The 57,671-nt window shown below is 34.8% G+C and carries 47 protein-coding genes (2 of these 47 running past the window's edge); 26 read left to right on the forward strand and 21 right to left on the reverse strand.

The genetic code is table 11. The features are described 5' to 3' along the window. The 6 genes from QMO11_RS06970 to tssD (QMO11_RS06995) all read right to left on the reverse strand — a co-directional run. Positions 1–841 carry the 5' end (the start) of a type VI secretion system Vgr family protein gene (locus tag QMO11_RS06970; protein ID WP_282036633.1) on the reverse strand. Its footprint begins 1,004 nt before the window's first position, so 841 of the gene's 1,845 nt are visible here — the first part of the coding sequence; it begins with the start codon at positions 839–841; its stop codon lies off the left edge, out of view. Positions 842–858: 17 nt separating this feature from the next. After that, positions 859–2,709 (reverse strand): hypothetical protein, encoded by a 1,851-nt coding sequence (locus tag QMO11_RS06975; RefSeq protein ID WP_282036634.1) that lies wholly within the window; start codon positions 2,707–2,709, stop codon positions 859–861. 112 nt (positions 2,710–2,821) lie between these two features. Beyond that, positions 2,822–3,265: a GPW/gp25 family protein gene (locus QMO11_RS06980; RefSeq protein ID WP_282036635.1), complete on the reverse strand. Its 444-nt coding sequence runs from the start codon at positions 3,263–3,265 to the stop codon at positions 2,822–2,824. Positions 3,266–3,270: 5 nt separating this feature from the next. Further along, positions 3,271–3,747, reverse strand: a complete 477-nt coding sequence (locus tag QMO11_RS06985) for a hypothetical protein (RefSeq protein ID WP_282036636.1) — start codon at positions 3,745–3,747, stop codon at positions 3,271–3,273. An 85-nt stretch (positions 3,748–3,832) separates the two neighbouring features. Beyond that, the gene (gene tssD / locus QMO11_RS06990) at positions 3,833–4,285 is read right to left on the reverse strand and encodes a type VI secretion system tube protein TssD (protein WP_282036637.1); all 453 of its coding nucleotides are present in this window, start codon (positions 4,283–4,285) and stop codon (positions 3,833–3,835) included. Continuing rightward, positions 4,285–4,704, reverse strand: a complete 420-nt coding sequence (tssD, locus tag QMO11_RS06995) for a type VI secretion system tube protein TssD (protein ID WP_282036638.1) — start codon at positions 4,702–4,704, stop codon at positions 4,285–4,287. The genes tssD (QMO11_RS06990) and tssD (QMO11_RS06995) overlap by 1 nt, the downstream gene beginning before the upstream one ends. A gap of 415 nt (positions 4,705–5,119) precedes the next feature. Here tssD (QMO11_RS06995) and QMO11_RS07000 point away from each other — a divergent pair, with 415 nt between their 5' ends. From QMO11_RS07000 to QMO11_RS07085, 18 genes are all read left to right on the forward strand, one after another. Next, positions 5,120–5,989, forward strand: a complete 870-nt coding sequence (locus QMO11_RS07000; RefSeq protein ID WP_282036639.1) for a TssN family type VI secretion system protein — start codon at positions 5,120–5,122, stop codon at positions 5,987–5,989. 9 nt (positions 5,990–5,998) lie between these two features. Beyond that, a complete protein-coding gene (locus tag QMO11_RS07005; protein WP_282036640.1) occupies positions 5,999–7,156 on the forward strand; it encodes a hypothetical protein in 1,158 nt (385 codons plus the stop codon). Positions 7,157–7,166: 10 nt separating this feature from the next. Continuing rightward, positions 7,167–8,111, forward strand: coding sequence for a type VI secretion system baseplate subunit TssG (locus tag QMO11_RS07010; protein ID WP_282036641.1), 945 nt, complete (start codon positions 7,167–7,169; stop codon positions 8,109–8,111). A gap of 6 nt (positions 8,112–8,117) precedes the next feature. After that, complete coding sequence (locus tag QMO11_RS07015) at positions 8,118–8,618, forward strand: hypothetical protein (protein WP_282036642.1); 501 nt, start codon at positions 8,118–8,120, stop codon at positions 8,616–8,618. Between the two features lie 58 nt (positions 8,619–8,676). Continuing rightward, positions 8,677–9,198, forward strand: coding sequence for a type VI secretion system transmembrane protein TssO (locus QMO11_RS07020; RefSeq protein WP_282036643.1), 522 nt, complete (start codon positions 8,677–8,679; stop codon positions 9,196–9,198). Between the two features lies 1 nt (position 9,199). Beyond that, entirely contained in the window at positions 9,200–10,099 is a 900-nt protein-coding gene (locus QMO11_RS07025; protein WP_282036644.1) for a PKD domain-containing protein, read from the forward strand. Positions 10,100–10,120: 21 nt separating this feature from the next. Next, positions 10,121–12,511 (forward strand): type VI secretion system protein TssR domain-containing protein, encoded by a 2,391-nt coding sequence (tssR, locus tag QMO11_RS07030; protein ID WP_282036645.1) that lies wholly within the window; start codon positions 10,121–10,123, stop codon positions 12,509–12,511. Positions 12,512–12,582: 71 nt separating this feature from the next. Further along, positions 12,583–12,972 carry a type VI secretion system tube protein TssD gene (gene tssD / locus QMO11_RS07035; protein ID WP_282036646.1) on the forward strand — a complete coding sequence of 130 codons (390 nt, stop codon included), beginning with the start codon at positions 12,583–12,585 and terminating at the stop codon, positions 12,970–12,972. Positions 12,973–13,051: 79 nt separating this feature from the next. Then, entirely contained in the window at positions 13,052–13,498 is a 447-nt protein-coding gene (locus tag QMO11_RS07040; RefSeq protein WP_282036647.1) for a hypothetical protein, read from the forward strand. A gap of 31 nt (positions 13,499–13,529) precedes the next feature. Continuing rightward, positions 13,530–14,912, forward strand: a complete 1,383-nt coding sequence (locus QMO11_RS07045; RefSeq protein ID WP_282036648.1) for a DUF5458 family protein — start codon at positions 13,530–13,532, stop codon at positions 14,910–14,912. Between the two features lie 36 nt (positions 14,913–14,948). Further along, complete coding sequence (locus tag QMO11_RS07050) at positions 14,949–17,495, forward strand: ATP-dependent Clp protease ATP-binding subunit (protein ID WP_282036649.1); 2,547 nt, start codon at positions 14,949–14,951, stop codon at positions 17,493–17,495. A gap of 11 nt (positions 17,496–17,506) precedes the next feature. Further along, entirely contained in the window at positions 17,507–17,932 is a 426-nt protein-coding gene (gene tssD / locus QMO11_RS07055; RefSeq protein WP_282036650.1) for a type VI secretion system tube protein TssD, read from the forward strand. A gap of 12 nt (positions 17,933–17,944) precedes the next feature. Continuing rightward, positions 17,945–18,349 (forward strand): type VI secretion system tube protein TssD, encoded by a 405-nt coding sequence (tssD, locus tag QMO11_RS07060; RefSeq protein WP_282036651.1) that lies wholly within the window; start codon positions 17,945–17,947, stop codon positions 18,347–18,349. A gap of 2 nt (positions 18,350–18,351) precedes the next feature. Continuing rightward, the gene (locus QMO11_RS07065) at positions 18,352–19,341 is read left to right on the forward strand and encodes a hypothetical protein (RefSeq protein WP_282036652.1); all 990 of its coding nucleotides are present in this window, start codon (positions 18,352–18,354) and stop codon (positions 19,339–19,341) included. Between the two features lie 560 nt (positions 19,342–19,901). After that, positions 19,902–20,309 (forward strand): hypothetical protein, encoded by a 408-nt coding sequence (locus QMO11_RS07070; protein WP_282036653.1) that lies wholly within the window; start codon positions 19,902–19,904, stop codon positions 20,307–20,309. Positions 20,310–20,546: 237 nt separating this feature from the next. Beyond that, positions 20,547–20,957: a hypothetical protein gene (locus tag QMO11_RS07075; protein WP_282036654.1), complete on the forward strand. Its 411-nt coding sequence runs from the start codon at positions 20,547–20,549 to the stop codon at positions 20,955–20,957. Between the two features lie 76 nt (positions 20,958–21,033). Beyond that, positions 21,034–21,438, forward strand: a complete 405-nt coding sequence (locus QMO11_RS07080) for a hypothetical protein (protein ID WP_282036655.1) — start codon at positions 21,034–21,036, stop codon at positions 21,436–21,438. A 1,580-nt stretch (positions 21,439–23,018) separates the two neighbouring features. Continuing rightward, positions 23,019–23,318 (forward strand): hypothetical protein, encoded by a 300-nt coding sequence (locus QMO11_RS07085; protein ID WP_282036656.1) that lies wholly within the window; start codon positions 23,019–23,021, stop codon positions 23,316–23,318. A gap of 1 nt (position 23,319) precedes the next feature. On the opposite strand, the gene QMO11_RS07090 is transcribed toward QMO11_RS07085, so the two are convergent. Beyond that, on the reverse strand, positions 23,320–24,759 hold the full coding sequence (locus QMO11_RS07090; RefSeq protein ID WP_282036657.1) for a sensor histidine kinase: 1,440 nt from the start codon (positions 24,757–24,759) through the stop codon (positions 23,320–23,322). 187 nt (positions 24,760–24,946) lie between these two features. On the opposite strand from QMO11_RS07090, the gene QMO11_RS07095 reads away from it, so the two are divergent. Further along, positions 24,947–25,633 carry a YkgJ family cysteine cluster protein gene (locus QMO11_RS07095; protein ID WP_282036658.1) on the forward strand — a complete coding sequence of 229 codons (687 nt, stop codon included), beginning with the start codon at positions 24,947–24,949 and terminating at the stop codon, positions 25,631–25,633. Positions 25,634–25,716: 83 nt separating this feature from the next. Here the strand turns inward: QMO11_RS07095 and QMO11_RS07100 are convergent, their stop codons facing one another. The 5 genes from QMO11_RS07100 to QMO11_RS07120 form a co-directional block, all read right to left on the reverse strand. Next, on the reverse strand, positions 25,717–25,935 hold the full coding sequence (locus QMO11_RS07100; RefSeq protein WP_282036659.1) for an Imm17 family immunity protein: 219 nt from the start codon (positions 25,933–25,935) through the stop codon (positions 25,717–25,719). Further along, positions 25,935–27,029 (reverse strand): lactonase family protein, encoded by a 1,095-nt coding sequence (locus tag QMO11_RS07105; protein ID WP_282036660.1) that lies wholly within the window; start codon positions 27,027–27,029, stop codon positions 25,935–25,937. Before QMO11_RS07105 ends, QMO11_RS07100 begins: the two co-directional genes overlap by 1 nt. A 24-nt stretch (positions 27,030–27,053) precedes the next feature. After that, complete coding sequence (locus tag QMO11_RS07110; RefSeq protein ID WP_282036661.1) at positions 27,054–28,343, reverse strand: voltage-gated chloride channel family protein; 1,290 nt, start codon at positions 28,341–28,343, stop codon at positions 27,054–27,056. A gap of 5 nt (positions 28,344–28,348) precedes the next feature. Further along, a complete protein-coding gene (locus QMO11_RS07115) occupies positions 28,349–28,831 on the reverse strand; it encodes a PaaI family thioesterase (RefSeq protein WP_282036662.1) in 483 nt (160 codons plus the stop codon). 124 nt (positions 28,832–28,955) lie between these two features. Further along, entirely contained in the window at positions 28,956–29,462 is a 507-nt protein-coding gene (locus QMO11_RS07120; protein ID WP_075603004.1) for a ferritin, read from the reverse strand. Between the two features lie 376 nt (positions 29,463–29,838). Here QMO11_RS07120 and QMO11_RS07125 point away from each other — a divergent pair, with 376 nt between their 5' ends. Next, the gene (locus QMO11_RS07125) at positions 29,839–31,854 is read left to right on the forward strand and encodes a methyl-accepting chemotaxis protein (protein WP_282036663.1); all 2,016 of its coding nucleotides are present in this window, start codon (positions 29,839–29,841) and stop codon (positions 31,852–31,854) included. Between the two features lie 2 nt (positions 31,855–31,856). Here QMO11_RS07125 and QMO11_RS07130 read toward each other — a convergent pair whose 3' ends face one another. From QMO11_RS07130 to QMO11_RS07165, 8 genes are all read right to left on the reverse strand, one after another. Then, positions 31,857–32,465, reverse strand: a complete 609-nt coding sequence (locus tag QMO11_RS07130; RefSeq protein WP_282036664.1) for an IMPACT family protein — start codon at positions 32,463–32,465, stop codon at positions 31,857–31,859. 36 nt (positions 32,466–32,501) lie between these two features. Beyond that, positions 32,502–32,891, reverse strand: a complete 390-nt coding sequence (locus QMO11_RS07135; RefSeq protein WP_282036665.1) for an SRPBCC domain-containing protein — start codon at positions 32,889–32,891, stop codon at positions 32,502–32,504. Positions 32,892–33,031: 140 nt separating this feature from the next. Next, complete coding sequence (locus tag QMO11_RS07140) at positions 33,032–34,228, reverse strand: C1 family peptidase (protein ID WP_075603001.1); 1,197 nt, start codon at positions 34,226–34,228, stop codon at positions 33,032–33,034. A 65-nt stretch (positions 34,229–34,293) separates the two neighbouring features. Beyond that, complete coding sequence (locus QMO11_RS07145; protein ID WP_282036666.1) at positions 34,294–35,409, reverse strand: AMP-binding protein; 1,116 nt, start codon at positions 35,407–35,409, stop codon at positions 34,294–34,296. Next, the gene (locus QMO11_RS07150; protein ID WP_282036667.1) at positions 35,394–36,437 is read right to left on the reverse strand and encodes an o-succinylbenzoate synthase; all 1,044 of its coding nucleotides are present in this window, start codon (positions 36,435–36,437) and stop codon (positions 35,394–35,396) included. Before QMO11_RS07150 ends, QMO11_RS07145 begins: the two co-directional genes overlap by 16 nt. A gap of 20 nt (positions 36,438–36,457) precedes the next feature. After that, entirely contained in the window at positions 36,458–36,994 is a 537-nt protein-coding gene (locus QMO11_RS07155; protein WP_282036668.1) for a GNAT family N-acetyltransferase, read from the reverse strand. 27 nt (positions 36,995–37,021) lie between these two features. Beyond that, entirely contained in the window at positions 37,022–37,924 is a 903-nt protein-coding gene (locus tag QMO11_RS07160; RefSeq protein ID WP_282036669.1) for a 1,4-dihydroxy-2-naphthoate polyprenyltransferase, read from the reverse strand. 39 nt (positions 37,925–37,963) lie between these two features. Beyond that, positions 37,964–38,542, reverse strand: a complete 579-nt coding sequence (locus QMO11_RS07165; RefSeq protein WP_282036670.1) for a DJ-1/PfpI family protein — start codon at positions 38,540–38,542, stop codon at positions 37,964–37,966. A gap of 515 nt (positions 38,543–39,057) precedes the next feature. Here QMO11_RS07165 and QMO11_RS07170 point away from each other — a divergent pair. The 6 genes from QMO11_RS07170 to QMO11_RS07195 all read left to right on the forward strand — a co-directional run bounded on the left by QMO11_RS07170 (position 39,058) and on the right by QMO11_RS07195 (position 56,373). Continuing rightward, a complete protein-coding gene (locus tag QMO11_RS07170; protein WP_282036671.1) occupies positions 39,058–39,522 on the forward strand; it encodes a pyridoxamine 5'-phosphate oxidase family protein in 465 nt (154 codons plus the stop codon). Positions 39,523–39,549: 27 nt separating this feature from the next. Then, entirely contained in the window at positions 39,550–41,028 is a 1,479-nt protein-coding gene (locus QMO11_RS07175; protein WP_282036672.1) for an ArnT family glycosyltransferase, read from the forward strand. Positions 41,029–41,154: 126 nt separating this feature from the next. Then, a complete protein-coding gene (gene era / locus QMO11_RS07180; RefSeq protein ID WP_075602993.1) occupies positions 41,155–42,039 on the forward strand; it encodes a GTPase Era in 885 nt (294 codons plus the stop codon). 221 nt (positions 42,040–42,260) lie between these two features. Then, entirely contained in the window at positions 42,261–43,565 is a 1,305-nt protein-coding gene (gene der / locus QMO11_RS07185) for a ribosome biogenesis GTPase Der (protein ID WP_075602992.1), read from the forward strand. Between the two features lie 528 nt (positions 43,566–44,093). Next, positions 44,094–54,887: a sugar-binding protein gene (locus QMO11_RS07190; RefSeq protein ID WP_282036673.1), complete on the forward strand. Its 10,794-nt coding sequence runs from the start codon at positions 44,094–44,096 to the stop codon at positions 54,885–54,887. 526 nt (positions 54,888–55,413) lie between these two features. Then, positions 55,414–56,373, forward strand: coding sequence for a sugar kinase (locus QMO11_RS07195; RefSeq protein ID WP_282036674.1), 960 nt, complete (start codon positions 55,414–55,416; stop codon positions 56,371–56,373). A gap of 662 nt (positions 56,374–57,035) precedes the next feature. Here QMO11_RS07195 and QMO11_RS07200 read toward each other — a convergent pair. Then, on the reverse strand, positions 57,036–57,671 hold the 3' portion of the coding sequence (locus QMO11_RS07200; protein ID WP_282036675.1) for a hypothetical protein. Its footprint extends 84 nt past the window's final position; 636 of the gene's 720 nt are visible here — the last part of the coding sequence; the start codon falls outside the window, past its right edge — the gene reads right to left on this strand; its stop codon occupies positions 57,036–57,038.

Genomic DNA, 57,671 nt, shown 5'->3' on the forward strand with positions numbered 1-57,671 from the left:
TAGCACGCATTTGTGCCACAATATCGTTTTCGTCAACCATAAACCTGTTGGTTGGTAATTTGGCAGGGTTCGGGAAAAAAGGAGAACTTTTATCCAATGCCACACGCATATAACTGTTAATACCATCAATATTTTCAACCGGAGCATCTTCTTTGTAATCACTCTCGGCACTATCGTAATCGTATATTTCAGTATTTAGGCTATTTACTTTTGCTGATATTACAATATCGCTTAGCTCCATATCAAAGGAAACCTTTGTATCATTTTCAATACCCGGGTTACCTAATATTAGTTTTTGTCCGTCGTAATAAAACCAATCGCCGCAAGCAGTTGCCAAACGAGCCATAAAAGCATAACTACTTTCTTTGTAGCGCGATATGTAGGGCATAATAGTGGTAAATGTTGCATTATCAACTAACTCTATACCTACACCAGTATTTTCTAGGGTTTCGCTAATAATATTACTTAACGTGTAATCCATAAACGAACCCATTGAAGGATCCATATCTAATAGTAAAGTTGGGCTACCACCCTGTAGTATAACAAAACCTTGGTCGCCATTGCTACCCCCAACCTTAACGTTGGTTATTAATCCATTAAATTCTGACGTTTCGCCACTTTCAGCATGGGTAAATTTAATAGATACTGTTTCGCCCAGTTGCTCAAAAAGCGTTTCAGGAGTGGTTGACCAAACGTTGGGTTTATTGGGCTTATAGTTCACCTTAATTTCAAAAACATGATGTCCACTCATGTTTTGCTCAAGATTTAAGCCTACAAAATCAACAAGTTCTTCGGCTACTTTAACTTCGGTTTCAACTACATTTAATTGTGGTAAAGACATAATATTAGGTGTTAGAATTATTTAACGATTAATTGATAATTAAACTCTTGTGGCGATTTTTCGTAAAGGGCAGCCAAAAGCCCTTCCTTCATATTGTTTAGCTTTTGTGGCGATGTTTCTGCTGATGGTTTTAGGTGTACATCAATGGTTCTAATAATACCTTGTTTAGGTTCGCGACCAATACCATAACCCGATTTAACTTCGATGTTAGATATAAAATTACCACAGTAAATAGCGCAAAACGATTTTACATCTTGCTTAGAATATATGGCACCATGCGAGGTAAGCGCAAATTTGTACATTTCCATTAGGGTTTTAGCATCGGGTGCTTCTTTCCCGCCGCGCGAGGTGGTTAACATTACGGTTGATGTACGGTTAACATCGGTAATATCAGTAAAACCTAATACCTCCGATGCTTTAATGCCATTACCTATTATACCATTAGATAGCCAGTATTTAATAAAAAATGCTGTGGACTCATACAACTTATCGTTAAGCACAATGTACGAAGTGGATTCTGCTGTACTTCCTCGCAGACTAATTTTGCTCTCAAGCTGATTTAGTTGTCGTAATAAATCATTGGCATTTTCTCCAAGGGTATCCTTCTCTACATTTGAAAAAGCCATACTTTCATCACGTAGTAAATCCACTAAATGATCGAGAAATTCGCGTGCATTTGCAGTATTGAAACGTTCAATTCCACCTCTTCGTAGCGTATATATATGGTTCTCAGTATCGGCATGTTCCATGCTATACTTTTGCTCATGGTATTGGTTACCATTCACATCACTTACATTATCAATATCCAGGAAATATTCGTTACTCTCTTTAATTAAAGGAATTACGCCTGATATTTCATCAACTTTTCGCTCACTGGTATTAATAAACTTATTGGCAATAGGAAAGGCATTTATTTGCACGTTTAAACCCTGTAATGCCTCGCTGGTGAATGCTGATGGAAAGGTAAGTTTTACCCAAACCAATGGTTTTGTTAACTCTGCAAGTGTTTCCTCGGTAAACAGGTGTTTAATTTCTTCAGGAAACAAAGTTCTAAAATTAGGTTTTAATCTGGTTCGTTCGGTTATATGAATGAATCGATGATTGTAGTTGGTTAAAATATCGCTACTAATCTGATTATTTGCATTGTAGGTTTTTATAAACTTTGAAGCTAAATTTTCATCTTCATCGTTCAATATATACATACCCGTTTCAGTTTGAAGCGGAAAACCTTCTATTTCCCATTTCACATGAGGTAATAGCCTAAAGTATTCTTCGCATTCGTCCATATACGGAAAGTCGAAATAGAACGAAATATTTTCTAAACTAATTACCTCCGGTGCTAAATCTAAGCCTACCCATAAGGATTTATTGGTAATCGGATCTTTTTTAATAGCGGTAAACTCAAGTTCCTTGCCCAATTTAATATCAACGCTTGATATTCCTTCGCTACCTGCCAAATAGGCAACATCGCCATTAAATACACGGGTAGAATATATTGGAGTAAATGAAAGGCGCTTTAGTTTGTGCCGTTTCATAAAGTGCGCGTTCTTATAATGAAACTCGTAGTTTTGTAGAATATCGCAATTATTATGTATGGCATTGGCATGCATGATGGCATGTGCAGGTTGCACCGATAAAGAAGAGCTAGGTGTTAGTGCACGGGCTACCTTTTCGAGCACCCTATTTTCAACATCGTTTACTTCTCGGCTCAATTGAAAAATTTCGCTCGATAGCGCTTCAATCATAAGCTTTACAATGGGGTCAAGATGATCGATATTACGAATGTCCCACAATGCTGCCGCACGTTTAAACATTCTGTTTTTAATACTCTCTTTGGTAAAGTGCGTATTTGTTGTTTGTAATTCCATTTTTGGTTAATGTTGGTTATAACAGTGCTATAATTTGATATTGTAATTAATACCAATTGGTTTGTTAAATAATCTTCTCTTATATTTACTTACTATCTAAAACAAAAAAACGCTAATTTTTAGATAGAGGACCTAAATACATGGCATAGGTAAACCCACATTTTTGATTCAACTCAGTAAGCACGCCAAACACATGTATATCAACTCTTTTCCTGATAGCAACCGAGTTGCTTGACACATCCTCTTTTACTACTTCTCTAATTTTAACTTGTACACTTACATCCGAAAGCCGTTTTTCGTTTTCTCTGACCGATTCAAGTACAAAACCACTAAATTTCTCTTCCCATTTTGATTGAGAGAATACTCTTTCAAAATCCATTTCCCATATTCTTGAACCAAACTTTTTGTTAAAAACATGTTCGCCAGGGCAAGTGGTTAATAATAAATCTAGGTTCTGATCTATAGATTCAAGTATGGTACAACGTTCTAACTGGCCATCTTCATCATTCTGAAAGGCTGAAAGTTGTAAGGGTAGTTTGTAATTGCTTTTTTCCATGCTCGTTAACTTTTAAATCTTCTAGGTTGTGGTAATTCTCTTCCGCGTACCGAAAAGCTAGCTCTATTGCGCAATTCATAAGGCTTGCTTTTCGTCATTTGATAAGTATTTTTCTTCTCTGCCTCTTTATGAGCCATGCCATACACATTTTGTATCCATGGTTCGTTATTGTAACATCTTAATAAATACTCGCAACTGCTCCATTCTCCCGAGAATACATCACGTATCGCAAATGTTAAGGCATACTCCTGTTGTTTAGTATGGCTAAATTTGCTTAAATGTTTGGTTTGTGTTAAAAAAACATGGCTCGATACAGCAATACCATACTCGTTCCAACTCAAATCATTTAGCTCAGACACCTTTGGTTTCTGAACTAAAATTGAATTACTTTTCTTAACGTAACCTACAGAATCAACATATCCCCTATCCCATAAATCAAGTTTCATGGCCGTAAACCAATCTTTTAATAAATTGCCTTTCATTTATGCATCATTTAAACAGTGTTATTATAATCCCACAAGGGCATAAGTAAATCTAAAACAAGAGCTTTCGCTTAAGACACAATCGCTAATAACCAGACCATTTTTGTTGAAATTCTTCACTTCCAATTTTTAACACTCTCGATGAAAGCACCAAAGTGGTAATGGTTTCTTTACCCTGGTCAATAACTTGTTTATGAAAATTTACACAGATAGCATCAATAAATTTAATTTCTAATTGTGCACCCTCTTCAAAGTTATTATTGTGATGATAAAACTTAATCTGACCCGAATGTTTGGTTCCACTATTAATAATCCAGTTAAAAATAGTTTGATCTACAGGTTCACTAATCGATAAGCTTATTTTCCCACCGTATAATGCACTGCATGGTCTATTCTTATCGTCAACCTCTTGCGTAAACTCCCAATCTAAATCATTTAAAATGTACTTATGATTGCTAATTTCTAACTCCGCCACTAAGCTCGCTGGTCGTGCATCCGAAAATACCTTACCAGATAGCAGTCTATCAAAAAAACCCATTAGTTCCAGTAGTTTTTATATTCGTTATCACCCAGTGTAATTTGCTGTGCATTAATAGTTAAAACACATGTCGAATTTTGTAATCCCATGGATTCATAATGAAACCTAAATCCTACAATGCGTGCCTGATTAAAAGAAATTTTCTCTATTACTTCACTATTCAGGTTGTAGGATGATATCTCTCCATTCTCAATTTGATTGGAGTCGAAAAGCCATTTCATTAAAGGTTCTTGTGGAAGTATAGGTAGTGCAATTTTTATATTACCAGCATTTAGCACACTGCTTGCTTCACCTTTTTGGTTGGTATGTTTAAACAACTCATAACTGCAATAGCTAAGCTCATAAACATCTCTAAAACCACCATTCTCATTGTTATTCTCAAGTTTATGCAACTTAAGGTAGGTTGTTAAATTGGTCATAATAGTAGGAATTTGGGCTGTAAATATAATCTATTATTTTAAATAGATACAAATATAATGAGCACTAAAATATACAATTAGATTTCATTATTTAGCTAACAAAAAGTTAATAGTTTAAGCAAAGCCATATACAATAAGGCTTCGCAAGAATTTTCGTTAGGACTACAGGAAGAAAAAATAGTGAATTAAAATAGTAAATTAACTAATATTAACTAATTGCAATTCAAAATTAATATATGTTAAAATCGTAACATTTACAACAAAGAGTTATTTCACACCCAAACCGCACCAAACCTTGCTGTACAGTCAATTATACTCTAAAAATAAATACACATTTAACATGAAATTTATACTTTGTTAATGCAATTTTAACATTTTTTCTAAAGTGAATATTTGTTTTTATAAAAAATGCAGTATGTTTGTACAACCAAATTATAACTATTCTTTAATGATTCTAACTTATATCATATACCCATTACTTGGAATAATTCTTATTGGCTTAGGTTTCTTAATTGCTAAGAAAAATAATATGGCTAGCAATAAGAGGCTCTTTTCCTACTTAACAATATCAATACTATTATTGGCCATTCCTGGCTTTGTAGGTCTGTTGGATTATGACTTCATGCCTTTCGGATATTTTGGAATAGCATGCCTATATTTGGTACTAGGATACTATAATCAAAAAGTAATTTCGTGGGTACTAAAAGATACCCCAAGCTTTTTTATCACGTTAAGTATTTATCTGTTCACTATGGCAATAGGGACAGTACTATTCATTTATATTTTTAATTACAGTAACGAATTATCCTACGGTCCGTGGGCCTCAACAGTACTTATAGTATTTGCTATCCCCCTATTATATTGTAAATCCGTTGAATTATTTCTAAATATTCCAGTAGAGATTTATAATGTATGGTGTTTTGACAAAAGCCCTGATCAGTCTAATAATGACACTATCAACTACGATCAGTTAAAGCTTGTGAAGATTGAAATATTTAAACAAGAATCTGATGATGAACCAATTGTTATAAACGCTAAGGCTCCAAGTGAAATGGAATTTGGAGTGTGGTTTAAGCGCCTGCTATCAGATTATAACGTAAAATCTCCTTTGGCAACAATTGATGTCAATAACAAAACTAGTGACTCAGGATGGATCTTTTATACCAAGCCTTCTGTCTTTTTGCCAAGAAACTATATCGATTATAATAAATCTTTCGAAACGAACAAAGTTCATGAAAGGTACACTATAGTTGCCAAACGAGTATATGAGAATATTGAACAATAGAATTTTAAGATGATTAGACCACCTAAGAAACAGCTTGTTAATTGGCAAGAGAGTATGAATGTATCGGCAGAACATTTTATACAATCGGAGAATTTCTTTATAGATACATCTCGCGATTATGCAAGTTTACGATTAACCAATAGCAATTACGGATTGTTACCAACGGTTGGTGATAAGGATAATGCCAATGGTATTCGAATTAGTGAGCATGTAACAGGGCATATTGAGATTAAGCTCTTACACTGCAATGCTATCACCGCTTCAGGTATCAGAGTAAATTTTAATCCTGATGATGAGAGTTATCTTATTAAAGACTACTCACCTGATTCACATACCTTAAGCGCTCGACATCGAGAAACGAAGCAGTGGGACATTATTCTTGTAGTAAACCCTTTTGATAGATGTCCTTCTGGTGATTTAGATGTAGAAGAAACACCTCCCCGACATCCGAATGCCGGGGCAAAATATGAGTTACATGTAATGCCATCTGGAGAACTAAATACATCTGAGTTTGGTTCGCATCATCTTACTATCGGGCGTTTAAGAAAAAGTTCGGATAGATACGAGGTTGATGGCAATTACATACCACCGTGCACTAGTATGGCTAGTCACCCAGATTTGATGGAGTACTATAATCATCTTGGACAGAAATTAAGTAGTATAGAAAAATCGTCTAAAACAATAATATCCAAGGTAATAAACAGACAAAGTCAGACTGAATTAGCTGAAAACATTAGAGCAGTGTGTGAAGATTTATTAAGATATATTTCGGTTATATATTTCGAATTTAGAAACAAAGGACGATATCTGCCTCCAATTGATATTATACAGTATTTCTCAACTTTAGCTCATGTTACCTATGGTAGCTTAAGTTTTATTCAAAATAAAGAAAAAGAAGAATTGCTAAAATATTTTTATGAGTGGAGTGATATAACCCCTGGCTCATTTGAAGAAACCCTAGCCAATACCTTAGAGATTCTATATGAGCATGACAAAATAAGATCAACAATGTTACAAATCGATGGTTTTATGACGATTCTTTCAGATTTGTTAGTAAAACTTAGTCAACTTGATCACATAGGACAACATAAAGAGAACATAATAGTATCTGAAAGTATATCGCAATCAGATTCTACACAAAAAAGCAAATGGAGTATACTAGATTAATAAACTGACCATGAACACCATAGACCAACCCAACCATATAACTGCTAATGCTGTAGATACAGATTATAAAGCAGAAACTGTTGCTGCCAGACTATTAAGCAAAGGTATAAGCATCGAGAGCGTTCTAATTAAGCGTAATGGTGCGTCTAAACGTAATGTATCTAAGGATATCGATAGTATTATCTTTATCGACGACTCCAATTTCTATAAACAAATAGAAATATCCACAAATAGAAGTAGTATTTACGATACTATGCCCGAAGGATTATTTCACAGTACAGAAGGGAGCCTTAAGGATAAAACTCAAGAAGAAGTATTAGAGTCAATCAGAGAACAAAGAGAAGAAGAGTTTTATTCTAGGCGATTTTTCCAACCATTTGAAGAAGAAATCGACCGAAGCAAAGTACTAACTCAGTTTAAAGAGTCGAGTTTCGACAAGAAGAATAATGCAAATGAATTTATAGACATTTTCATGAGCTATTGGCCAGTAATAAAGAATGTTAATAAAAGAAGGGCCGCTATATTTCTTGAAGTTGTACCACTAGTACCTTTAATCAGAACTTCGCACCAAAAGATTGCTGAAGCAATGGCATTGATATTTGAGATGCCGGTTAAAGTTAATACAAACTATAACGTACATCATATAAAATCAAAAGTTGAATCTCCTTTAGGACGCATTAAACTAGGAGAAAACTTTTTCACTAGAGGTGATTTAGAAGATCGGAACTCGGACATTACGATTGAAATTGGCCCTATGTCTGTCTCGGATTACGAAAACTTTAACCACGAAGGAGAAGATGGCAAAATGCTAAAATGTTTAGAGGAAATATTATTCCCAGCCAACTGTAAGATTACAACCAAATTTAATCTTAATAAAACGTCAGCCGTTTTTAAATTAGGCAAAGCAGAGGGCGTGGCTGTATCTTTTCTTGGTATCAATACTATTTTGAAATAAATTATTATGAAAGCTCAAAACATTTCTCAAATACGAAATGCCTACTTATGCTTTGCTATAAGTGTAATAAGTACTGCCTTTCTCGGGGTATTATCTATTTACTGTTTTATTAATACTGCCACTGCAGAATTAGAACTAATTGGCAGTAAAACAAGAGAGTATGATAAAATCAATGCTTATCAGATTGAATTAGTAGGACGCATGGATACGTTGTATAACTATATGCAAATGCTAAATACTAGCGAGAAAATAAATGACGTATTACTACTTAATATGATCAGTAATAAGAAAATGAACTATCTAAATTCATTGGATAAACTGCCCAAAGAAGACTCCTATTTATTTAGAAAAATTGGAAACCAAATCAATGTATTTTTAAATGTTGATGATTCTATTAGGCAGCTAATCATTGAAGAAGATCTAGTAAAAAGTGATTTAATACGATGTATTGAAGACAATAAGCAATTGGCTAGAAAACTATCGATAGGAGGAATACTAAATGAGTAAACATCTCTAGTAAATTATAGTAATCTCTAATAAAAAATAATCGAACAAGCTAATCCACATGAAATCAAAAGTTACTGTTTCAAAATACATAAACCGCTACGAACGTATAATCGCACTTATCTATGTGTTTGTACTATTCGCAATAGTCATGGGTTCCTGTACTTACTTTTTAGTGAATCAGAATAAAGATCTAGATGTTTTTAATAAAAAAGTGATCACTATTAAGAAGATGAAAAGAATTAAGAATTATCAAAATACCCAGCTAAAAAATGGCCTTTCTTGCGACTCAATATATGCTAGAATTGAAAGGTTTGACCCAAGTCTTCAGGCTAGTTATGAAGAAAGTGATATAAAATTCCTAATCAACGACTTAAGAAACATATACACACAAAATAGTTGGGATAAAAGACTCAAATTATTCGCTCAAATAGCAAACCTATATGACAATTGGTTAATTGATAAGAAAGAACTGTGGAGTAAGAAACAGAATATAAGCACATTTAAATCAAACCTAGAAGAATGTGAAATAGGTATTGATAAAAAGACAGAAAGTATTAGGTCTAAATTTAAAAATAGGTAAAATGCATAGGTTTCTGAATATTAGAATGGTAATCGTATTGGTAATTACAATTATTTCAATTTTTGTCTTTTCTTATTTAGTGAGATCTTGCTCAAAAGATCAATTAATTTTAGCAAAAGTTTCTAATGTTGTTGTAGCTCCTTATGAAGCAATATCTTTTTCTGATAGTACGAGAGGTGCTAACGAGTGGTTATGGGAATTTGGTAATGGAGATACCTATCACATGCAAAAGGGTAAATATAGTTTTACCGAAGAAGGTAAATATCAAATTAGACTTACAGTCAATCGGAAGGCTGAAAAATATTTCAAAATCGAAGTAAAAAGCAAAGAAGATGGCAAAAACGAAAGCCCCTTAATAAACATCATCGCCCCTAATGTTGCTTTACAAAATGAATTAATTGTTTTTAAGGGTGATGGTAATGCCGAAAAATGGCGATGGGAGTTTGGCGAATCCGGCAGAGTTGATGCTCGTGAAAAAAAGACGCTATATGCCTTTAAGCAACCAGGTCTCTATAGTGTTTTACTTAGCACTGAGACAACAAAATACCCAATCAGACACCAAATTGAAATTGTAGCACAGTATCAAGAAAATGATTCTACAGATGCACTCTCAGTAATTGGTGAGGATATTAAAACAAACTTGCAGGCTATAGTTAATGGCAGGTCGTTTAATACGCACTATAACAAAGTGTTAAAACGATATTTATGTGGCAATGCCAATACCATTGTGGTTACAAATAATAATAAATTCAACGACTTTTATTCTTATTGTCAAGGCTTAAAGATTATTGGCAGATCAAATAAAACAATTATAGAGAATGTTATTGTTGATTTAGATGAAGTGAATACTTCGTGTATTAGTCAGTTAACTATTATCCAATACGATTTAGCTAAGCGATAAACCTTAAACCCTAACCCTTATATGAAGAATATAAAAATTTATATAGTATGTATATTAGGATACCTAATTACTTCTTGTGGGCCAATTAATATGTTCACACGCATTAGAAAGGTACCAGTATCCTATACATATAATTATTGTGTGGATGGGCTTAAAGCTCCAAAATCTATTCTCAATAAAAAGGAATGGATTGTATATTCTGATAGAGATAAAAACTATACTACGGTTAGTGCTGGAGGTAAACTAAAGATTAAAGACTTAGAGTATCTCGAACCATTACTCGTAATAGGAAAAAAGCGCGATTACCTAAGTGTAATTAAATACGACCCTGAAATAATTGACAATGGTAGATTAACCAATAGAAAACAGGTTGAATATTATGGATGGATTCATAAATCAAAATTATTACTAAATAATCAAAGCATTACCGATCTAAGAACTGGCCTAAAAAACAAATCAATCTTAAGTATCTCAAACCCACATGTGGTAAAAAATGCTGAGCTATTTTTCGAAAATGATTCTGTAAAATCATATATGAGCCCCGGTTTGTATAATGTGTCAGGCTTCACTAAGCCTAATGATATTATTTATATACTAAAAAGGGCAACAGATAAAAGTAAGGTTCTCATTTCACGAACGCCTTATATTCTGCCTGATAATATTAAGGAAAACGTATTGGGCTGGGTAAGTTCAGATTTAATCCAAGGAATTGGACAGCAACTATTCTTAGATGATAATGCTCTAAAAAATGAAAAAGATATTCATACAAGTAGTATTGTATATAAGCCTATTATAAGCAGAAAGGATAGTGCCATTTTTAGAACGGGATCTTTATTTCCAATTATTAATAGAAGTGATAATTGCATCTTCAATGTAAACGGAAACATCATCAGCTACAATGAGAAAGCAATTATAGAAACTGAGTTGAAACGTATTAACGTTGTGTTTCTAATTGAACCCAATAAACGAACTATTGAGCAACTACCAGCACTTATAAATTCGTTTCAGAATATGAACCCATTGTTTGCTGATAAAAGTTTTTCATATCAATTTGCATCGGTTGTTACTAGTTACGAATCTGATAGGCTCTGCACTACTGAAGTTCCATTTTCATCAAGCTTTAATGAAGTAATTGCAAATTTCGTAAAATTAACAAAGGATAATAGTTTAAAACCAGTTCCATCACATAAGTCTTGGAGTGGCTTAGAAACGTGTTTAGATTTAATAGCTCAAGAAAAAACAGCAACCAATATAATAGTCACTTTTGGAGAAACAGGAAGACCAAACACTTGGGATGATTCGATTATTGCAGCAAAAGCTAGTAAATACAACTGCAGGTTCATAGCCTACCAAATTTATTCTGGTAACGAAAATGAGTATAACAATTTTGTTACACAGTTTACTGATTTAATCAATCATTCATCAGAATTACTCTCTAAAAATAAAAGAGAATTAATTGTTTACTCTGATCAAATTACAAAATCAAATGATTTTGTTTCATCTAGTAAAAACACTTATCACCTCGATTTTCCTAAAAGAAGCATGACGCAAGGGGGCATCTGCTTCCCAGAGAAAGGCCAAATAATTCTTCTTGACCAAGTTACTTCCTTTATGGATAGCATTTTAACTGAAGTGAAAGCTGATAATATTGGGCTAATTGAAAGTATCGATAAAGCATTTACTACTGTAGGTAATTCAAAAGATAAATATGAAAAACGATTTATAAATAATTTTTCACTTAGTGAGAACTATAAAATAGAAAGAAATTTTAAAGAGAGTTTTCAAAATACATATCCGTATTGGTATAAATCATACAGCGATACTCTTTGTGCAGATTCTGTTTATCAATACAAATTATTATTGTCGGAGTTGGAGGTAGATAACCTCAGAAGTATTTATGATGGAATTGCAGATCTTAATGTAGACACTAAAATTATAGGCAAAGCTAAAAGAACTAAAGGCAAAGGCAAAGCTTATTGTGATTGCCCTGGAGAATATAGAGATGACTTTGTTAGCCTTAATGATACATCAGAAGTACTTAGAACTAAATACAAATCTACCCGAAAAACAAGAAAAGCTTTTAAGATGAACTTATTAGAGGGGTTATATAATTGTCCTTTTTGCAAAACAAAGCCTAGTGAAAAACCCAATAAATTAACTCTGGCTGAACTTCATGAGCTAATTTTTCATGCCCCTAGTTATTCAAACGAATTACAATCTGTAACGGTAAAATCAATAACACGAAGAAAATTCTTCTCGCGAAAGCGATTACTGAGCGACGAAGACTTTGAAGCATTACTTGAATTCTATAAAGAGCAAAAGTCAACCTTAGATATTGAGATAAATGAATCAATCAGTATCACATCAAGTGGTGAAACATACTACTGGGTGGATTCTGAGTGGTTTCAATAAATAAAAATAAAGCAGTTAAAGTGTGTACTGTTACCAAACACACAATATTTTTTTAACTAAAATTTTAGATTATGGCTTTTAGAGCAACCCTAAGTTTAGCAGGTAAAGAGTTTGACGTGCTAGATTGTGATTACAAATTAGAAAGAGATGTTGATGCAAAAGGAAGACCTGCTTCAAATATCTATGGTGGTAAAGTTCGTGTTCGTGTAGAGTCTACAGAAGACACTTCAATCCTTGAGCAAATGGTTAATCAATTCAAACCAAGTGCAGGTAGCGTTATCTTTAAAAAAGGTGATGAAGAAGCTAAAATGAAAGAGCTTACTTGGGAGAATGGTTATATAGTTTCTTTTGAGGAGTCAATCGATGTAGTTGGTGCTCGTCCGATGTCAACAACTTTTGTAGTTTCTGCACAAGTTCTTAAAATCGGTGGTGCTCAATATGAGCAAAACTGGCCAAACTAGTTTAAAAAAAGGGATACCAATTGTAAATAACGGGTTGGTATCCCGATTTCATTTAAAATAATTATAAAAACATATTATTATGGCAATCCTAGATTATGAAATTGGTGGGAATGAAGTAAAAATTGAAGGTGGAGAAGCAATAGCTCAAATCCCTGAAAACAGAACATTACTTATTGAAAAACTTACAGCTGAAGATCCTGATAACCCAGAAGCTGTTGAAAAGTTAAGTACAATTGAAGATGTTTTTGCGCATTTTATGCCAAATATCGACATCGAATTTGAAAACGAAGCAGGTCAGCCTGTTAAAGAAAATATGAAATTTTCTAATGTTGGCGATTTCAGCGTAAAAAATATGACTGATAAAAGTGCATTTATGAATGGTCTTAGTCAGGAAAATAATTTTTACGAATTACTTACAAAGCAATTGCGATCAAATAAAGTATTACAAAGAGCTCTTGAAGATCCTGAAACAAAACAAGCATTTGTTAATGCACTTTTACAACTTCGTAACGAACTAGAAGACTAATTTCTTTTAACCGTACTTAAATTTAAAAATCATGTCAGAAAATACAGCAGTAGCCGAAGAGGTAATGCAAACTGAGCAACAATCAGCTGTCTCAAATCAAGAATCAAACGCTAAAGTATTAGCAGACTCAATTGGTAAATTATCTAAATTTGGAGGATTTAACTTCTTAGAGTCTTCAGTAGAAGGAATTCAAAACCTTAATCCTGAGCGTAAAGCGCGTAAAAAGATATTTCTTACTGATGAACAAAAAGTAGGAGAACGCAAAGCTTTAAAAAACACTATCGACCTATGGGTTGACTTACTAACTTCTTCGGATAGCATTACCGAAATGTTAGATAAAAGTAAGGCCAAAGCAGCCTCTGTATCTAAAAAATTGGCCGAGAGTCAATTGATAGCGGTAAATACAGTAAAAGAGTTAGAGCGTTCGTACCGTGGTGTAATGCTTTTTTATAAAAACACCGAATCGGATAAATTAACAAATATTACTATTGTTAATGCTACACCAGAGCAAGTAACCGATTTAGATAATTCAAGATTTATTGATTTTGTAGCTGCTGAGTTAAAGCAAAACTACGATAAATTAGATCTTAGAATGAATTACTCTATTCTTTCGTTACCTGGATACCTTGGATCTAATAAGGTTGTTGAAAAATGGTCGAAAATAGCTTACGATAACAAAGTAATGTTATTTACCGATTTTGCCGATCTTGAAAAACCAGATGATGTTGTTGAAATGTTCTTTTCATCAAATTTAGCTAGTGGCGATACTTTTAAAGCCAACACTACTATGTCGTGTAACTGGTTAGTTGGTCGTGGTAAATATGCCGAGTTAGGCGAAGAGGAAGATCTTCATGTTTCTCCTTCAGCAGCTTTAGCAGGTAAAGTATACCGTACTTTAATGTCGCAAGTTACTGCCGGTAAAAAATATGGTAGTATTAACGAGGTTGATGGTGTTGCTTTCCAATTAAAGAAAAGTGAAATTTCGCAGCTCGAAAAAATGGGTCTTATCCCAATGGTAAACGAGTATGGTAAAGTAATGGCATTCTCTGCTAAAACTTTATTTAATGGCGATAACTTAGGTTTACAAACATACTCGGTAGTTAGAGTATTCGATTATATTACAAAAGTGCTTTTCGATTTCTTAAACCGTCGTTCATTCGAAAACTGGAACTCAAAAGCAGAACGCGATTTACGTTCACAAATTGTTAAGTTTTTAGATGGTGTTCAGGGTCCTGATCGTTTAATCGAGAAATTTAAAATTCTTCGTTTTGAGCGCGATCCTAAACAAAAAGATAGAATCTTTTTAGACCTTCATTTAACACCTTATTTCCCAGCTAAAAGTTTTGTAATTAAACTTGATGGTATTAAAGGTGATGATGGTACTGAGTGGAGCTCAGATGTAGAACAAGGATAACGAACATTAATCGTAACGATTATAAATACCGAGTAGATGGATTTTTTAAATTTAAATGAGTCGGTCAAAACATCGGTGCGCATTGCGCAAGGGATTGCCCGGGAGTATGGCAATAGCTGTTATACTCCTGCCCATCTCTTAAAAGCAATACTGCATCCCGAAATTGGCTTACAGGGTTTTATTGAGAGTCTTGAAAAAGACATTAGCTATTTAGAAGAATGGGCCGAAGTGCGCATTGACGAGGTGCCTAAAAATGCATCCAGTGCCGAAATTGTGCCTACACCAGAAATAGCCGATATTTTTGAAGAGTCGGATAATGTGAGGTTAAAGTGGGGTTTGTTAGAGATAAATCCTATTTGTGTTTTAACAGCAATATCTAAGCCAGGAGTAGGGTTTGATGCAGATCAATTAAAATCGTTTCCAATACGCGAAAACGAGGTGTTCGATTTGTTTATGCAAGGTACGCAAACAAACGAAGCCATTGCTAATGTTATGAACGAGGAAGCCTCGGGCGCTCCAAAACCAATGGTTTCTATTGCTAAATATTGCATCGATAAAACGGCACTTGCTTTAGATTTAAAAATACATGCTACTGTAAGTCGCGATAAAGAAACGCGCATGATGATGGAAATATTAGGCCGTCATCGTAAGCCAAATGTACTAATAACCGGTGATTCGGGAGTTGGTAAAACCGCTTTAGTAGATGGTTTAGCTTACAATATTGCACATAACAATGTGCCATCTTACCTTGAGGCTTCAATAATATACGAGCTCGATACAGGAGCACTTATTGCAGGTGCTACCTACAAAGGCGAAATAGAAGATAGACTTAAGGGTTTAATAAAAGAAATTAATCAGGTAGATAGAGCTATTTTATTTATCGACGAAATTCAAACCTTGCTCGACCCAAAACAAGGCAACTCTGGTGCAGCCGGAATATTAAAACCCGAACTATCTAAAGGTAACCTTACCGTTATTGGGGTAACCACTGTTGATGAATACCGTAAATTAATTGAACCCGACCACGCCTTTAGTCGTAGGTTTGAAGTTTTACAAATTGACGAACCTAATTCTACCGATGCCATTAAAATGGTAAACTCGGTATTAAAACATTACACCAACTATCATAAGCTTGCTGTTACCAACGAGGCCATTAGTAGCTGTGTACATATGGCTAAGCGCTATGTGAAAGATCGTAGACTCCCCGATTCTGCTATCGACCTGCTCGATAGAACCATGTCGGCTGTTAAAATGGTAAACGAAACAGCCAAATCTGACGTACTTGATTTAACCAAACAAATTGCTGAAATAGAAGGAGACCATGCTACGCCTGAAGAACAAAGGGCCGAAGCACTTAAAATGGTGCACCTATCTATGCAAAACAAGTTAAGCCCAGTATTATTGGGCGTACTTACACAAGAGAAAGATACCAACGAAATAGAATCTTATACCGATTGGTATAATTATTTAACCGAGTCGGTTGAAGTGATAGGTAACTTTGTTAAGGATAAAATTGAAGAAGTTGCTGCGCACGAGGTAGCTGCTATTATTTCTAACAAAACGGGTATTCCTATCGGAAAAATTCAGTCGGGCGAAAAAGAACGCCTATTGAATATGGAAGAGTTATTGCGCCGCAGAGTTGTAGGACAAGATGACGCTTTAAAATCATTGGTTGATGCTATTTTAGAATCGCGTAGTGGTATGAATAAACCAGGCCAGCCCATTGGTTCATTCTTTTTACTAGGCCCAACAGGTACGGGTAAAACTGAATTAGCTAAGGCCTTGGCCGAAATATTATTTAACGACGAAAAAGCGATGATTCGTTTTGATATGTCGGAGTTTAAAGAGGAACATTCTGCAGCCTTACTTTACGGAGCTCCTCCGGGGTATGTTGGTTACGAAGAAGGTGGTATGTTGGTAAATAAAATACGCCAACAACCTTATGCCGTAGTTCTTTTTGATGAGATAGAAAAGGCACATGCCTCGGTTTACGATATCTTTTTACAAATAATGGATGAGGGTAAACTGCACGATCGCTTAGGTAAAGAAGGCGATTTTTCAAATGCTATTATTCTGTTTACATCAAATGTGGGTAGCCAATGGTTAATTGAGCAAAAAGAAGCTGGTAAAAACCCTAGTACCACACAAATAATGGATGTTATGGGCGAGTATTTCCGTCCGGAGTATTTGGCTCGTTTATCAGAAATTGTTCCCTTCTCCCCTATTAGCGAAGATATTTTACTTAAAATATTCGATATACAATTTAAAAGCATTGTTAACGTGCTTGAGAGTAAAGGCATTAACATTGAAGTAAGTGAAGCAGCCAAACGCATGTTAGCGCATAAAGGTTTTACGCCAAAATACGGAGCTAGGCAAGTAAATGGTATTATACGTAATTACCTACGCCGACCTATTTCTAAGTTTTTAATTAGTAATAAAATTACTAAAAACGACACCTTATATGTGGCACTTGATGCCAACAACGAATTAAGTTGGCATATTAATGAATTGCCACCTGCCATTGAAGCAACAGGTACCGAGAGCGAAGCAGAGAATAAAGATATATTAATAACTAATCCTTAATTTATTATACTATGTTTGGACACAAATGTTTTTTACGTATTGGCGCATTAGACGATTCGAGTATCAATGGCCTTTACCGCGATAGTTACGAGCTTGCAAAGTGTGAGTTTGGTTTCGGACAAGGGGTTGACTCTAACGGAAAAGCCCAAACCGAAGTTACAGGAGGTTCTATATCAATAGTATTTCCTAATATACCAAAGGATAACATGCTTGAGTGGATGTTAAAATCGAGTAACCTACAAAGCGGAGCCATAGTGGTTTGTAACGCTAACGACGAGCCATTAGAAAAAATAATGTTTGAAGATGCAGCTTGTGTCAATCTTAGTATTAATTATAGCCAAAAAGGTAAAGGATTTACCACAACACAAATGGTAATACAGGCTCGTAAAATTATTGTTGGCGAAACAAATATTGAAAATAATTGGAAAAACCTTTAAACCCCTTTTGTTATGATAAATTTAGAACAAGTAGATAGCAACACAACAGCCTGGTTAATTATTGATGGACAAGAGTATGAGTTGAGTGAGTTTAATACAAATTTTAATCAGGGAGTAGATCATAAAGGTGAACCTCAAAATAGAGTGCGAGGTGGCCAAATGCAAATTGGAATTACTCAGGTGGTGCCCACTAATATTTACGATTGGGCCATGAAATCAATGCTGAAAGATGGTGAAATTATATTCAAGATAGAATCAGGTAGTGCGCCATTAAAAATTAGTTTTTTAAATGCTTATTGTGTGGGTTTTAAACGTCGTGTTGATTCAATGGGCGGAGGTTTAGTTTCGTCGCTAACCATATCTCCTGAAGAGGTAAGCATAAATGGTATTAGTTTTGATAACCACTGGGTGGAGTAATCATGGCAAATTATAATAATAATTTTATTACGTACGACGCTTATCAAGTTATGCAAATGCATGGCTTACAGTATGAGGGTTTTATTAAAGGTGTAGGTTATGCCTATACCTCTGATATTGCTATTGCTCCTGATCACATGTCAGGTAATGGATCTCCTTTTGCCGAACCTGGTTTAGATCAGTATATGCAAGGCACAGTGCAATGGATAGATACTTCAAAAGAAGCTATTGCTAGGAGTTATAACACAAACTCTGAGGATATTGAAAAGAAAATATTAACAATAAATGAAACATCAGGAATAATAACACTTGATTTAGGTTTTAATAATAAAATAATTTTACCACTAAATAGTAGCTTAATCGATATTAGGGTTAATAGTGAAGGTGCAGAGCAAACTGTTTCAATTGGAGCAATAAACACAATATCGGGTGAGCGGTATTACGTTCAACATAAAATGGTTGATTTGCCTTTGGTTTACGAAAAAGCAGGCCTTTTAGATGATTATAATGGTGGAGCTGGGAAAGTAGCCTCTTCGGTAGGGGGTAGTAATCCTACATTGGAAGGTGTTTCTATTGATTTGTTACATGTTGCAATCAAAGATTATATTCCACTTAATGGGATGTCAATTTCATTCTTGAAGGACAGTCGAGAATATATTGGTATGACATTAACCTTCAATATGAATGGGCAAGGACTTGAAGGTACCTTGGTGGGGGTAAATACAGTAAATGGTCATAGATTAGATGGTAAACCTCTCAACATAGAAGATACTTTTGGCTATGGTAATACAACGAGTTTTGGTGCACATTTTGGTAGTTATTCCTCTTCGTCAAATACTTATTATGACCATTATGGCCCTCAGCAATATCAAGTTAACTCTTATGGTATATCAGCAGGATTGCCTGGTGCTTACGCTAATTATGAGACCTACACAATCGGTTTTTCAATACCATCACTTCCTACGTTAATAAAGAAATGGATAAATTATTAAAGTATGAAAGAAGGAACACTATTCTTGGTCTTAGGGGTTTTTATTATCACGAGTTATTTTATAAAGTTTATATTAAAAGAACATGGACAGGATATTAGCTTGTTTAATGACCATCACAAAGACCCGATTGCTTTTTTAAAGTTATTAAGAACTAGTATATCTTGGAAGAGAAGAATTATATATATATCAATTTTATGTGTGTATATAGTCTCTTTTATTGCGTTCTTAGTAGGCATTCTGAATAGAATTTCTAGTCAGTAATTACAAAAAGTAGCCCGGGCAATGAACTGCCCCCCTCGCTGAGCGAAGCAACTAAATAACGTAAATCATTCGGTATATAGCTCTGCCTACGTCGGATAACACATAAATTTTCGGTCTGCTATAATTGGTTGGGCGGTTTCAGGCATTTACTTTTTAGGTAGTGCCGCATTTTCGGATATGCCATTCGTATCAGCACCTGCTCAGGATTTCAGACAGCCCTATTATTTTGAGAATGATAACACTCGTGTAGATATGCCACAATAGGATTTATATAAATCTCAAATTAGCTACTAATGCTTATGAAACGATTTGATTATTTTTATTACCGTGTTTATGCTTTATATAAATATTCAACAAAAGAAAGATGGCCAGAAATACCTGCTACTTGTGGAGTTGTTTTATTTCAAGGGCTTAACATATTGTCATTATTGTTTTTATTGGCTGCTATTTTTAATACAGGTTATGACTTTAATAAGGTTCAGATGGTGGTCTTATGTTTAAATAGTTTTATCTTTAATTATTTTAGATATAGAAATAAACGTTCATTTTATTTTCTAGAGCAAAAATGGAAAGATGAATCTCGCAAACTCAAGGTTAAGAACGGATTTATTATAATTGGATATCTTATAGCTTCGCTTGTTAGTTTCATATTGGTTTCTCTTCATCGTGATACAATAGAATATTGTGGATATTACATAGGGTTTTAGTCCCCCTCCTGCTAAGCTTAGCAACTAAACAATGTAAATCGTTCGGCGTATGCCTCTGGCAACGTCGCTTTACATAAGGTCTCTGCCCTGTGAATAAAACAACAAAGCCGCATTTTCAGATATGCCATTTATATCAGCACCTGCTCGGGATTTCAGACAGCCCTATTATTTTGAGAATGATAATACACGTATAGACATACCACAATACAATTTATATAAACCCCAATTTGGCTACTAATGCTTATTAAACGATTTGATTATTTTTATTACCGTGTTTATGCTGCGTATAAGTATTCAACTAAAGAAAGGTTCCCAGACATTCCTGCTTGCTGCGCAACAGCTTTAGTGCAAATGCTTAATATTTTGTCTATAATTTTTTTTTCGTGTGCAATGTTCAATTTAGATTATGACTTTAATAAGGTACATATAGGAGTACTATGTGTATTTTTAATAATTTTCAATAATATTAGATATCGTAATGAACGTTCGTTTTATTTTTTAGAGAAAGATTGGGAGCATGAATCACGTAGGGAAAAAGTTAAAAATGGATATGTTATAGTAGGGTATATTATAGCATCACTTGTTATAGTAGTGCTTATAACAGTTAATTTTGATGAAATTAAATATTTAGGTGTCAATTTTAAATAGATATTACACCACTTTGAGTGCCTGACAAGACGTATGTAATACCACCGATCATTCCTAAATTCTCATATTATTCCAAATGAAAATATATAGATATCTTTATTATAATTTATTTCTTCTTTGGTTAAAAAAGAAAGATGAGCCTGAAAATGCACATATTAATGCTGTTATTACTATCACATTCTTATTATATACCAATTTAATGAGTATCCCACTAAGCTTAGTTGCTATATTTAAAAATGAGATTATTGCTATACCCGAAATTAATACGAATGTTAAAATTTGGATTGCAATATTTCTTATTGGTGTTGGTATATTAAATTATATGCTTCTTGGCCGAAAAAGAGAACATAATAAAATTGTTACGGAATTTATGGCATCAAGTAAGCGAATAAAAAGAAATAGTTTTTATTATACACTGCTATATATCGTTACATCCTTAAGCATTCCATTTTATATATTTTTCTTTACAACACCATGCTAAATTTTTATAGAGATTTATATAAACCCCAATTTGGTTACTAATGCTTATGGAACTCTTTGATTATTGTTATTATCGTATTTATGCATTTTATAAATATTCAACAAAAGAAAGGACGCCTGATATATTAACTAATTGTGCTATTACGCTATTACAAATGCTTAATTTCTCTAGCTTAGTCTTTTTCCTTGCAATTATCCTTGTACCAGACTATCCGATTAAAAATTGGTATGGTGTTGTTTTGACCTTATGTTTGTTAGTTATAAATCATTATAGATATAAGAATAATCATTCTTTTTATTTTTTAGAGAAGAAATGGAAGCATGAGCCACGTAAAAAAGAGATACAAAATGTTTTTTTTGTGATGGCATATATTATATCATCGGTCGCGGTGTTTTTATCTATATTAATTAATCTTGATACACTTGAATATTATGGATATTATTTTAGGTTATGAACCTAATAACTACAACAGCGATCCTAGACTATTTCTGAACTTAAACACCCTTGCAACTAATACCTATTGCGACTCACGCTCTGCTTAGCGAATAAATAATGTAAATCATTCGGCGTATGGCTCTGCCTACGTCGGATAATATATAAATTTTCAGCCTGTTATAATTGGTTGGGCAATTTCAGGCATTTACTTTTTAGGGAGTACCGCATTTTCGGATATGCCACTTGCATCAGCACCTGCTCGGGATTTTAGACAGTTCTATTATTCTGATAATGAAAATATTCACACAAATATACAACAATACAATTTATATAAACCTCAATTTGGCTACTAATGCATATTAAACCATTCAATTATGGAAATCGCATCAATACTATCAATTTTAGCCACCATATGCATTTAACAAACAAGTAACACAATTATATGTTAAGGCTAATTTTCTATTGAGGTTTACACAAAACTATATTTTGCAAGCGACAAGAAGTGGAGCCCTACATAAAACTATATATGCCCATCCGGAAAGGATTTGGTCAATAAACAGTTTTATATATGACTGCTAACAATAATTTAGTGAATAAACAATACTATATATTGGTGTCCGGTAAAAATTAGGGCGATAAATAGAACTATATATGGTCTCCGAGGAGAATGCGGGCTCTACTTAAAACTATATAAGACCCAGCGCAGTAATTTAGCACCTAACTAAGGAGTATAAACCGAAGGCTGAATAATACTTCAACATTTGAGTAATCCTATTAAAACCAAATTACACAAGAGGATTTTGCACAATGTAAAACGTTGGGTTTATTCTATATTGACTGTGTAGCTTATACTTTAGGTGTTGCTAATTAGCCTGCATATATCGGCATTTACAAAGTTACAATACTAGTGCCTTAAGGGCAAAACAGATACCAGTATGTAAAATAAAAACTCTCGATGCACCAAATAAAGTTGTGAATTAAGTTATAGTGAGCTTTGATAATTAGAAGAAGATAATGAATACTTATTAGCTGATACTTTCATTAATTAAGAGTTCCAAGTGTTTTTTTTTGTAAAAAAAATGTTAATACGCTTTACTTAAGGAATTTCTTATTGTAAATTGAATAGGAATTTAAAAAATAATGTCATGGAAAAATGGGCTAGAAAATTACAACTGATCATCAATAAAAGAGATACTTTACTATCTCAATTAAACAAGCTAACAGAAAAGTATTACAACTATTCTACAATTAGTCACCTATCAATCAATGATTTTAAAGATATTGATACGAAGATTATTTTTTCTCAATTATCAAATGCCATAAAGGAATACAACATGGCTTTGGCTGAGAGAGATCAATTGATGTTTGGTAAATTCTTGGATAGTTTAATCCATGAAAAAAAGCCTACGAAGGAGAGTCAAAACTGGTGTGCTTTTCAATACTAATTTAGCATTTAAGCTTTGGCAGCTTTAGCTGAATCGTTGTTCCCTGCCCTATCTCACTTATTGCGGATATAGTTCCCTTATTACTTTCAATCATATCCTTGCATAATCCCAAACCAATACCAGTACCCTGCTCATGATTTGTTCCTAATGTTGAGCTGTAGTTTGAATCGTTAAACACTTTATCAATCTGCGCAGAAGACATTCCTATACCATTATCCTTAACCTGAACAATACAGTTTTCTTCTTCATAAAAGGAATTAAAAGATACTTGACCATTGTTATGTGTAAATTTTATTGCGTTTGATAAGAGGTTACGGAGCACAGTTACGAACATCTGCTCGTCGGTTTTTACACAAAACTCTGATCCAACCATGTTTTTAACCTCAATATTTTTAGATCTTGCAGTTTCTGATTGCTGATACACAACCTGATCTACTGCTTTTTTCACATTAACCTGAGTTGGTTTAGATTCTAATAAGTTGCTTTGCGTTTTACTCCAATCAATCAAATTAGACAATAAAGCTAAGCCGTCATTCGAAGTTTTGTTAATTGCATAAATACTATCAAGTAAAACCTCTTGATCTAAACTATGAAAATCATATATCAAATACTCTGATAGAGAAGCTTGCAAGCAAAAAGGCGATCTTAAATCATGCCCAATTATTGAAAACAATTTATCCCTAGTTGCTATTGCTTTTTCTAAAGAACTATTCTGTTGCTCAATAATTAACTTCTGTTTGTTTAACTGATTGTTAAACTGCTGTTCTACTTTTAAATTATTAGTTACCAACTCTCTTTTTTGAGTTTCTAGTGCCAATTGAATTTCTATATCACGCCTCTCATTATTAACCTCATTTTGGCGCTCCACTAACCTATTTATCATCTTAGGAATACTAAAAATAAAATAACCCATTAAAATAAAATAGACACTTCGATACATTACTCCTTCAGGACCTCCCGAAGCAATTTGATCAATAAGTTGAGGATCGATATAAGGATAACGAAGGAAATAAATCACATTATAACAGATAACCACATAAATAGTAGTAAAAATAACAAGCTTACCATCATACCTTAAAACAGATAACATAATTAACACCCCATATAAAAATAAACTTGCTGCAGTAGAAACTGCTACAGGCTTAAAAAAATAGGAGTAATTAAAGATATGGGCACTTAAAATAGTAACATCAATAAATGAGGAGACATAGCTGACCCAAGTAGCTTGACTATGCTTTTTAATTAAATAACTAATGCCTGAGTTATAAGCAATGTAACACAATGATAATAGCAATGAATATATGGCCCTTTCGGTGTTGCCTTCATAAAATATATACCCAATAAGAACAAGGATTGCAGTAATTAGTACCCATCTAAAACGAACAACTTGTTGTTCGCCCCAAACGGCATCTTCTTTATTAAGAAAAGAATGGTATCTCATAGAGTTATGTTCATTATGTCTAGGTAAACTTTTAGGGCTTGAATTGATATTCAAAAATAAAACTATTTTAAACAATAACAATAGCAGCCATAAAGTGAATTGTATTTAAATGATTGGGTATGATAAAGTAAAAATGTACTTTTGCGACCTGTGTAAATTGAATTTTCAATTACTGAATTTGTAAAGTATGAGCAAAGAATTATCAGCTAAAGACAAAGAAATAAATCTTACCTTTTATAAGGATGGATATAATTTGGCTATTAACAACATCACCAATTTTAAAACACTAACCCCTCTTTTTATGGGGATGCAAGCCAATTATCAAGCTGTAAGTCAGCTCACTCAATCATTTGCACAAAGAGCCATTGAACAGGAAACTCCGATTGCATGTAAAAAAGGTTGTAAATGGTGTTGTTATCAGCCGGTATACCTTACTACTAATGAAGCTTTATTGATACATGAATATATGCATCAAGCATTTGATGAAAGCCAAAGAGCTCGATTATTAACAAATGCAAAGCAACGATTAAAAAAAACAAAAGGATTAGAAGAAGAGAAAAAGCAAGACATCTCGCACGCTTGTCCATTTTTAATTGAAGGGGCCTGTTCAATATATCCAGTAAGACCGATGTCGTGCAGGGTTTATCTATCTTCAGATGAAAGCTCATGTAAAATGAAATATGATAATCCGAAGGATAAATCCGATTTTCCGAAGTTATTCGATTTTATACTAAGAGCCGGAAGATATATGAACGAAGGCTTTGTGGGTTTTATCAAAGCAAAAGAAAAAACAGTTGAAGAATATACCATTGAAGAATTTATGGTAAAAATATTCTCTGATGAGAAATTAAGAAACGATTGGTTGGAAAAATAATACAATTTTACTTTCACAAAATTGAAATAACAGGACCGCAAAAAAACAGTATCTCATATTCGTATTTTTTTGAGGTCCTGGCTCTAAAACCATTCCAAACCAAAGAAAGAGTTTGCTCCAAATAGAGTAAAAAACAAACCCAAGAGCGCATAAATTAATCGAGCACCTACTATCCCAGCAAATTTCACTAACATTTGCGCCTTTCTTTGTTTAAAAAAATACTCCCAATTAAAGAGAGCCGCTCCAAACATCAGGAGTCCAAATAACATAAATAGTATATCAAGAAAACTATTACTTTTCATTACTTTTTAACTTTAATACAAATAGGTAAATCAGTATCTGCAACACTTCCGCTTACTTTTAACAATCCATTATTTTCAAGTGCAAATACTCTAAGCTGATTGTCGTCTCTATTGGCTAATAACAACCAATTATTAAGAGTTACATTAAAGTTACGAGGCCAATTAACCCCTTCTGTTTGAAACTCTAAGAAATCCAATTTAGAATCTGCATTAACCTTAAAAATACCAATTGCATCAAAACCTCTATTTGAGGCATATAGATATTTCCCATCTTGCGAGAAATGAATATCTGCTGCCTTTGCAGGCTCTTCAAAACTAGCAGGAACCAATGTTAATGTTTGTAGTTCTTCTTTGAAAATTCCTTTTTCATTTAGTGCATAAGTTGTTACTGACATTGAAAGTTCATTCACTACAACCATGATCGAATTATCCGGGTGAAAATCTAAATGTCTTGGGCCATCGCCGGGATTACACATAATTGAATCTCTAATCACCAAGTCATCGCCTTCCAATGCATAAACCATTACTTTATCTGCACCTAAATCTGCGGCATAAAAAAAGCCATTATTATAATCATATCTAATACTATGTGCATGCGGACTCTTCTGTCTTCCCTTATTGGGGCCACTTCCTGTATGAGAAATACTCTTTCCTTTATTTATAACACCTTGATCACTTACTTTAAAGTATGCTATACTGCCCGATGAATAATTCGCTGATATCAATAAATTCTTTTCATCAATATACTCCACAAAGCAAGGACCATTACCTAAGGAATTAACCGATGATATAAATTGTAGACTATCATTCTCCAAAATTTGGTAGGAATGAATCATAAATCTGTTATCAGAATCTTGAGCTACTGAAAATAAATAATTACCATCATTAGATATGTGCAAATAATTACAATTTGGAATATGAGCCACTACACGTGCTTCAGAAAGCGCACCACTTAAAGTATCAAACTTACATACCGATATTCCACTAGTGGCACTTTTACCAGCTGTACCTATGAACAGACTAACCGTATGATCTTCGGCCGAACTACATCCAAAAAGACAAACCAGTAATAATGATAAAGCTATATTTTTCATACAATAATTTTATTTGAAAGTTATTTAATCTTTTATTTCGCCTAGTTTCTTCCCTTTGTGAGAACCAAATATAAGGTGTTTCGGACTACCTATTATTTGCTCACCATAAATACCTGAATGTCCTGAAAATAAATAGGCAGTTACACAGGCAATTCCAATGAACACACCAGCTTCAGCTCCGAATAATTCTATACCCATTAATGTACATGCGATAGGCGTATTTGTAGCTCCTGCAAATACAGCAACAAAACCCATCCCCGCTAATAATGCAATTGGAAGAGGAATAAATAAAGCTAAAGCACTCCCTAAAGTAGCGCCGGTAAAAAACAAAGGCGTAACTTCGCCACCTTTAAAACCAGCTCCTAAGGTAAAGGATGTAAATAGAATTTTAAGGGCAAAATCGTTAAAGCCTAATTGTACACCAAACGACTCTTCTATCACAGGAACCCCTAAACCTATCCATCGGGTAGTTCCTAGCGCCCAAACAGCTGCTGTAATTACAATACCGCCCACAAAAGGTCGTAATGGTGGAAATTTAATCGTTTTCTTAAAAACTGCTCCCCAAAAATGAGTTGCATTAGAAAAAAGCATACCTGCTAAACCAAAGCAAATACCTGCTAAAACTGCCCATAATAATTCGGGAGCCCATAACTCCGGCACAACAGGCACATGGTAATGCGTGTGTGTTATTGGCCATAAATGAGCTGCCTCGTTAGCAAAAATTGCCACTAAAAAACTAGGCAGTATGTATTCATACCGCATTCTTCCAATTATAAACACTTCAAGCGCAAATACAGCTCCTGCCAAAGGTGTTCCAAAAATAGAAGCAAAACCAGCACTTACTCCCATTACAAGTATTATCTTCCTATCCTCCTTTTTTAGTTTAAAGAGTTTAGTAAACTGATCTGCAATAGCGCCTCCCATTTGAATAGCTGTACCCTCTCGACCAGCTGAACCACCAAACAAATGAGTTACAACAGTACTCAATAAAACAAGAGGTGCCATTTTTAAAGGAATGATATCTTTAGGACTATGGAATTCTTCTAGAATTTGATTATTTCCTTTAACAACACTCTTCCCAAAATAATGGTAAACAAAACCGATTAATAAACCACCAAGTGGCAACAAGGCAATAATCCACAAATTACTTTCGCGAGTTTGCGTAGCCCAATTTAATGCTATTAAAAAAATGGCTGATGCCGAACCCGCTAACAAGCCAATAATACCCGATATTGTTAACCATTTTAATAAAAAAAGGAAAGATGGAATTAATCCTGAGGGCATAATACCTCTTATTTTTTCACTACTCTTCATTTCCATTAATCATTAGAATAAAAAGCTTCAAACCCAGGGTATTGATATTTCTCAACAGAATCGGTCTCGCTAAATAAGAAGTACTTTACAATTGCGGTGGAACAAACTACCTCATCGGCATTTGAAATACTTGTTTTAATGGTGGCGAACCTTCTATTGTGATCTAATATTTCACCTTTTATCACTATTTCTCTATCATCAATAAGTAAAGGTTGCTTATACTTTACTTCAAGATTTGATGTAACACCTGAAACTTTACATTTTGTATAAACTACCCAACTTGCTATTTCGTCGTGCATAGTGGCTTGGATGCCCCCATGAACCACATTTAAATATCCTTCTAAGTGTTTACTTGGTTTCCAAAACGAGATTATAGAATCACCATCATCCCAAAACTCCATACGTAATCCATGAGCATTTTTTGGAGAACACCCAAAACAGTCATAATTATCCTTTTTAAGTAAAAAAGGGTTACTCAGTTTTATCATTTATATACTTATCAGTTATTATATAATAGTATTATCAAAAGTAAACAAATAAAGTCTTTAAATAAAAAAGTCCGTTGCATAATGCAACAGACTCAATTATATCTACTGGTAATACTAGCAGTTTTTATTGCTGACTTGCTGGTATAACACCTCTCATTTTTGACACATCACTATCAAACATATATAAATTATGTCCGTCTAATAGTTTTAATTTATCGATAATACTTCTTACCGTAGCCTCTTCTTCAATCTGCTCTGTTACGAACCATTGAATCCAGTTATGTGTAGTAAAATCTTTCTCATCTAAACAAACACCAACAATCTCATTAATGCTTTCCGATACAAACTCTTCGTGCTCAAGTGTTAGTTCAAAAATATCTTGAACACCTTTAAAATCAGCAGGAGGCTGAGCCACTGCAGGAATAACCGCTACTCCACCACGCTCATTTACATATTTCATAAACTTAAGCATATGAACTTTTTCTTCTTCTGCCTGAGCATACATCCATTCAGAAACACCACCAAAACCGTTTGTTTCAGCCCATGATGCCATTGATAAATATAAATTAGATGAATAAGCTTCGCGCTCAATTTGTCTTACTAGAATTTCTTCTACAGCCTTTTTTAACATGATATTTTAGTTTTTAATTATTTCTAGGTTTCAAAGCCAAATTTAATCAATTAAAATCCATAATTCATAATAAGCACCCTAATTAATTTATAGGCTTATAACAACATGACATTGAAATACTGTTGGTATTATGAAAATAAAGACCCAGAACAAACCAACTTTACACAAATGCAGTTATACTTACTTTTTTTTACTCTTCGTACAACTAACCAAACTTCAGTACAGGATAACTTTACTATAGTTACACAAAGCATATACTTTAGTTAATAAAATAACAATCACTTAACACTAACATAATAAATCAAGCGTGCGCCTAGTTTACTTTTGAGCGCTGGCGATATGGCCTATACACACTTGTCTTTGTTAACTATTTTATATGATGAATTGGAACAATTTAAAAATTGCTCACAAGCTAAATTACAGTTTCGCTACTTTTCTTGGTGTTTTTATTTTATTTGGTTCAATAGCTATACTGGAACAGCGTAGGATTATTAAATCAGCTACCTCGCTATCAAGCACACAAGTTCCTTCCATAAAAAAAGCTAGTGAAATGGAGCGAAATTGGCAAAGTGCCATCTTTAACCTTAGAAGTTATGGATACAGCAAAGACAATGATTATTTATCTGATGGAATTTTTTATTTAAATAACTCAAAAAAAGAGTTAGGAGAATTAGCCACTCTACTCCAAAACGACAAATCGTTTAAAACAAAAATTATTGAATTACAATCTGAGTTAGAGTCTTTTTCAGAAATTGTAATGCAAACTAAGAATTCTTTTAAAGATGTATCAGATGCCCATTCCATAATGGATACTGCCTACAATAAGCTTCGACAACAATGCGCCATTTACCTTGAACTGCAATATAAAAAACTTAAAAAGGATATTGATAAAGGTTCTGATAAGCACATTATTAAGAGGCGTGTTGATAAAATTAGCTTAATGAATGGTGTAATGGACAATATTGATGAGCTAAATAATCAGTTGTGGAAAGCTGAATTAAACCACAAACCTGAATTAATAAAAAATACAGATGATTATTTTGAAACAATACATCAGAACATCGAATACATTAGACCTATAACCACTAAGTTATATGATATTGAAACTTTAAATACCATGCAAGCCTCAAGTAATAATTACAAAGAGGCCTTATCAATATTATATAAAAAGTGGGAAGATAATCACCGATTAAGCTCAAATGAAGTTATGGCTACAGGGATAGCTTTAACTCAAAAACTAAATGAGAACTTATTTGAATCGGTACACAAGGCATCTGAGAAAAACAATCTATTTGCTCGTTCATCCCAAAGAATATTAATATGGGGAGTGGCCATCGTTATTATTATTGGCTTGCTATTGTCGCGGATACTAACTAACTCTTTTACCCGCCCTATTTATCAGCTGATGGAATATGCACAACTTCAGGCTAAGGGAAAACTTAACAGTTCGTTTGAGTTTAACCAAAAAGATGAAATTGGAGAACTAGCAAAATACATTCATAATAGTAATGAGAAGATTAAGCAAATGGTTATTAAACTTAGCGGGCTATCGGATACTATTAATAAGATGAGTCAACGCTTTAGTAACAAAGCGGCTAACCTAACCAAGCACTCTAATTCACAAGCCTCTTCATCAGAAGAACTATCGGCGGCAATGGAAGAAATGTCATCACTAATATCGTTAAGCTCAGGAAATGCCCAGAATATGGCAAAGAGAGGGTCTGAATCTGCCGAAAAACTAAAGCTTGAATTAAAAGAAACACAGGCTGCTATAGAGGTAATGGATCAACTTATGGGTAAATCGAGTGATATAAAAGGGATTGCTATGCAAACCAACATATTGGCTCTTAACGCATCCATAGAAGCTGCTAAAGCAGGAAATGTGGGTAAAGGATTTGGTGTTGTTGCCAATGGTATTAGAGATTTAGCTGCTAAGGCACAGCAAGTATCAAGCGAGATTACTTCTATATCGAGCAAAGGAAAGGAACACTCAAATATTGTAGAGTCGAGTATAAAACGAATTTATTCTGACTCACAACAATCTGTTACTTCCATCCAAGACATTGCAGATTCAGCACTGGAACAAGAAAGTGAAACGATCCAAATAACCAGTGCAGTAAGTGAATTTAACAATCACACGCAACGCATTGCTGCTATGGCGGAAGAGATTTCGGCAGAATCGGACATCCTGTTTAAGGAGTCCATTGAAATGCAAGAAATGCTTAACTTCTTTACCGTTCAGGGAAATCAAATCATAAAAAAGAAGAAGAAAAAAAAGAAGAAGAAAAGCAAGCAAAAACCGATGGGCGAAAGTCGTGTTAAACTAGGAAAAATCAGCGAATCGGTAAAAGGCATTAAAATTAAAAGCCCAGAAAAAGAAGTGGTAAGTTAAAATTATTCCACACGCAGAAACTCACAACGCACACTTTCAACTTTCTCAATGCGGCCAATTACATGAGCTACTTCAGACTGACGAAGACTAAACTCTACAGTACAAGTAAGATTAAAATCTTGCTTGGTAAGGTTTAGTTTTTCTTCTTTTACAATGCGCATCATATCATTCATCACCAAGTAATCAAAATTAATCTGATATACATCGTTTACGGTTTTTTCAATGATAGTTCCGTTGTTAATGGCATCAATTGTAGCTTCTTTATAGGCACGTATTAAACCAGGAACACCTAATTTAGTGCCTCCAAAATATCGAACCACCACCACTAATATATTCGTTAACTCGTGCGATTTTATTTGTCCATGAATAGGCTTACCTGCACTACCAGAAGGTTCGCCATCATCGTTGGCCCTGAAACGCTTGCCATCCACACCCAATTGCCAAGCAAAACAATGATGGCGCGCATCGTAATATTTATCTTTTAACTCAGCAACACGTTCCTTTATCTGCTCTTCTGTATAAACCGGGTAGGCATAAGCAATAAACTTACTTCCCTTTTCTTTATATAAGCCTTCGGAAGGGTTTTCTATGGTATTATAGGAATCTGACATTATGGGTAGTTATAAATTGAAACCTGTTGTGCTAAGTTAGTCTTGTTCAAAAAACTCTTTAATAGCCCCTAGGTAATATTCTGTCCATCCTTCGCAAATATCATCATACTCGTCTGCTGGGATATTGGTATGGTTTAACTCAATTTGTACCCCCTTCTTATCGTCAAATATTTTTATGGTTACAATTGAAGGCTCTTCTTGATCACCAAAATACCATTGCTGCTGAACCATTTTATTGGTCTCAAAAGCTAGGTTCATGCCAACAATATCACCATCCCATAAGGAGAATTCAGAATTTACCTCAGTACTCATTTGCGCTTTGTAACCCGACCATAATTCAATGGTAAAAGGATTGGTTAATGCTGCATAAACATCCTCGGCTTCAGTCTTTATTTTTAAGCGTGTTTTAAAATCTCTCAAACTCATAATGGTAATATTTTAGTTACAGCAAATATAGTATTTATGGCAGCTATAAAAACAAAAACTCCGACCTTAATAATAAGGTCGGAGTCAATATCGACATCAATTGATTGGGTAAAAAAGTGATATCGTTACCTTTAAGGCCTTTATTTTATGCCTAATTTCTTTTTAATATCCTTTGGTAAAGCTTTTTTATTAATTAAGATGTTCATGGTTTTAAGTTGAACAAATGCTTCTGATGCATATAAGTATCCATCGTAAACATTATTCGTATCCCATGAATTTTTCACCTTATAATAAATAGTACCATTCTGATCTTTCGACATACCTGTTACGTGCATTCCATGATCATCAGTAGATAAATAATTATCAAATTGTTCTTGACGCAATTCAGGAGTAATTACTTTTTCTTTAACAGGAGCATCAAAACTATACATCGCTTTTTCGCGATCTGCTTTACTCATACTCTCCCAACGAGAACGTTCTGATCCGTCCATCGACTCTAAGTCATTTTCGGGAACTATTGCAACACCATTTTTAAACGAGAATCCTTTTTCGCTGACATCTGAAGCCCATCCAAAAGTATAACCATTTTCAAGTGCATTGTGCATAATGCTAGTCATGTCATCCAACTCAACATTGTAAACTTCGCCCCAAACCCAATTATCAGGTACTTCGAAAATAAATTTTTCGTTATACGGATGATGCGAAAATGAAGATATCATAATATAATCATCGGCATTTAAGCCTGTACGCTCACTTGTAAATGATTCAGGAGTATATTCTTTTCCTTCGTATTCAAATGTTTCAGGATACTCACCTAAGTATGCATCTAATATCCCATTAAAACCTTTATGCCAAGCCGGAGATAATTTTTTGTTTTTATTTTTAATTACTCCATCAACATAAGCCAAAAGCAATTGATCTAATTCACCATGTACGTGCTTTTCCTCGCCATATTCTAAACCAGCGTAAGCCTCCTCTGGCACTAAGCCATAATTGCGTAAAGTATAAATTACATCCTCGAACGAACCACCTGCACCAAAGTTCAACGAACCATGTAAACGAACATATTTAGTAGCTTTATCTGAATAACAATTGCGAACAACAAACATTTCTGATAAATCAGCCGCTTCTTTTCCAGCTTTAATCATTTCAGATTCTAAAAAAGACAAACCTGAAAAACTCCAACAGGTTCCTGACTTATATTGATTCTTTACGCAAGTTGTTTCAATATCATAAACGGTTTCAAACTTGTAACCTTCTTTTTCTTCTTCCTGTGCTTTTACTGATGAAAATGTAAATGCTGAAAGAAGAGCTGCCGAAAGCAATAACTTCTTCATATTGTATTTTTTAGAGAATATATCTTCATTTTAAGAAAAATGAATTCCCAAAGAAAAATAAAATATCAAGGTTTAAACATGATTTTTTTCATGATACATTGGGCATCCGCCTTAGCGATTAGGCCTTTTAAGTAGGCTCTTTTAACCTTTTCAGTTTCTGTTAGAGGAAGTTGAGAAAGGAGTATTGCCTTTCGAGGCATCTCGTATTTAGTTAGTTTAGTTTTTCTGAAAATGTCAGATAGTTTAGCTTTTGTTAAAGTAGGATCCGTATAAACCAATACCAACTCCTCCCCCAATAAATCATTTGGCAGACTAGATATTACAAACGGTGTTTTTAAATGAGCCACAATTTTAGCTTCTAGCTTTTCGGGCACCAGTTTAATACCGCCCGTATTTATAACATTGTCGTACCTACCTATAAATGAAAAAGAAGTTTGTGAATTCAATTGGACTATATCATTGGTAACAATCTTCTCAGAAACTACATCAGGTGCATCAATACACAAACATTCACGTTCATCGCTTGAAAACGAAACCCCTTTTAGAGCTAAAAAACTGCTTTCGCTGATATTTTTTAATGCGATGTGTGAAACCGTTTCTGTCATTCCATAGGTTTCATAAAATGCTGTTTGCTTAAGCCGTAATTGTTCTTTATAAATGTCAGAAATAGCACCTCCACCAATAATAATGGTATCAACTGGCCACTCACCCTTCACTGTTTGTAGAGCATTGATAACTTGCATAGGTACCAAAGGAGCAAAATTCACATGCTGCTTTAATTCAGCAATCGGATTAGAACAAGGTACCATACCAATAATACTTAAGCGCCCCACAAAAGCTCGCACCAACATCATTTTTCCGGCTATATAATTTGCTGATAAGGGCAACAAGGCTGTATCTCCTGGCTCCAAATTAAAGTATGCGATGGTTTTTTCTGCCGAAGCCACCATGTGTTTCTTTTGTATTTTAATTTCTTTGGGCGTTCCGGTTGAGCCTGATGTTTGGGCAACAATAGTATCATCAGAGGAGAGCCAATTTAAACAAAACTGATATATCGCTATTTCCCAATCGGCGATACCATCATCGCTTAATTGAGCACTGCAATAATCTCTTAAAACCTCACCACTTCGTGTGATGCCATCCAAAGTTAAGGTATGATATGTATTTATAAATTGCCCCATTTGAGTGATTGATTATAGATTAAAGCACCATCCTCTACCTGCAATGGCGAATCAATATTATTAGAAAAAACTTGTCCTGTTCCGAGGCCTTGTGGCATATTGGTATTCATACTCGCGGTCCATTGTGCAATGGCATTTAAACCAATATTGCCCTCTAAAGCTGAAGTAGCCCACCAATCAATATTAAACTCTTCGGCTAAACTCACCCATTCTTCAGAAGCTCTAAAACCTCCTACTAAAGATGGCTTTAAAATAATATATTGTGGCTTTATGGTTTCTAATACTTGTCTTTTTTCTTCAACAGTATTTACTCCAATTAACTCCTCATCTAATGCAATTGGCAAGGGAGTATTGGCACACAGTTTCGCCATATCAGTCCACTGCCCTGCTTTTATGGGTTGCTCAATAGAATGTAAATCAAGCTCACTCAATATTTGAAGTTTACGCGTTGCATCTTCGGGAGAGAAAGCGCCATTGGCATCTACTCTTATTTCAATTTGATTGGGCGAAAATGATTTGCGAATTTCTTTTATGAGATTAACCTCATCATCAAAGTTAATTGCACCAACTTTTATCTTAATACATGAAAAACCTTGCTTGAGCTTCTCGCTTAATTGCGATTTCATATATCCAATATCGCCCATCCATATTAACCCATTTATGGCAATTGGCTTTTGTTGCAAGGCGAATGGCGATGCGTATATTAATCTTTTCCCACCGTTTTTCAAATCGAGCAAAGCCATTTCAAGAGCAAAACGTATAGCAGGCCACTCCAATAAACTTTGATGGTAATTACTGGCATAATTATTAATTTGAGCAGCCACTTCGTTGAGTTTATCTTCAATATTTGGTTTGTCATCAATACTTAGTTTTGGCAGTATTGAACACTCTCCGACTCCAACAATGGCAGAATTATCATTATTCCATATACTCAAATACCAACTATCTTTAGTATGTAAAACACCACGCGAAGTGCCACCTGGTGTATTAAAATGAAATGTATGCTTTTTTATATTTGCTTGTAACATAGTGGTAATCTGAAATTATACTACTTAATATCTTCCTCGGTAATAGCATAAATACAGCTATCAACCCAATTTCCCCTAATGGGTAATATCTTACGATACACACCCTCTTTTATCATACCGCACTTTTCTAAAACACGCTTAGATCTGATATTCTCAGTGGCAAACCCGGCTTCAATTCGGTGAAGATTAAAGTGTTTAAAGCCTAGCTCAATTATTTCCTTTGAAACCTCTGTTGCATATCCTTTACCCCAAAACTTTGGATGAAGTTTATAAAATATCTGCCCTATTCTGAATTTATCATTGGATAAGCTAATCCCTGCCAAGCCAATAAATTCGTCTGTATTGGGAATTCTGATACTCCAAGTATATTTAGACTGATTGCTTGATCCTTTGGCTTCAATAAAAGGTTTAATATTATTTCTAGTTTCTTCAATATCTTTAGGAATACCAACGGTATTAAACTCATCAACCTCAAATATTGACTGCAAAGCATGAATATCTTCAAGGTCATCCCAAATAATCTCAGTGAGTTTTAATCGATCGGTATTAAAGTTCATCTCTTCTAATTTTTATCGCAACGTAAGCTAAAACAACAATCCTACTCCCGACATAATTACCATTAAAAATGTAGCAATGGCTAACTTTTTAAGGTGCGGATCGAGCTGCGCAGGTTCTTGGTTTTTTACTACAAAGCCAAGGCTTTTAAAAACCAATACGTATGGTAATAAGAATAGCCATTGCCATAAACTCTCAAATTGAGCAAAGCCATAAATAATCATGCAAACCAATGAGGCAATTAATAAAAAGGCATGATACTTCTTACCCCAGTTACTACCATTTTTTACAATCAGAGTATTTTTACCAGAATTGCCATCAGAAACTATATCTCTTAAATTATTTAAATTTAAAACTCCGGCACTTAAAAAGCCTACTGCTGAAGCTGGCAATAACAGCCAAATATTAATTCCTCCGGTATGTAAAAAGTAAGTACCTAAAACGCCGGCTAAACCGAAAAATATAAATACAAAAACATCGCCCATGCCGCGATACCCATATGGATTTTTGCCTACGGTATACTTAATAGCCGCAGCAATTGCACCTAAACCTAAGGCAAATAAGCCCCACGCCTTAATGCTCATGGCCTCAAAATTACCCAAAGAAATAAGGTAAACTCCCGAAACAAAAGACAATACTGAAAATACAATTACAGTAACCTTCATCTCGTTAAAAGAGATATTTCCTTTGGCAACCATACGATCCGGACCAACACGCTCTTCGTTATCGGCGCCAGAAACGGCATCGCCATAATCATTGGCCACATTGGATAAAATTTGCAATAATATGGTTGTTATCACAGCCCATAATCCCACTTTCCATTGGTATACGCTGTTGTAAGCGGCAATAAAATTGGCCATTAATATGGATGATAAAGCCAAAGGTAAGGTTCGCAATCGAAATGAAGTGATGTAAGATTTTATTTTTGACATTGTGCTTTGTGTTTGAGCCCGCAAAATAAATATTATTATTTAATTAGTTTCAAACCCCATTATTTCCCTAATGTAATTTGCATTTTCTTTAGAGGTGAGCTTCTCCAAAAGTATCGAGGCTACATCAACAGCTGTTGAAGGATTCCAAGAAGTAATCACCTTACCCTCAACTACAATTGCTTCATTCACTACGTTTACGCCTAATGCTTTTAGTTGTGTGTGTCGCGATGTATAGGTTGTTCCTCTTTTACCCTTTAAAATACCACTTTTACCAATGGCCATGCCGCCGGTGCATATCGTAGCAATAATTTTATCTTGCTTGTTGAATTCACGAATCAAGTTTAAGAACTTTTCATCATAAGCCTCGTTGTAAAAACCAAACTCTTCAAATCCTCCCGGAATAGCCAAGGCATCGAAATCGTCTACGTTTATTTCATCAATCAAATGATCCACAATAAATTTATGGCTAAAAGAACTTTTAACTTCCCTATTAAAACCACAAGAAACCAACTTGGTGGTGCCATCTCCATCTACAAGGTTCCACCCCATAACATCAATAAATACACTAGCCTCAAATACTTCAAATCCTCCGGCTAGTAGCAGTAATACGTTTTTCATCGTCTTAGTGTTAATTTATTACCCAAATGTATCTCTTTTTTTTATCTCTATTTAAAATATTAAGGCTCTTTAAATAATGAAGTTGTTTAAAGTTGTATCGAAAATCTGCGAGTAACACCTTGATTTCATTGGCTTCAGCTAATTTTCATTCCGTAGCTACGGCTATGCAATAAAAAATTGAACTTTGCCACTGATAATCAATTTATCACTCTCGCAATTCCCCTACAACCTTAAACAACTTCAATACCTAGTTTAAGGCTTACTCGGATCAACTTGGGCTTTAACTGATATTTAAGTCATATCCAATTCATACTAAATTCAATAAAAATCGAATTTAATATGAGTTTAGTATGAGTTTAATATGAACTTGGTATGAGTTTACTCTGATTGAGGTTTAAGGCCTTTCCGTCTATGTTAGGTTTTAAATGTATCAATTACAATAGCACTACAAAGCTCCTTATTTTCAGAATGTCATTTTATAGATATAGTATTATATTTGCGGCAAATTCAATGGCATGAGAAAAAAAGAAAGAGAAATAAAGGATCGGTCCATTATTGATTCTATAATTAAACATGCGCTTATATGCAGAGTGGCTTTTAAGGGTGATGAATATCCTTACCTCGTGCCAATGAATTATGGTTTTGATGGAACAGATATTTTCTTTCACTGCGCCTTAGCGGGAAAAAAGCTTGAAATGATTAGACAAAATAATAAGGTTTGTTTTGAAATTGAGCAGGATTATGAAATAGTTAAAGGCGATGTTTCGTGCGATTGGACCACAAAGTACAGATCTGTTATTGGCTATGGAACTATCACAATAATTGAAGACTTTGATCAGAAAATAAATGCTTTAGATATCATCATGCAACAGCATGGAAAAATGGAAAACGCTTATGTTGAGCGCGCCGTTAATAAAATAAATGTGCTACAATTAAAGATTGATAGCATAACAGGCAAAGAAGCAGGTAACTGGAATTAAAAAATATAAAAACACAACAAACAACATATGTCAACTTTTAATAAACTTTGTATCGGATTTATAAGTGTTTATATCATTAGGCTAGCGGTTAGCTTAAGTATGGGTATGATGCCTCAGGATGCTTATTACTATTTTTACAGTCAGAATATTGCTTTATCTTATTTTGACCATCCTCCAATGGTAGCTTATTTCTTAAAGGTATTTACCTCAATATTAGGGTCGAGTGTTGTGGCCATTAAGCTGAGTAACTTTTTACTTTCTTTGGGTTCTTTTTTAAGTTTCTATTACCTAGGCAAGTTATTCGTAAGCGAAACTCGCGCTAAGCATAGTGCTATATTATACGGAAGCTCCATTCTGCTTACGGTTTTATCAATGAATACTACGCCAGATGTTCCACTGATATTCTTCTGGACACTTTCATTAATTAGCTTATACAAAGCCATTTTTGAAGGAAAAGTGTTGCATTGGATTTTATCAGGCTTATTCATCGGAATGTCTTTTGATAGTAAGTACACTGCCTTATTTTTATTGGCCTGTTTGGTGCTGTTTTTATTACTATCCAACAAATATCGTAAGTACTTATTCTCGTATCAGTTTTTATTACTATTAATTGTATTTGCAGCTACCGTATCTCCTGTATTCATTTGGAATATTGAACACGACTGGATGTCGTTTAAATTTCAGGGATCGGAAAGAACAGATTCCATCATGAAATTTAAAATACAGCCACACTACTTTGGCGGTAATATAGGAACGCAAATTATGTTGCTGCTGCCTATTTTATTTGTGGGTATGATGGTGGTAATGTATAAACACATTGCCAAGCTTTTTAAAACCTGGAAACTTCCGAATGAGCGGGTTCTATTTTTAATCTGTTTCTCCTTACCAATTATGTTATTCTTTTACGGAATATCTCTAATATATTGGGTAAAATTAAACTGGTTAATGCCAGCTTATATTGCCGGAATTATTTTAACCGGTATTTATATTAAAACAAAATATCTAAAACCCACACTTATCATTTCATTGGTATTACACGTATTGTTGTTATCGCAAATGATTTTCTTTTATGTGCCTATTAAAAGTGATGATACTTGGTTTGGGTGGGAAGAAAGCGCTACTGCCATCCATAAGGTACAAGAGGCAAACCCTAAGGCTTTTCTATTTTCAGCTGATGATTATAAAACAACGGCCGTTATGAATTACTATTTAGATGAAAAAGTATATGCGCAAAACATAATTGGCGGGAATGCTTTGCATTACATGGTTGTTGATAACGACTTAAGCCATTTGATAGGGAATGATGCCATTTTTATTGATTCGGATAAAAGAATTAAGAACCTCGATAAAAAAGGATCAATACCTGAAAGTATACAAGCGTATTTCGATACGTTTGAAGAATTGGAACCCATTGTAGTTAGAGATAGATATGGAAAACCTCAGCGTAAATTTCATCTTTTTAAGTGCACTAACTACAAAGGGGCAAAACAATTAAGCGTTAAATAAATATAAGCTTTTAGGTATATACTGTTTTATAGTGATAATACTAAGTACAGTTTTGTATCTTTGCAGCAAAATTGCATAAGAGGACAGCAAAATAAATTGTCCTGATCATCTAGAAAGTAAAAATATATGAAGCATAAAGCAGGTTTTGTAAACATTGTAGGAAATCCAAACGTAGGTAAGTCTACTTTAACCAACAAGTTAGTTGGCGAACGTTTGTCAATTATTACATCTAAAGCACAAACCACGCGACACAGGATACTGGGTATTGTTAACGAAGAGAATTATCAAATTATCTATTCAGATACTCCCGGTGTACTAAAACCAAATTACAAGCTACAAGAGTCGATGTTAAAATTTTCGCGTACTGCTTTGCAGGATGCCGATGTAATTGTGTACATGACTGATGTAGTTGAGAAAATTGATAAAAACAGTGACTTTTTAAATAGCGTAAAGAAAACAGACGCACCAGTTTTATTAATCATCAATAAAATTGACAAATCAGATCCGCAAGAATTGGATAATTTGGTTGAGCAATGGTCGAAAGAATTGCCTAATGCTGAAATTTTTCCGATGAGTGCATTGCGAGGTTTCAACACGGATAATCTTGATAAACGCATTAAAGAACTTTTACCAGAAGCTGACCCATATTACGATAAAGATCAGTTAACCGATAAACCAACCCGTTTCTTTGTTTCTGAGTTCATCCGCGAAAAAATTCTTTTGTATTACCAAAAAGAAATTCCTTACTCTGTTGAGGTTGAAGTTGAGGAATATAAAGAAACTGCCAAACGTGTTGATATTCGTGCCGTAATTCACGTTGCACGCGAATCGCAAAAAGGTATTATTATTGGCCATAAAGGTTCGGCTCTTAAAAAGGTAGGAACAGAGGCTCGTAAGGATATAGAGAAATTTATTGAGCAAAAAGTATTTTTACAACTTTACGTTAAGGTAAGTAAAGATTGGAGAGAGAACGACCGTAATCTTCGTAATTTTGGTTACGATCAGAAATAGCTTGATTTAGATTATAGATTGTTAGAGTTTAGACATTAGACAGAATGGTTAATTGCTTTTGTATAGAATTAATTATGAAGAGTTTGTATGAATCATTACTGACAAAGGCTAAAAACTAACTAACTATAAAAATATCAACTAATTAATTATCTTTGCACGCATTTTTGCAAAACTTTGCCTTTTAGGCCAGTTTAAATTTGAATTAAGGAAACCAACATATAATGGGAAATATAGCAGCTATAGTAGGAAGACCAAACGTGGGAAAATCGACTTTATTTAATCGATTAACTGAATCGCGTACTGCAATTGTAAACGAAGAAAGTGGTGTTACACGTGACCGCATCTATGGTAAAAGTATTTGGAATGGCGTTGAATTCTCTGTTATTGATACAGGAGGATATGCAATGGGTTCTGACGACTTTTTTGAAGAGGAAATTAGAAAGCAGGTATTAATTGCCATTGAAGAAGCTGATGTTATATTATTTATGCTTGATGTAGTTACGGGTATTACTGACTACGATGAGATGGTTGCTGACTTATTACGCAGAAGTAATAAAAAAGTAATTATGGTGGCCAACAAAGTGGATAACCATGATAGACTTGCTGAGGCTAGTTACTTTTATGCTTTAGGATTAGACGAAATGTTCCCTATTTCTTCAATTAATGGTTCGGGTTCTGGTGAGTTACTCGATCGCCTTATTGAGGTTTTCCCAAGTAAAGAGAGTATTGAAACTTTAGATATACCTCGTTTTGCTGTTGTAGGACGTCCTAATGCAGGAAAATCATCTATTGTAAATGCTTTTATTGGCGAGGAAAGAAACATTGTAACACCGATATCAGGAACTACTCGTGATTCGATTTATACACGTTACAATAAATTTGGTCATGACTTTTATTTAGTAGATACAGCAGGAGTTCGTAAAAAATCAAAGGTGAGCGAGGATTTAGAATTCTACTCGGTAATGCGTGCCATACGCGCCATTGAAAACTCTGACGTATGTATTCTAATGATTGATGCCACACGCGGTGTTGAAAGTCAGGATCAGAAGATATTTCAACTGATACAAAAAAATAACAAAGGTTTAGTTGTAGTAATTAACAAGTGGGATTTGGTTGAAAAAGATACCATGACTACTAAGAAGTTTGAAGAAGCTATTAAAGAAAAGTTTGCTCCTTTTACTGATTTCCCAATTGTATTTACATCGGTTATTACCAAGCAACGTATACATAAAGTAATTGAAATGGCAGAGGCCGTTTATAGCAATAAAACGCGCAAAATACCTACTGCAAAACTTAACGAAGCCATGCAAGATGTAGTTAGCGCTAACCCACCGCCATCAACAAAAGGTAAGTACATAAAAATTAAATACATTATGCAGTTGCCTACAAATACACCTTCGTTTGCATTTTTCTGCAACTTACCGCAGTATGTACGCGATCCGTATAAACGTTTCCTTGAAAACAAGCTACGTAAACTATACGATTTTAACGGTGTACCCGTACACGTTTATATGCGTAAGAAATAGTATTATTTCATGTTATAATATCTCAAAGGCCCTTTATAGGGCCTTTTTTTGTTGGTTATTATCTTATCAATCTAGTTTCTAAAACCGCACCCCAACTCCCCCACTTCTCTCGAACAACAAGTGCTTTTACGAGCTTCCTTATTTGCCCTCTTGATTTAACCGCTTGTTGTAAGTTCATATGTAACACCACTCAAATACAATTGCAGCACGTTTATACGCAAAAAACAAATATCCACCGCCAATTAATAACTCTGCATAAACAATTAGGTAACTAAAACGTTTTTTTTGTAACTTATGTATTCATAATTAGAACACTACCTATCAATTTAGCATAAACAAAATAATAATTAACACTATTGTTATGAAACTAAATCTACTTTTATTAGTCACACTAAGCACTTTTTTTTTTATACCAAAGCACAAACCACACATACTATTGGGGCAAGTGGCGCAGACTTTACAAGCATACAAGATGCAATTTTAAGTACTTCAGTAATTGATGGTGATACCTTAAGTATTATTGATGCTGTGCATACTGAATCTTCAATCTTAATTGACAAAAGCATCAATATTAAAGGGCAGGGTAAAGAATTAACACAAATACAGGCTGCCAATTCTCAAGCGGAGGCGAGTGATCGAATTTTACACATAGCTAACGTTACTGTTACTATTAAAGATATCGGTTTTACAAATGGTAATAGCTCGCAAAGTGGTGGTGCCATATTAAATGAAGGAAACTTAGAAATTATAAACACCAGTTTCTATAATAATAAAACCCGATCAACAAATACTACCTTGGATGGTGGTGGTGCCATTTTTAACAAAGGTGTTTTAGCAATATCTTTTTCTGATTTTACCAATAACTACTCTAATACAAATGGTGGAGCTATCTGGTCAACTGATGCAAACAGTACTTTATTATTGCAGAATGTTATAATTGATGATAATGAAGCTATTATAAATGGTGGTGGTATTGGCTCGCTGATTAGTGGAGACATATATATTGAAAACTCACTAATAGTACGAAATAAAACACAGCAAAAAGGTGGCGGTATAGCTATTAACGGTATCAGTCAATTGCCTTTAAATCAATTAAGCTTATTAGGTAATACGATCAGTGAAAATACTTCGAGCAGTGAAGGAGGTGGCTTATATATGGTAGGAGGAGATTTAATTATTGGAAATACCATTATCGCTCAAAATATTGATACCAATAACCCAGCTCATTCCGATGTATCCACCTATGGGGTACAAACTACAGAAGGATCAAACATAATTGGTATCAACCCAACAGGAAATGCAAGGTTAGAAGTTTCTCCTGATGATTTTGAAGGCACTCCAAGTGAACCCTTTAACCCGGAATTAGACGATACCTATACTCCACTCCCATCTTCTTGGGCAATTAACTACGGACAAAACCTATCCTATATTGTAGAAGGCAGTGTAGATGTTTATAATAATCCTAGAATTTTTGCGGGAAATGTTGAAATTGTAGACATTGGTGCTGTTGAATATCAAGATGAGCCACTACCGAAGTACATTATCCGTGTTCAAGAAACAGAAGTAGAATTTGGTGATGTACCAAGAGATGTAGTATCTAACAACTCGGTAACTATTGAGAACCTAGGTACCACTACCTTAACCATAGATTCTATTATAATTAATGGAGGATTTCAGGTAAGTATAGATGATACCCCTTCAAATAATCTTGAGCAATTCACCATTGAACCTCAACAAACACAAGACATTGTAATATCCTTACTTCCAACCAATGAAGGAGAATATATTGGGCAAGCAATTATATATAGTAATGCCGATAATGATGCAAGTGTAGAATTAAACTTGAGTGCTAACAGTATCGATAACTCAGAGCTATTCTCTGGTGATATAACAGAGGATACTGAATGGTGTACCACAAGAGTAATTGTTGGTAGTAATGTTGAAATTAAAGAAAACGTTACACTAACTATATGCGCAGGTACAGTTATCGAAATGGCAGACGATTATGAATTTACAATAAAAGGTGCTTTAATAAGCAATGGAACTGCTCTAGATTCTGTTAAATTTACAAGTGTTGATAACGAATGGGCGGGCTTACGTTTTGAAGCAAAAAAGAACTCTGCAATGCCATCGTATTTGAACTACACTGTAATTCAAAATTCAGCAGCAAATGGTAGTGGGCAATCAGTAAAAGGTGGAGGTATTTACCTAAACAGAGAATCGACTGTTGACATAAAAAATAGTACAATTCAGTATAATAGTGCTACAGATGTTGGTGGTGGTATATATAACGAAGGCCTGTTGAATCTCGATTCTGTGAATATTATTGGTAATACAACAATATTGGCTGCTGCAACTACAGAGGTTAAAGGTGGTGCCGGTATTATGAATCAAGGGATACTAAATTTATCGAACTCTTCCGTTACTAATAATCATTCAGCCAACGATGGTGGAGGAATCTATAACTCCAAAAAAGGAGAATTACTTGTTAGCAATACAACAATTTCCAACAATACTTCATACAGTTATGGTGGTGGTATATTTGCTTCTACCTTTGATGTATTAGAATTACGAAACTGTTTAATAACTGGCAACTCATCAGATAACAGTGATGGAGGAGGAATTGCAGGAGGAATTGATGGTGAGATTCTTATTATAAATACAACTATTGCTGATAACAATGCAATACTCACAGGCGGAGGTTTATATAATTTTGGCACAAACTTAAGTTTAACCAACTCAATTATATCTGACAACACAGGTGGCGATTACCCCGACATCAATAGTATTAGTGGGTTTACTTCTTACGGTTATAACATTATCAGAAATAAAGGACTTTTTGACTTCCCAATTGCTGAGGGCGATATTATTGGTACTTCGGAACAACCTATAAACCCTCGTTTAAAAGACGATTATAGTCTCGAAGAAAACTCTATTGCTTTAAATAATGGTACACCTGACATTGCGCCTCTTAATCTTCCTGAGAAAGATTTGGCAGGCATGCCAAGAATATTTGAAGGATCAACCCCACTTATAGATATGGGGCCATTTGAATACCAATCAGATCCTACACTTGATTATTTCTTATCCATTAGTAATGATAGTATATTATTCCCTGTTACTCAAAATAATTTAGTTAGCTACGACAGTACTTATCTTGCTAATATCTCTACTGGAACCATAGAAATTAGCAGTATGACAGCCCCTCCAAACTATCTAATTTCCATTGATGGTATTAATTACACACAAGAAATTACTGAGACCACAACCATATTACCAGATGATACATTAACACTTACCATTCAATTTTCGCCATTAGATGAAATAGTTTATACTGGTAATATCGTAATCAATAGTAACGATGATTTCGAACCTGAAAAAAACATTTTTGTTTCGGGTAAAGGGAATAATAATTTCCAACTAGGTGGTATAATAGATACCGACTCATTAGTATGTATTGCGCCTGGTGATACTATTAATATCACCGAAAATCTTACTATTACAGCAGGTAATACACTCGAGTTTTGTGCCGGTAGTATTGTGAAAGTGAATAAAGACGTTCATGTGAATGTTGAAGGTATGTTATTTATTACCGGTACAGAAAACGACTCTATTAAATTCTTCTCTGAAGATCCTTCTGTGCAATGGGGAGGTATTTATTATAAATATAATGCTCTTAATACTACTCCATCAGTGATTAATTACGCCACTTTTACAAACAGTAGACAAACAAATGGTGGTGCAATACACAACGACATACAAAACACCCTGAACATTAGCCACAGTATTTTCACTAACAATTCAACGGTTAAACGTGGAGGTGCTATCTATAACGCTGGCATTATGACCATTGATAGTTGTACTATTTCCAATAACTCTACCGATGTTGTTTGGTACGAAGGTGGTGGTGGTCTGGCTAATTATGGTAATCTAGAGGTTTCAAATACTACCATTAGCGACAACTTCTCTGGACATCACGGAGGGGGTGTGTATGCTGTAGGTGGTGGATCTGAACTCACCTTAAACAATTGTATAATAACAAATAACACTGCCACAAGTAGTGGTGGAGGTATTGGATGTCTTGATGGAAAATCAATAGAAATAAACCAATGTTTAATTGCCGAAAACGAAGCTTTAAATGGCAAAGGTGGTGGTGTACATACAGGAGTTTCCTTTGAACACTCTTTAATTATTAATAACTCTTCCATCACATCAAACACATCTGCAGGACCTGGAGGAGGTTTATTCACAGCTTCGGCAGTATTAGATATATCACATACGCTTATTGCCAATAATATAATGCCTTCCGAAAGTGACGATTATAGACCTGATATTTTCATACAAGGAGAAACCAACTCCTTAGGTTATAATTTTATTGGAAACCTAGGTCGTTCGTATTGGGATGCGAATACCGGAGATATATGGGGAACAGCTTCTTACCCTGAAGATCCGAAATTAGATGCAGACCATAAGCCTACAGCCACATCTTTAATTGCTAATATGGGTGATGCACAAGGAACATTTGGAGATTCTGACCTTGATTACAATGCACGTATATATGGTGGTATTATTGATATGGGTGCCTATGAGTTTCAGGCAGATAAAGAACTTGAAAATATAATCTTAGATCTCGATACCTCAGCTATAAATTTCTACGCACAACCGGTAGGTTTTAAAACTGAACCGTATACGCTGAAATTAAGTAACTACGAGGCCAATGACTATATTACCATTTCATCACTAACCGTACCAACCGGTTATTTGCTATCGGTTAATGGTAGCGAATTGGCAGAAACATATCCTGATGAAATATTAATACCAATAAATCAATCCGTATATGTAGACATCGTATTTGAACCTACCAATGAAGAAAATTACAACGGCATTGTAAGTATTACTAGTAATGATGAAAACTTCCCTATTCAAGAAATCCCTATTAGTGGTATCGGGGCAAGCATTATCCCTTCATTCTCGTTTGTTGATACTCCACCAACCATTGATGGAATATTAGAATCAGAATGGAATTCGTATGCTTATCAAGAAATAAATGTGCCTGTTTCTCCTGTTGGTGGCTTATCAACATTTGTGGCTGATTTGGCTGCTGGTTATCGTGCCACATGGACCAATGATAGTTTATATCTAATAGTAACAATAGCTGATGATTCATTATATAATGATAATGCCAACCCAGCGTTGAATGATAATGTAGAGTTGTATTTGGATTTCAATAATTCAAAACTTCCAAGCTATGGTTCTGATGACTATTTTATCAGATTTGTTTGGGATAACGATACTTACATTGTTGAAAATGGAAGTGATGTAACAGATATAAATTTTGCTCAAAATACAAACCCTAATTCTGTTGCATATGCTTTCGAAATGGCTATCCCTTGGTCATCGCTAAGTAATATTACACCTCAGGCAGGTACCGAAATAGGTATTGATATTAATGTGATTGATAATGATGGTTCCGGTGTTGAACAAATTCTAGCTTGGCACTCAGGTGCTACAGATAAAAATACGAATCCATCGGTATTTGGTACCGCTATTTTATTAGATAGTAATGGCGCAGATCCATTGATACCAGTTATGTCAACCAATGCCGACAATACTTATTTTAACATCATTTGTGAAGACTCTGTTGTTGTTGGAGTTGATTTTACTAACTCTGGTGTTGGTCGTGATTTAGAAGTATATTCATCCAACCAAACCACATTAGAAAAGGTACTTACTAAGTTAAATGAAAACTACACCAAGGTAACATCCTTAATTCCTGACAAATACAACTTCACCGAAGGAGATACAAGCTTTTATATTAATGATGGAGGTAACAATATGTATGAAATAGGTAACTATTTAAATACTAATTATAAGGATAAAATACCTTATTCCGATAATACTATTATTCAGTCTGCCGATTTTGGGTACAAAAGCAGGTATTTTACCAGAAAAGTTGAAGGCATGTTTGTGGCTGCAATTGATGCGAATGAGTTAGACTACTTTGAAGTAAATGGAGTTGCCGGAGCTATGGCAAATGCAACGCATAGTATAGATACAATTACGCAAATATTTAATGGAAACAAATACAAAGGCTTCATTAAAAAAGTATACGGTTCTTCAGAGCCATCCATAAACCAATTAATAATCACTCAGCCCAATAATAGGATTGTTCATACTATTGATAAAAATCCGAATTTCAACCGCCATAGAATTGATAGTCTCAATTTTACCAATCGTTTCTATTACATTTTATTCGCAAGCGAAACAGGCGGATTCGTACCAAATGAAGATTTTGAAAAGATAATGTACAGTTTCCTTGAAAATGTGGTTACGGAAACTAAGTATGCTAGTATTCCTGCTGGGCAAACAATTGGAATAGACCTTTCGGTACCAACTAGTAACTTGCATAATGGCATTCACGATAATATTATTGCCATTTATTCTAACGATCCTAGCAATCCTACGGATACCATTCAATTTACCATTGAAAAAGCGGGTATCCCAGATATTGAACTCTCTCAACGTACCATTAACTTTGGCGAAGTTATTGAGAACCATTATAGTGTTGACACACTAATTGTTTCGAACCAAGGCTGTTTGCCACTCGAAATATCAGACATTACATCAAATAACACTGAGTTTTTTGTACTCAATACTTCTTGGACTGTAAACCCAGATGCTCAGCAAAAAATTCCGGTTTATTTCCATCCTCTATCCATAGGTGACTTTGTTGGCGTACTTAATATTATCAATAACGACGAAAACCAAGAGATTTTACTAAAAGGAGTTACTGCAGATACAATACCTCCAGTTCTTACAGATGCAAAAGTACTACAAGAAACACCTAAAAATGTTACGCTAACATTTAATGAGCCTGTAACTTTTGAATCATTCCAAGGTTTCACAATAAAAGGAACCACCGGAGCCCTAGATGGCATTACTCAATTATCTGACAAAGAGCTCTCCTTAAGTTTATCTGAGGAAGTAAAATACGGACACATCATTACTTTAGATTATGACGATACGCTTGGCGATATTACAGATGCCTCTACCCTATTAAATCCACTGGCAAGTTTTACGGGTATGAGTGTGAGTAACTTTGTGGAGTATAAAGATGAAGTTCCTCCTACATTAATTGAAGCTAGGGTGAAGAACGAAACACCATTTAAAGTAAATTTACTGTTTAACGAAAATGTTGAAGCGCTTGATATTTCAGGAATCACTATTTCGGGAACACAAGGTACACCTACTTCAATAGATGGAGATAGTACAGTGCTTGAAATATCGATGGATGAAAGAATGTTTCATGGTGAAAACTTATTCTTTGATTATGAGTGGCTCACTGGTACAATTACCGATACTGCCAAAAACAGATTAGAGGATGTAGTAGGTCTAAGTATAATAAACGATGTGGAGTATGTAGATTCCATAGCGCCTGTACTCGTATTATCTACTGTAGAAGATAATACTCCTACACTCATTAATTTAAATTTTAGCGAGCCTGTAGAAATAGATGATATAAGCGGCTTTACCTTAACGGGAACTACAGGGTCCATTATCTCAGTTTCTGGTTCTGGAACTGAAGATCTTACATTAACATTAGATGCAAATGTGGTGTTTGGCGAGTATCTTGAATTAAGCTATACAGCCGCAGCAGGCTCAATTCGTGACTTATGGCCTTCTACGCCAAATTTCACACTCGATTTTGGACCTGTACCTGTACAGAATAATGTTGCATATGATGGTACTCCTCCAGGTGATCAGCCGATTGTTACGGGATCTAGTGTAACAAATGACGACCCTTATACTGTATTGGTTGAGTTTAGTGAAATAGTTTATGCTACTGATTCGAGTGGTTTTACAATATCAGGAACCTATGCCAACATAACTAAATCAGCTGGCTCAGGAACAAGTACCCTAAGCTTTACAATAGATAATCCTATTACCTATTGGGATGTGGCCTTATTATCTTATGATGAAACACTAGGTGATGTGATCAATGGTGAGAGTGAAATATTAAAATCCTTCACTAACCTCACTATTGTTAACGAGGTACAAGAAATAGATAATGATGCACCTGTTGTGTTATCTGCTGAAGTATTTAATGATAATCCTAATGAGCTAGTGCTTACCTTCGACGAAGTGGTAACGTTTATAGACATCAGTGGATTTACCATTGATGGTATTACCGCAAACATACAATCTGTTATTGGGGATAATACAAACACAATGACTTTTACATTGGATACAGAAGTGGTATTCGGGGATGCCCTCAAGCTCAGTTACAATCAATCTGTCGGTAACGTTAAAGATGTTGCCAATACACCAAATAGCTTGGAGAGCTTTAATGAGATGGCGGTTTCAAACTTTGTAGAATATGTTGATAATATAAAACCTGTAATTACGGCGGCTACAGTAAATAATGATACACCTTTAGAAATTACGCTTACTTTTAGTGAGCCTGTAACCTACACTGATGAAGTTGGCTTCTCATATACTGGTTCTTTAGGTGCAATTACAGGTATACAAGGTGACGGTACAAATACTTTATCTCTTACCCTTGATATTCCTATTGTGTACGGAGAAAGCATTATACTCAATTACATTGATGGTAATGTTACCGATATGGCTGAAGTACCGAATGTTTTGGACAATATCAACGGTTTACAGGTTACAAACTTAGTGGCAGATGAATTTGTAAATCCTCTAATATTGGATGCCAGTGTTGAAAATACTACACCAAATGTTATTACAGTATTATTCAACGAAATTGTTACTGCAGAAACGCCAAATGGTTTCTCACTTATCGGTACACCTGCGATAATTACTAACGCTAGTGGTAACAATACAAACACACTAACATTTACAACTGATATTGGCATAGCACATAGCGATGTGCCGAAATTGAAGTATGATGGTACTGGTGATATTAGCGATAGGCTTGATAATCCATTATTACCTGTTGAGTATACTATTCTGAATAGTGTTGCACCTAAAACTGATGCTACATTAAGTGATTTAACAGTGAATGGCGTAACGGTTCCTCAATTCAACCCAACAGTTCTCACATACAATGTAACTATTCCGGCAACTACAGTTGATATTCCAACGGTTGATGGAGTTACCAGCGATGTTAATGCTAGCTATACTGTATCGCAAGCAACAGAGATTGAAGGCACAGCAACAGTTGTTGTGACTGCTGAAGATGAGGTTGCAACTCTTACATACACTGTAAATCTTACTTTAGCAGAGAGTTCTGATGCTACCTTAAGAGATTTAACTGTGGATGGAGAGACTGTGGATGGTTTTGATCCTGCAATAGATGCATACATAGTTGAGCTTCCGTACAGTCAAACTATTGTTCCGCTTGTTGAGGCAACTCCGAATAATATTGATGCCGAAGCTGTGGTTACGCCAACAGGAAGTGTTCCTGGAACTACTAATATTGATGTTACTGCTGAAGATGATACTCAGCAACAATACACGGTGCAATTTACGCAAGCTGCAGCTAGTACTGATGCTACACTGAGTGACTTGACTGTTGATGGAACTACAATTATTGGTTTCGACCCAAATACAAGGGATTATACTATTGAATTACCATATGGTACAATCACAGTTCCTGAAGTTATTGGAGTGGCTAACGATGAACATGCTGAAGTAGTAGAAACACCTGCAGGTGCTCTACCAGGAACTTCAACAGTAGTAGTTACAGCAGAAGATGGTTTAACTACACTTACTTACAATGTGAACTTTACGTATGCTGCTAATACTGATGCTACTTTAAGTGACCTGACAATTGATGGTGTAACCATTGAAGGTTTTGATCCTTTAATATACACGTATAGCTATCAAATAGCTCACGATGCAGTTACAAGCCCTGTGGTGGTTGCAACAGAAAACGACCCTAATGCGAGTCATAGCATTAGTGCCCCTTCTTCATTGCCAGGAGATATGTCTATTACGGTTACTGCAGAAGATGGTGTTACCAAATTGGTTTATCGCATTACCTTTAGTATTGCCCACTCCAACGATGCTACGCTTTCAGATTTATTATCGGATGGTATTACTGTTCCTCACTTTAATTCATTAATTAAAAAGTATAATATTGAATTACCATACGGAACCACAACAATGCCTGTTGTTAGCGCTGTAACAAGTGATGATGCTGCTACTACAATAATCAACCAGGTAACAGCATTACCAGGAGCAGCAACAGTTGAAGTTACTGCCGAAGATTTGATTTCTAAGTCGACATATACCATTAACTATTCAGTAGCTGAAAATACCGATGCTACCTTAAGCAGTATACTTGTTGATAATGCTTTAATACCAGGATTCGATCCTTCTAAATTAAATTATAATGTAGAATTACCTTACGGAACAGTAGATGTTCCAACTGTTATTGCATATCCTACAGATGCCAATGCTACAGTTATTATTACGGATGCAAGCACTGTGAATGGTACAACTAGAATTAAAGTAACAGCAGAAGATGGTATTACGAATCAAACCTATTCAGTTAAGTTTAGTGTAGGTTTAAATACCGATGCTACATTAAGTGATTTAACGGTTAATGGATCAACGGTTGATGGATTTGATCCTAACACTTATAGCTATACTGTGGTTGTACCATACGGAACTACTATTGTGCCTACTGTAGTGGCAACTACTACCGACGACAATGCAGCGCTTGTTATGAGTACTGCAAATAGTTTACCGGGAACCACTTCAGTAAATGTGACCGCACATGATGGTGAAACAAAATTACAATATGATGTAATATTTGAAGTTGAACCTAATACCGATGCTACACTGCAAAGCATTAGTGTGGATGACGTGGTAATTCCTGACTTTAGTTCTGGTGTTTTCGAGTATTTTTATGTTGTTGAGCAAGGAGAAACAGAAATCCCTGTGGTAACCGCTGTAGCAACTGATGCAAATGCTGCAATAGTAATTACGGACGCGAATACGCTGCCTGGCACTACAGATATTGAGGTAACGGCAGAAGATGAAACTACTGTATTAAACTACTCTGTTCAATTTGTAATAGGTACTAAGCTGCCGGGTGAAAGCATTTATAAAGTAAATGTATTCCCGAATCCTACTTCGGAATATTTGAATATAGATTTAGGTATGCCAGCTAGTGACGAACTTAGCTACGAGATATACGATATCAGCGGAGCTCGTGTTTATTCGAATAAGATTAAAGCCAATACTAATAAATTACGCATTGATGTTAGCGAATTGAATATTGGAATACACACACTTATTATAAAATCTGATAAGCAGAAATATGTAAAACGCATCATGATAGAATAAGTAAATACGAATTATAAACCAAAGGCCGGTGCTATGTAGTACCGGCCTTTATTATTTTATAGACTGTATCAGTCATTTTGAAATTATAGAGTGAAGCATGTTTTTATTAGTTGAAATATCCGTTTAATCATTTCGCCAGATTATTGGTGTAAATAATCCGTAATTACTTATCTTGTCACCTGTTTTAAGAGGGCTATTATCCACCACTAATAGTGTTACTTATAACAAACGGAATATCCTTATTATTCCCTTAAGGTTGGAAAAGCAAGCTTCCGATAACCTTAACTTACTGGATGAACAAGTATTATGGAAAACCTTAAAGCTGAATCTCATTTTAGGTATTTCTGTAATCACTTCTATCAGCATTTGAAATGCTAATGACACTGTTTCACTGCCAACTTAATGCAGTGAAATAAACAAGCACCTGTATATAAGATCCAGCAAGTTGAAACCTCAAATAATTTTAATAAAACTATAAACTAATACAAGGTACCCCTTTCGGTATCTTATAAAAGGTAACTTAATTATGAATAAGAATTTTGAAGTTATAACATTCGGAGAGTCAATGGTTCTATTTAGTCCTGGTGACAAGGGACCTTTGCGACACATACATAATTTTACAAAATCAATTGCCGGTGCCGAGTCTAATGTTGCAGTGGCCTTGGCCCGACTAGGTCATAAGGTGGGTTGGTTTTCAAAGGTTGGCGATGATGAATTTGGCAGATACCTTGAGTTCATGATTAGAGGTGAGGGTGTGGATGTTTCGCAACTTAGAGTGGATAAGGAACACCAAACCGGACTTTTATTTAAGGAGCTATTTGAACATGTGAACCCCAATGTGTACTACTATAGAAAAAACTCAGCAGCTAGTTTCCTAAAACCTTCTGATATAGATAAGGCATATATACAGAGTGCAAAAATTCTGCATATAACAGGCATTACCCCTGCCATTAGTAAATCGGCCAAAGAGGCTACATTTGAAGCCATCAGAATTGCCAAAGAAGCGGGTGTTAAGGTTTCTTTTGACCCTAATATTCGTTTAAAACTATGGTCGCTTGAGGAAGCCAAGGAAACCATACTTGAGATTTGCCAACATGTAGATATACTGTTCCCAGGCATTGACGAATCGGAAATACTACTTGGCACAACAGATACTGAAGAAATATTTAAAAGCTTCCATGCCATGGGTATTGGCGAAATTGCCCTTAAGCTTGGCAAAAAGGGTTGCATGGTATCTGATGGTAAGGTAGCTGAATTTATTGCTGGCTACACCGTTGAAAAACTTGAAGATACCGTAGGTGCAGGCGACGGCTTTGCTGCGGGATATTTGAGTAGCCGATTAAAAGGACATACCATACAGGAAGCGGGCGATTATGCCAATGGTGTTGGCGCTATGGCTACGCTTGTGAGAGGAGATAGCGAGGGTTTCCCTACATTTCAACAACTGCAGGCCTTTACAGGAAAAATAGAATCTATTGATCGATGATTGATTAGATTTTAGAACACTGGTGCTAGACAGAATATTGGCTAGCACTAGTGGTTTATTAATAGGCTTGAGGTAGTTATTTAGAGGTGTGTATATGGGTAGTCGTGCAAATTACCACTTCACTACTTTGACTCAGCAAGCTTAACAAAATATAACTAAACACCCAAAGCCAATTGAAGTACCATGCCTTTTGTATACCATGTTGTTAGCTGCCCATTTTACAAAAAGATGTATTAACGCCTTGCTCCTATCTCATCAAAACATTGTCCTATCTTCTTCAAACCTTCTCCTATCTGATCAAAATTTAGTCCTATTTTGTGAAAATTGATATTAATGTGTTCCTCATGCATTTAGTAGTTATCAAAACTTAAATAAATGTGCACAAAACGATATCCTATTTAAATAAAATAGGAGCATATCTTATGAAGAAATGCTCCTATGATGATGAAACTTAGTCCTATTTATGAATAAGCTACTCCTATGTTGCTTAACCTGCAATATGCATTAACTTATCTATTGCGCACTAAAACTACTTCAAAACAAAACGATTAACTTTTACCAACTCACCATAGCGGTGCTATGCCTCGTCTCTATAAGTTTTTGTTTTATTGTATTTTTAATGCTCATTGCGATATTCTAATACATATACAGGTTAAAGCTATTTAATTTACGGGCTCGCTAATTTTACGAGCTGCATTCATATTTGCTATTACCTTTGCAAAGGTGAATTGATCTTTCTTTAGTTCATCGTATTGATAATAGTTGGATGCTATTTTACAGATGCCAATGATTTCGTTATAAATTGTATTAAAGGTTAGTGTAATATCTTTGGATACTGATTTTGTTTCTGTTTTTAGTGTTTCTTGCGAAACGTTGGCTTGCTTAAGATTGCCGGCATATCCGATTACGCGATCTAACAGCGCTGGATTTATACCTTTTGATATAATTATACTTCTTAATTCGTCGCTAAGGTTTTGCTTAAAATGATAGAGTAATGCAATTAATGCTTCTTGATCTTTTTTTTGTACTTGTTTTAGGTGCTTGCTAAATCCTAGGGTGTTTAGCATTTCGCTAAGTTTGGGTTTGTCGTGGGAGAAATCGACTTCGAGTTGGGTTTTTAAGAAACTTAAATCGCGCATAGCAGGGAGTTGAATGGCTTGCAGATTGCCTGTTGCATTGCGTAATTCTTTCTTTTTATCTACGCCTAATTGATTATCGATTGCATCATCAATTTGAGAGTCTAATTGAAGGGCATATTCCTCTGTCCAATTAGTACGAATAGTTGATAATTCAGGAAG

The organism is Saccharicrinis aurantiacus (genome assembly GCF_947489045.1).
In the GTDB taxonomy this organism is placed as follows: domain Bacteria; phylum Bacteroidota; class Bacteroidia; order Bacteroidales; family Marinilabiliaceae; genus Saccharicrinis; species Saccharicrinis aurantiacus.

Excerpts from the sequence above, each read along its gene's own strand:
- QMO11_RS06975 (WP_282036634.1), bottom strand. The coding sequence starts at position 2,709 with ATGGAATTACAAACAACAAATACGCACTTTACCAAAGAGAGTATTAAA.
- QMO11_RS06980 (WP_282036635.1), bottom strand. The coding sequence starts at position 3,265 with ATGGAAAAAAGCAATTACAAACTACCCTTACAACTTTCAGCCTTTCAG.
- QMO11_RS06985 (WP_282036636.1), bottom strand. The coding sequence starts at position 3,747 with ATGAAAGGCAATTTATTAAAAGATTGGTTTACGGCCATGAAACTTGAT.
- tssD (WP_282036637.1), bottom strand. The coding sequence starts at position 4,285 with ATGGGTTTTTTTGATAGACTGCTATCTGGTAAGGTATTTTCGGATGCA.
- tssD (WP_282036638.1), bottom strand. The coding sequence starts at position 4,704 with ATGACCAATTTAACAACCTACCTTAAGTTGCATAAACTTGAGAATAAC.
- QMO11_RS07000 (WP_282036639.1), top strand. The coding sequence starts at position 5,120 with ATGTTTGTACAACCAAATTATAACTATTCTTTAATGATTCTAACTTAT.
- QMO11_RS07005 (WP_282036640.1), top strand. The coding sequence starts at position 5,999 with ATGATTAGACCACCTAAGAAACAGCTTGTTAATTGGCAAGAGAGTATG.
- QMO11_RS07010 (WP_282036641.1), top strand. The coding sequence starts at position 7,167 with ATGAACACCATAGACCAACCCAACCATATAACTGCTAATGCTGTAGAT.
- QMO11_RS07015 (WP_282036642.1), top strand. The coding sequence starts at position 8,118 with ATGAAAGCTCAAAACATTTCTCAAATACGAAATGCCTACTTATGCTTT.
- QMO11_RS07020 (WP_282036643.1), top strand. The coding sequence starts at position 8,677 with ATGAAATCAAAAGTTACTGTTTCAAAATACATAAACCGCTACGAACGT.
- QMO11_RS07025 (WP_282036644.1), top strand. The coding sequence starts at position 9,200 with ATGCATAGGTTTCTGAATATTAGAATGGTAATCGTATTGGTAATTACA.
- tssR (WP_282036645.1), top strand. The coding sequence starts at position 10,121 with ATGAAGAATATAAAAATTTATATAGTATGTATATTAGGATACCTAATT.
- tssD (WP_282036646.1), top strand. The coding sequence starts at position 12,583 with ATGGCTTTTAGAGCAACCCTAAGTTTAGCAGGTAAAGAGTTTGACGTG.
- QMO11_RS07040 (WP_282036647.1), top strand. The coding sequence starts at position 13,052 with ATGGCAATCCTAGATTATGAAATTGGTGGGAATGAAGTAAAAATTGAA.
- QMO11_RS07045 (WP_282036648.1), top strand. The coding sequence starts at position 13,530 with ATGTCAGAAAATACAGCAGTAGCCGAAGAGGTAATGCAAACTGAGCAA.
- QMO11_RS07050 (WP_282036649.1), top strand. The coding sequence starts at position 14,949 with ATGGATTTTTTAAATTTAAATGAGTCGGTCAAAACATCGGTGCGCATT.
- tssD (WP_282036650.1), top strand. The coding sequence starts at position 17,507 with ATGTTTGGACACAAATGTTTTTTACGTATTGGCGCATTAGACGATTCG.
- tssD (WP_282036651.1), top strand. The coding sequence starts at position 17,945 with ATGATAAATTTAGAACAAGTAGATAGCAACACAACAGCCTGGTTAATT.
- QMO11_RS07065 (WP_282036652.1), top strand. The coding sequence starts at position 18,352 with ATGGCAAATTATAATAATAATTTTATTACGTACGACGCTTATCAAGTT.
- QMO11_RS07070 (WP_282036653.1), top strand. The coding sequence starts at position 19,902 with ATGAAACGATTTGATTATTTTTATTACCGTGTTTATGCTTTATATAAA.
- QMO11_RS07075 (WP_282036654.1), top strand. The coding sequence starts at position 20,547 with ATGCTTATTAAACGATTTGATTATTTTTATTACCGTGTTTATGCTGCG.
- QMO11_RS07080 (WP_282036655.1), top strand. The coding sequence starts at position 21,034 with ATGAAAATATATAGATATCTTTATTATAATTTATTTCTTCTTTGGTTA.
- QMO11_RS07085 (WP_282036656.1), top strand. The coding sequence starts at position 23,019 with ATGGAAAAATGGGCTAGAAAATTACAACTGATCATCAATAAAAGAGAT.
- QMO11_RS07090 (WP_282036657.1), bottom strand. The coding sequence starts at position 24,759 with ATGAGATACCATTCTTTTCTTAATAAAGAAGATGCCGTTTGGGGCGAA.
- QMO11_RS07095 (WP_282036658.1), top strand. The coding sequence starts at position 24,947 with ATGAGCAAAGAATTATCAGCTAAAGACAAAGAAATAAATCTTACCTTT.
- QMO11_RS07100 (WP_282036659.1), bottom strand. The coding sequence starts at position 25,935 with ATGAAAAGTAATAGTTTTCTTGATATACTATTTATGTTATTTGGACTC.
- QMO11_RS07105 (WP_282036660.1), bottom strand. The coding sequence starts at position 27,029 with ATGAAAAATATAGCTTTATCATTATTACTGGTTTGTCTTTTTGGATGT.
- QMO11_RS07110 (WP_282036661.1), bottom strand. The coding sequence starts at position 28,343 with ATGAAGAGTAGTGAAAAAATAAGAGGTATTATGCCCTCAGGATTAATT.
- QMO11_RS07115 (WP_282036662.1), bottom strand. The coding sequence starts at position 28,831 with ATGATAAAACTGAGTAACCCTTTTTTACTTAAAAAGGATAATTATGAC.
- QMO11_RS07120 (WP_075603004.1), bottom strand. The coding sequence starts at position 29,462 with ATGTTAAAAAAGGCTGTAGAAGAAATTCTAGTAAGACAAATTGAGCGC.
- QMO11_RS07125 (WP_282036663.1), top strand. The coding sequence starts at position 29,839 with ATGATGAATTGGAACAATTTAAAAATTGCTCACAAGCTAAATTACAGT.
- QMO11_RS07130 (WP_282036664.1), bottom strand. The coding sequence starts at position 32,465 with ATGTCAGATTCCTATAATACCATAGAAAACCCTTCCGAAGGCTTATAT.
- QMO11_RS07135 (WP_282036665.1), bottom strand. The coding sequence starts at position 32,891 with ATGAGTTTGAGAGATTTTAAAACACGCTTAAAAATAAAGACTGAAGCC.
- QMO11_RS07140 (WP_075603001.1), bottom strand. The coding sequence starts at position 34,228 with ATGAAGAAGTTATTGCTTTCGGCAGCTCTTCTTTCAGCATTTACATTT.
- QMO11_RS07145 (WP_282036666.1), bottom strand. The coding sequence starts at position 35,409 with ATGGGGCAATTTATAAATACATATCATACCTTAACTTTGGATGGCATC.
- QMO11_RS07150 (WP_282036667.1), bottom strand. The coding sequence starts at position 36,437 with ATGTTACAAGCAAATATAAAAAAGCATACATTTCATTTTAATACACCA.
- QMO11_RS07155 (WP_282036668.1), bottom strand. The coding sequence starts at position 36,994 with ATGAACTTTAATACCGATCGATTAAAACTCACTGAGATTATTTGGGAT.
- QMO11_RS07160 (WP_282036669.1), bottom strand. The coding sequence starts at position 37,924 with ATGTCAAAAATAAAATCTTACATCACTTCATTTCGATTGCGAACCTTA.
- QMO11_RS07165 (WP_282036670.1), bottom strand. The coding sequence starts at position 38,542 with ATGAAAAACGTATTACTGCTACTAGCCGGAGGATTTGAAGTATTTGAG.
- QMO11_RS07170 (WP_282036671.1), top strand. The coding sequence starts at position 39,058 with ATGAGAAAAAAAGAAAGAGAAATAAAGGATCGGTCCATTATTGATTCT.
- QMO11_RS07175 (WP_282036672.1), top strand. The coding sequence starts at position 39,550 with ATGTCAACTTTTAATAAACTTTGTATCGGATTTATAAGTGTTTATATC.
- era (WP_075602993.1), top strand. The coding sequence starts at position 41,155 with ATGAAGCATAAAGCAGGTTTTGTAAACATTGTAGGAAATCCAAACGTA.
- der (WP_075602992.1), top strand. The coding sequence starts at position 42,261 with ATGGGAAATATAGCAGCTATAGTAGGAAGACCAAACGTGGGAAAATCG.
- QMO11_RS07195 (WP_282036674.1), top strand. The coding sequence starts at position 55,414 with ATGAATAAGAATTTTGAAGTTATAACATTCGGAGAGTCAATGGTTCTA.